The 42,277-nt window shown below is 38.1% G+C and carries 36 protein-coding genes, 1 tRNA gene, 1 rRNA gene, 1 riboswitch and 1 other annotated feature; of the genes, 17 read left to right on the forward strand and 21 right to left on the reverse strand.

The window, feature by feature from the left end:
• From GZA11_RS09690 to GZA11_RS09745, 12 genes are all read right to left on the reverse strand, one after another.
• Positions 1-398: IS3 family transposase (locus tag GZA11_RS09690; protein ID WP_163183609.1), on the reverse strand; the 398-nt coding region annotated here is incomplete at its 3' end.
• Positions 399-469: 71 nt separating this feature from the next.
• Positions 470-763, reverse strand: coding sequence for a helix-turn-helix domain-containing protein (locus GZA11_RS09695; RefSeq protein ID WP_144242964.1), 294 nt, complete (start codon positions 761-763; stop codon positions 470-472).
• Positions 730-1,146, reverse strand: a complete 417-nt coding sequence (locus GZA11_RS09700) for a helix-turn-helix domain-containing protein (RefSeq protein WP_163183610.1) — start codon at positions 1,144-1,146, stop codon at positions 730-732. The genes GZA11_RS09695 and GZA11_RS09700 overlap by 34 nt, the downstream gene beginning before the upstream one ends.
• A gap of 92 nt (positions 1,147-1,238) precedes the next feature.
• Entirely contained in the window at positions 1,239-1,622 is a 384-nt protein-coding gene (locus GZA11_RS09705; protein ID WP_163183611.1) for a VOC family protein, read from the reverse strand.
• Positions 1,623-1,633: 11 nt separating this feature from the next.
• Entirely contained in the window at positions 1,634-2,197 is a 564-nt protein-coding gene (locus GZA11_RS09710) for an NAD(P)/FAD-dependent oxidoreductase (protein WP_038536954.1), read from the reverse strand.
• A 123-nt stretch (positions 2,198-2,320) separates the two neighbouring features.
• Positions 2,321-3,517: an MFS transporter gene (locus GZA11_RS09715; RefSeq protein WP_163183612.1), complete on the reverse strand. Its 1,197-nt coding sequence runs from the start codon at positions 3,515-3,517 to the stop codon at positions 2,321-2,323.
• Positions 3,518-3,530: 13 nt separating this feature from the next.
• Positions 3,531-3,944 carry a MarR family winged helix-turn-helix transcriptional regulator gene (locus GZA11_RS09720; RefSeq protein ID WP_038536949.1) on the reverse strand — a complete coding sequence of 138 codons (414 nt, stop codon included), beginning with the start codon at positions 3,942-3,944 and terminating at the stop codon, positions 3,531-3,533.
• Between the two features lie 254 nt (positions 3,945-4,198).
• Positions 4,199-7,648, reverse strand: coding sequence for a methionine synthase (gene metH, locus GZA11_RS09725; RefSeq protein WP_163183613.1), 3,450 nt, complete (start codon positions 7,646-7,648; stop codon positions 4,199-4,201).
• Positions 7,626-9,488 (reverse strand): bifunctional homocysteine S-methyltransferase/methylenetetrahydrofolate reductase, encoded by a 1,863-nt coding sequence (locus tag GZA11_RS09730; protein WP_163183614.1) that lies wholly within the window; start codon positions 9,486-9,488, stop codon positions 7,626-7,628. The genes metH and GZA11_RS09730 overlap by 23 nt, the downstream gene beginning before the upstream one ends.
• Before the next feature lie 2 nt (positions 9,489-9,490).
• Entirely contained in the window at positions 9,491-10,678 is a 1,188-nt protein-coding gene (metC, locus tag GZA11_RS09735) for a cystathionine beta-lyase (protein WP_163183615.1), read from the reverse strand.
• Complete coding sequence (locus tag GZA11_RS09740) at positions 10,678-11,790, reverse strand: methionine biosynthesis PLP-dependent protein (RefSeq protein ID WP_038536941.1); 1,113 nt, start codon at positions 11,788-11,790, stop codon at positions 10,678-10,680. The genes metC and GZA11_RS09740 overlap by 1 nt, the downstream gene beginning before the upstream one ends.
• Before the next feature lie 141 nt (positions 11,791-11,931).
• Positions 11,932-12,046, reverse strand: a riboswitch (SAM riboswitch).
• A gap of 122 nt (positions 12,047-12,168) precedes the next feature.
• Positions 12,169-13,218: a lactonase family protein gene (locus tag GZA11_RS09745; protein WP_163183616.1), complete on the reverse strand. Its 1,050-nt coding sequence runs from the start codon at positions 13,216-13,218 to the stop codon at positions 12,169-12,171.
• Positions 13,219-14,167: 949 nt separating this feature from the next.
• Between GZA11_RS09745 and GZA11_RS09750 the strand changes: the two genes are divergently transcribed.
• Complete coding sequence (locus tag GZA11_RS09750; protein WP_163183617.1) at positions 14,168-14,734, forward strand: polysaccharide deacetylase family protein; 567 nt, start codon at positions 14,168-14,170, stop codon at positions 14,732-14,734.
• 53 nt (positions 14,735-14,787) lie between these two features.
• Here the strand turns inward: GZA11_RS09750 and GZA11_RS09755 are convergent, their stop codons facing one another.
• Positions 14,788-15,405 carry a YesL family protein gene (locus tag GZA11_RS09755; protein ID WP_163183618.1) on the reverse strand — a complete coding sequence of 206 codons (618 nt, stop codon included), beginning with the start codon at positions 15,403-15,405 and terminating at the stop codon, positions 14,788-14,790.
• A gap of 157 nt (positions 15,406-15,562) precedes the next feature.
• Here GZA11_RS09755 and GZA11_RS09760 point away from each other — a divergent pair, with 157 nt between their 5' ends.
• The 8 genes from GZA11_RS09760 (at position 15,563) to GZA11_RS09795 (ending at position 23,820) form a co-directional block, all read left to right on the forward strand.
• The gene (locus GZA11_RS09760; RefSeq protein ID WP_163183619.1) at positions 15,563-17,332 is read left to right on the forward strand and encodes a sensor histidine kinase; all 1,770 of its coding nucleotides are present in this window, start codon (positions 15,563-15,565) and stop codon (positions 17,330-17,332) included.
• On the forward strand, positions 17,301-18,086 hold the full coding sequence (locus GZA11_RS09765; protein WP_163183630.1) for a response regulator transcription factor: 786 nt from the start codon (positions 17,301-17,303) through the stop codon (positions 18,084-18,086). Before GZA11_RS09760 ends, GZA11_RS09765 begins: the two co-directional genes overlap by 32 nt.
• Positions 18,087-18,192: 106 nt before the next feature.
• The gene (locus tag GZA11_RS09770; protein WP_231314791.1) at positions 18,193-19,515 is read left to right on the forward strand and encodes an extracellular solute-binding protein; all 1,323 of its coding nucleotides are present in this window, start codon (positions 18,193-18,195) and stop codon (positions 19,513-19,515) included.
• A gap of 85 nt (positions 19,516-19,600) precedes the next feature.
• Positions 19,601-20,479 carry a carbohydrate ABC transporter permease gene (locus GZA11_RS09775; protein WP_163183620.1) on the forward strand — a complete coding sequence of 293 codons (879 nt, stop codon included), beginning with the start codon at positions 19,601-19,603 and terminating at the stop codon, positions 20,477-20,479.
• Between the two features lie 17 nt (positions 20,480-20,496).
• Complete coding sequence (locus GZA11_RS09780; RefSeq protein WP_163183621.1) at positions 20,497-21,390, forward strand: carbohydrate ABC transporter permease; 894 nt, start codon at positions 20,497-20,499, stop codon at positions 21,388-21,390.
• A gap of 68 nt (positions 21,391-21,458) precedes the next feature.
• Complete coding sequence (locus tag GZA11_RS09785) at positions 21,459-22,442, forward strand: glycoside hydrolase family 43 protein (protein ID WP_163183622.1); 984 nt, start codon at positions 21,459-21,461, stop codon at positions 22,440-22,442.
• A 258-nt stretch (positions 22,443-22,700) separates the two neighbouring features.
• On the forward strand, positions 22,701-23,414 hold the full coding sequence (locus tag GZA11_RS09790) for a DsbA family protein (RefSeq protein ID WP_038536936.1): 714 nt from the start codon (positions 22,701-22,703) through the stop codon (positions 23,412-23,414).
• A gap of 1 nt (position 23,415) precedes the next feature.
• The gene (locus GZA11_RS09795; protein ID WP_038536933.1) at positions 23,416-23,820 is read left to right on the forward strand and encodes a disulfide oxidoreductase; all 405 of its coding nucleotides are present in this window, start codon (positions 23,416-23,418) and stop codon (positions 23,818-23,820) included.
• A gap of 209 nt (positions 23,821-24,029) precedes the next feature.
• Here GZA11_RS09795 and GZA11_RS09800 read toward each other — a convergent pair whose 3' ends face one another.
• Complete coding sequence (locus GZA11_RS09800) at positions 24,030-24,272, reverse strand: glutaredoxin family protein (protein WP_038536931.1); 243 nt, start codon at positions 24,270-24,272, stop codon at positions 24,030-24,032.
• 239 nt (positions 24,273-24,511) lie between these two features.
• Positions 24,512-24,958 (reverse strand): Dps family protein, encoded by a 447-nt coding sequence (locus tag GZA11_RS09805; protein ID WP_163183623.1) that lies wholly within the window; start codon positions 24,956-24,958, stop codon positions 24,512-24,514.
• A 340-nt stretch (positions 24,959-25,298) separates the two neighbouring features.
• Here GZA11_RS09805 and GZA11_RS09810 point away from each other — a divergent pair, with 340 nt between their 5' ends.
• The 4 genes from GZA11_RS09810 (at position 25,299) to GZA11_RS09825 (ending at position 30,453) form a co-directional block, all read left to right on the forward strand.
• Positions 25,299-25,892, forward strand: a complete 594-nt coding sequence (locus GZA11_RS09810; protein ID WP_038536925.1) for a cell wall hydrolase — start codon at positions 25,299-25,301, stop codon at positions 25,890-25,892.
• A gap of 214 nt (positions 25,893-26,106) precedes the next feature.
• Positions 26,107-27,531: an NAD-dependent succinate-semialdehyde dehydrogenase gene (locus GZA11_RS09815; RefSeq protein WP_051968331.1), complete on the forward strand. Its 1,425-nt coding sequence runs from the start codon at positions 26,107-26,109 to the stop codon at positions 27,529-27,531.
• 163 nt (positions 27,532-27,694) lie between these two features.
• The gene (locus tag GZA11_RS09820) at positions 27,695-28,990 is read left to right on the forward strand and encodes a methyl-accepting chemotaxis protein (RefSeq protein ID WP_038536921.1); all 1,296 of its coding nucleotides are present in this window, start codon (positions 27,695-27,697) and stop codon (positions 28,988-28,990) included.
• Between the two features lie 338 nt (positions 28,991-29,328).
• Positions 29,329-30,453: an HAD family hydrolase gene (locus tag GZA11_RS09825; RefSeq protein WP_163183624.1), complete on the forward strand. Its 1,125-nt coding sequence runs from the start codon at positions 29,329-29,331 to the stop codon at positions 30,451-30,453.
• 728 nt (positions 30,454-31,181) lie between these two features.
• Here the strand turns inward: GZA11_RS09825 and serA are convergent.
• Complete coding sequence (gene serA / locus GZA11_RS09830; protein WP_038536917.1) at positions 31,182-32,825, reverse strand: phosphoglycerate dehydrogenase; 1,644 nt, start codon at positions 32,823-32,825, stop codon at positions 31,182-31,184.
• Positions 32,826-32,960: 135 nt separating this feature from the next.
• Positions 32,961-33,175, reverse strand: a binding site (T-box leader).
• Between the two features lie 277 nt (positions 33,176-33,452).
• Between serA and GZA11_RS09835 the strand changes: the two genes are divergently transcribed.
• From GZA11_RS09835 to thrB, 3 genes are read left to right on the forward strand one after another with little or no spacing between them, the layout of a single operon-like run.
• Positions 33,453-34,739: a homoserine dehydrogenase gene (locus GZA11_RS09835; protein ID WP_163183625.1), complete on the forward strand. Its 1,287-nt coding sequence runs from the start codon at positions 33,453-33,455 to the stop codon at positions 34,737-34,739.
• Positions 34,740-34,744: 5 nt separating this feature from the next.
• Positions 34,745-35,815: a threonine synthase gene (gene thrC, locus GZA11_RS09840; protein WP_163183632.1), complete on the forward strand. Its 1,071-nt coding sequence runs from the start codon at positions 34,745-34,747 to the stop codon at positions 35,813-35,815.
• Positions 35,802-36,719, forward strand: a complete 918-nt coding sequence (gene thrB / locus GZA11_RS09845; RefSeq protein WP_163183626.1) for a homoserine kinase — start codon at positions 35,802-35,804, stop codon at positions 36,717-36,719. Before thrC ends, thrB begins: the two co-directional genes overlap by 14 nt.
• Before the next feature lie 601 nt (positions 36,720-37,320).
• Here thrB and GZA11_RS09850 read toward each other — a convergent pair.
• From GZA11_RS09850 to GZA11_RS09870, 5 genes are all read right to left on the reverse strand, one after another.
• Positions 37,321-37,656: a hypothetical protein gene (locus tag GZA11_RS09850; protein ID WP_144242963.1), complete on the reverse strand. Its 336-nt coding sequence runs from the start codon at positions 37,654-37,656 to the stop codon at positions 37,321-37,323.
• Between the two features lie 572 nt (positions 37,657-38,228).
• Positions 38,229-39,770: a solute symporter family protein gene (locus tag GZA11_RS09855; RefSeq protein ID WP_038536909.1), complete on the reverse strand. Its 1,542-nt coding sequence runs from the start codon at positions 39,768-39,770 to the stop codon at positions 38,229-38,231.
• Positions 39,770-40,096, reverse strand: a complete 327-nt coding sequence (locus tag GZA11_RS09860) for a DUF485 domain-containing protein (protein ID WP_163183628.1) — start codon at positions 40,094-40,096, stop codon at positions 39,770-39,772. The genes GZA11_RS09855 and GZA11_RS09860 overlap by 1 nt, the downstream gene beginning before the upstream one ends.
• 605 nt (positions 40,097-40,701) lie before the next feature.
• A tRNA-Ala gene (locus GZA11_RS09865) sits at positions 40,702-40,774 on the reverse strand.
• Between the two features lie 83 nt (positions 40,775-40,857).
• A complete protein-coding gene (locus tag GZA11_RS09870) occupies positions 40,858-41,544 on the reverse strand; it encodes an MgtC/SapB family protein (RefSeq protein ID WP_204317763.1) in 687 nt (228 codons plus the stop codon).
• A 516-nt stretch (positions 41,545-42,060) separates the two neighbouring features.
• On the opposite strand from GZA11_RS09870, the gene GZA11_RS09875 reads away from it, so the two are divergent.
• A 16S ribosomal RNA gene (locus tag GZA11_RS09875) occupies positions 42,061-42,277 on the forward strand; the annotation flags it as partial.

Genomic DNA, 42,277 nt, shown 5'->3' on the forward strand with positions numbered 1-42,277 from the left:
ACACTTAAATAAGCCTTCTTCGAAGGACCATATTTGAACTCGGTAACATCTGTTATCCATTTTTCATTTGGTTTCTCAGCTGTAAATTCACGATTTAATATATTCTCTGCAACGTGCTGAGGTTTTGAACGCCTATATCGTGTCTTCTTCCTCCTAATAACAGATTGAATCCCGGCCATTCTCATTAGCCTATATATTCGTATATGATTAACACTCTTTCCAAACTTTCGGTTTATATTTATTAACATTCGACGATAACCATAGATACCCTTAACGTTCTTATGGATCGCTTTCATTTCCTTAATAATTTCTTCATTTTCAAGTTCTCGCAAGGAAGGCTTACGGTTTAACCATTTATAATAAGCAGCTCTTGCAACGCCTGCAATGTCGCATAACATGACAATGCTGAGTTGCTCATTATCATGAAGTTCTTTAATTGCGATATATTTATCTTCAAATCTTACTTGACTTATTTTCTCCTCCTTTCGATCTCCTCTAACTTTTTTAAGAATGCATTCTCCGCACGTAAACGTTCATTTTCTTTTTCAATTCGACGAATCACTAACTTCATTTTTTCTTCTGGAGTTAATTCTTCTTCGTTCTTCGAACGTCCTCGACGATCTTTTAACGCATCCCAACCGCCAGCTTCATATTTACGTACCCATTGATAAACTTGATGGTATGATACTTGATGGTGTTCAGCTGTTTGTTGATCATTTTTTCCATTTCCTAATGCATCTTGTACAATTTCAATTCTTTCCAAGTTGTCTTTCTTCCTTTAGTCATAGAGTTCGATCTCCCTTTTCCCGTATCTTTTAATTCTCTATGACCATTATACTTCTTTATCCATTGACGTAGAGTGGAAGTACTTGGAATTTCATATTTTCTAGTAACCTCCCGAAGGGAGAAATCCCCACTAAGATAGTCCTTAACTGCCTGTATTTTAAGTTCCTTTGAATACTTCCTCCATGAAGAAGACTCTTTTAATCCTTCCACTCCGTATCTTTCAAATTTATATACCCAATCATAAATTGTTACGTTATCCGTATTATAAATAGATTCCAATTCAGAAATGGAATAAGTCTCATTTTTAAAATCATTAATAATCTTTATTTTTTCTTTTAAAGAACGTGCCCGTCTTGACATTAAAAATACTCCCCTTAGGTAAACAGATTTTTATTTTTTTAATCTGTCTACCTTATGGGGAGCATATCAAAGCACCGGTGCTTTTTCATCCTTTATCTTTGGAAAAACTCTACCCATTCTCCTTCAGGTCCTCGGAAAAAGAAATAGCGGTATCCATTTGGAAGGGTGACGATTTCTTCATCAATTAATGGCACATTTAATTGTTTAATCCGTTCGAATTCGGCTTCAATATCATCAACCGTTACAGCAAAATGATGAACTTTGCCTTCTTCCGGAAGGTTATCATTATATCCTTTGATTAGCTCTAGCTCGGTTTCGTCTGATCCGCCAAAACCAAGAAAAGCTAGTGAGATCGACATATCTGGATGGGCCAGCCTTCCTTTTAGTTCCATGCCGACAACCTCTTGATAAAACTGAATGGCCCTCTCCATGTTTTTTACCATAATGCCTACATGGTCAATTTTCCTTCTAGTCATGTTTAACCCTCTTAGGACTTTAGAACATCGTGGTCAACGTAACGTTCACCGTTTAATTCACTAATAATATTAATGGCAACCTTTGCACCGTCACCAGCGGTAATAATGGTATGCACACTTACCCCAGCAACGGTTCCGGCAGCCCAAATACCATCGATATTTGTTTTTCCTTTCGCGTCCACATCCAAAACGGTTTTGATTCTTGGTTCTGTACCTGGTTTAGTTGTTAAACCAACTTTTTTGGCCAGGTCAGTAAGGGCACCAGTTGCTAAAAGAACATGCTTTGCTTCATAAGAATGTTGATCTGTTTCAACTTTAAATCCGCCATCGATTTTACTGATATTGGTTACTGTTTCTTCAACCAGTTCCGCGCCAAATTTAAGAGCTTGCTTTTTCCCAATTTCAACAAGATCCGGTCCAGTAATTTCTGCTACTCCATAATGATTTTCAATCCATGCACGTTTCGTCATACTTTTATCGTTATCAATAACCAATGTTTTTTTTCCGGCCTTTGCTGTAAATAGTGCGGCACTTGCTCCGGCAGCACCTGCTCCAACAATAATAACGTCAAACATTTCCATACCTCCTCATCATTCGTTTCATAAATAACTGTAGCGGAACTGTCAGTAAAAGTAAAATAACCTGCTTATTTTGAAATATCAGTCATTATGAAGAGGCAATTACAGGAGTCATTTCTATTATTGCTTTTGATTGTTTACTTGTGGAATAGAAGTCTGTTGTTTTCGGACCCGTACAAAATAATAAAGGGCCATGCCTATTAGAATATAGATTGAACATAATAGATAAAACGAACTAAAACCTATTTTGGCAATCACTAATCCAACTACAAACGAGCCAATACCAATACCTAAATCATAAATAGATAGGAATGTGGCTGTGGCTAAGCCTCTTTTTTTAGGAGGAGCATCTTGGACGGCAATGGTTTGAAAAGTTGGAAACAAGGTTCCCCAGCCTAATCCGATCAACCCTGCAGATAAGAGAAAGGTCACCTCACTGTCTGTTTTCCCTAACACAAACATGCCAATCGCAAATAAAAAAATTGATGGAAAGACAATAATGTTGGCGCCATAACTATCAAACCACTTTCCGGTAAATGGTCTTGAGATTAATAGGACAATGGCAAACACAACAAAGAAAAGATTGGATACATTACCAAGATGAACTTCATTAGCATAGACAGAAACAAAGGAAAGGATCGACGAATAGACTAACCCAAAAAATGCTCCAATTAATGAAATGGAAACAGCTGATATTTCAAAAATATTACGGAAAGTAAACGGCTGCTTTACGTTCGAATGAACCTCTTGGGGGTTAGTCATTTTGACAAATAACCCGGCAATGAGTGAGGCTAAAGCACCAATGACACTTAAGGTAAACAAAATGGTTGGACCAAATTGCTGCATAGCGGAAATACCAACAAATGGGCCTAAAACCATAGCTAGATTGGATGACATAATAAAATAGCCCATTCCTTCTCCTCGACGTGAACTAGGAACAATTTCTGCAACAATGGTACCGGCCGATGTTGTTGCCATACCAAAACCAATACCTTGTAAAAAGCGAACGGCAAGAATACCATATAGAGAAGATGGGAAAAAGTATAGGATGGAAGCTCCGAAGAAAACGATCAGTGCAACGAATAACATTTTTTGATAACCGATTCGTTCAAGCCATTGACCAGCAAACGGCCGGGAAATAATTGCCGCAAATAAAAATACAGTCGTCATCAATCCGGCTTCGGATGCACTGCTATGATACTTCTCCAATGCAAGATTTGGAAGAGTGACGAGCAAGAAATAAAAAGTTAAAAATAGAAAAAAATTACTCATTGAAATACTGATAAAATTTTTAGACCATAATTTTTGTTGATTCATTTGATGCACTCCTTCACAAAAGCTTTTGTAACCAGCTTTTCTGTAATGTTAGTAATTCTTTTTGTGAGGTTTCTGGTAGGTGTTCAAGTAAATACCGATTCGCTTCATTTACGGCGCGTTCCCATTTCGGGTATTGTAGTAAAGCTTCTTCAGTTAAAACAATTCGTTTTTCCCGTTTATCCTTGCCAGGTACTTGTCGTACATAACCTTGTTTTACAAGTCTTTGGATTGTTCTGGTCATTGGAGGTGCCTCGACAAACAAATAGTCGCAAAGTTCTTTTTGGGTTAAAGTTCCTTTTGTTTTTAAGACAAAAAGTACGGCCCATTGGGCACTGTATAATCCAAAAGGTTTTAATGATTCATTTAAATGATTGGTAAAATGGCGTGATAATTGATGAAGAGTGTGAAATAATTCGTGGCTATTCATAGACTGCTCCTTATAGATAATAGTTACCTAGGTAACTATAATAGAAGGAGAAAAGCATGTCAATAATGGTGCAAAGAATGAAACATAGTAAAGGTAAAATGAGGGTTCTAGTAGATAATTAATATTTTAATAGGGCATTAGTGAAAAGAACAGTGAAGGATAAGGGTCTAGACATTCAATTAATATGAATGATCAATCTAAAAAAGATCCGTGGAAATAAGTGGATTATTCCACGAATCTTTTTTATTAAAAGATTATTTTAACACATTAAAATATCTGGCTTCCGGATGGGCAAATACCATCGCAGATACGGAAGCTTCTGGCTCCATCATGTAGCCATCCGTCAAACGTACACCAATATCTTCTGGTTGGATGAGTTTAAATAGCTTCTTCTGATCCTCCAGATCTGGACAGGCCGGGTAACCGAACGAGAAACGCTGTCCTTGATAACGGGCAGCGAAACGATCTTGCATCGTAAATGTTGCCGGATCTGGAAAGCCCCAACGATCGCGCATTAGCCGATGAATGAATTCAGCAAGGCCTTCCGCTGTTTCTAGTGCTAATGATTGAAGTGCATGGCTTTCAAGGAATCGGCCATCAAGTTTTAATTGGTCTGCTACCTCGCGAATTCCTTTGCCAGCTGTAACTGTAAAGAAGCCGACATAATCCATTATCCCACTGTCCACTGGTTTTAGGAAATCTGCCAAACAGAGATATGGAGCAGATTCCTGCCGCGGAAAATCAAATGTTTCAATGACTACAGAAGGATTTTCTGGATCATATATATGAATCATATTGCCATCAGACTGTGCCGGGAAAAATTGATAGACGGCTGCTGGGTCGATCCACTGATTGGCACTGGCATCCGCTAGTAGCTGATCAACCATTTCTTTTACTTTTAAAGCTTTTTCATCTTTCTCGGCAAGAAGTTTGGAGATTTTCCCTTTTACCCCCAGATGGTGGCCAAGCAGCATTTGCATATTAATATATGGTTCAATATGTGATAAGGAATAGGATTTTATTACATGCCGCTTCGTATCCATTGGGACAAACACCGGTACCTCTGTGGAGACAGATGATCTTGGCTTCGTGGCGACTGCTATCGAAGAACGTTTTGGTAATTCTAATGGAACATCCAGTGTCGCCAATTTTTTCTGTTTTTCAGCGAGTAGCTTTTCATGTTCCTCCGTTGATTGCAGCTGATTGGCAAGTGCCAAACCGGACATCGCATCCTTTGCATAAAGAACAAGACCATTATATTCTTTCGCAATTTTTGTATCGGTAAATTTTCGTGAAAGGGCGGCTCCTCCTACTAATATCGGAAGATCTATTCCCGCTTCCTTCATATCCTGGGCAGTCAAAACCATTTGCTGAGCGGATTTGACCAAAAGGCCAGAAAGCCCGATAATATCTGGTTTTTCCTCCCGAATCGCTTTAATTAACTCGGCGGGAGTCACCTTAATCCCCAGGTCAATTACTTCATATCCATTATTGCTAAGGATAATATCGACAAGATTTTTGCCGATATCGTGAACATCGCCTTTCACGGTTGCTAAGATCACTTTCCCCTTGGAGGCGGAAACATCTCCTTTTTCCATATATGGTTCTAAAAAGGAGACAGAGGCTTTCATGACTTCTGCACTTTGCAGCACTTCGGCTACGATTAATTGATTATCGTTAAATAGACGCCCCACTTCCTTCATCCCATCCATTAACGGACCATTAATAATATCAAGGGGGGTAGGGTACTTTTGAAGGGCTAGTTCCAAATCAGGAATGAGTCCTTCTTTCGTCCCTTCCACAATATAATAGGCGAGCCGTTCCTCCAAGCTCATATCTGGAACCGTTACTTTGGCCTCTTTCTTTTTATCACGGTAATAATCAGTAAATACCGCCAGTGTTTCATCCGTTGTTTTGAAAAGAAGATCCTCAGCTAGCTTCACTTCTTCTTTTGATATGGAAGCAAAGCGTTCAAGCTTCTCTGTGTTCACAATCGCATAATCAAGACCTGCCTGAGTACAGTGGTATAGGAACACCGAATTCAAAATTTCCCGTCCAACTGGTGGCAATCCAAAGGATACGTTACTAATTCCAAGAATCGTTTGAACGCCAGGCAAATGTTCCTTGATGAGCCGAATGCCTTCCACGGTTGCTTGGGCGGAGCCGATATACTGTTCATCGCCGGTTCCAACTGGGAAAACTAATGGGTCAAAAATCAAGTCCTGCGGCTTCAGCTTGTATTTGTTTACCAGCAGTTCATAGGAGCGTTTGGCAATCTCGAGTTTCCGTTCTGCAGTGACACCCATTCCTTTTTCATCAATCGTACCGACAACGACAGCAGCTCCGTAGCGGTGGATGAGCGGCACAATCGCTTCTAATCGTTCTTCTCCGTCCTCAAGATTGATCGAATTAATAATCGCTTTCCCCTGAGAATATTTCAAAGATTTTTCAATGACTTTTTCATCTGTAGAATCAATAACCAGTGGTACCTTTACTTTCTTCACTACTTCTTTAATGAAGTTTTCCATATCGGCAAGCTCATCGCGGTCTGGATCGGCAAGGCAAATATCAATTACATGGGCACCACCTTTGACCTGAGCTCTGGCAATTTCCGCAGCTTCTTCAAATTTCCCTTCCGCAATTAACCGTTTGAACTTCCGGGAGCCGATGACATTTGTCCTTTCACCGACCATGATCGGCCTTAAAGTTGGATCATCGTAAATAAGAGGCTCAATTCCAGAAACCATGTGAAGGGAGTGATGTTTGACTTCCCGAGGTTTATAAGATTTCATTGTTTCGGCAATGGCGCGGATATGATCAGGTGTTGTACCGCAACAGCCGCCAACAATATTAAGCCATCCATGGGCAGCGAAATCAGCCAGTTTTTTCGCCAGAGTTTCCGGTGTTTCATGATAATGTCCTTCCTCATCAGGAAGCCCGGCATTTGGATAGCAGCTAACCGCAGTGGTAGCAAGCTCTGATAATGTACGAATATGATCCTGCATGAATTCCGGGCCGGTTGCGCAGTTGAGCCCTACTGCCACAGGATTCATGTGTTCAATTGAAATATAAAATGAATCAATGGTCTGACCGGCTAAGGTTGTACCCATTGGCTCAATGGTACCAGAAATAAACAATGGCAGCGTTTTTCCTGTTTTTGCAAATGCACGCTGGATTCCGGAAAATCCGGCTTTTACATTCAGCATATCTTGGCTTGTTTCCAAAAGGAGTAGATCTACACCACCATCAATTAACCCGATTGCCTGCTCTTCATAGGCAGCTGTTAGAGCATCGAAGGTGGTTCCGCCGGTCACACTTAATGTTTTGGTTGTAGGCCCCATCGAACCGGCAACATATCTTGGCCATTCATCGGTTGAAGCTTTTGCTGCTTCTTTTACAGCCAGCATTGCAGCAATTTTATTAATTTCATACGCCTTATAGCCAAGGCCGTACTCATCCAGCACGAGACTGGTTGCACCGAAAGTGTTTGTTTCGATGATATCAGCCCCAGCTTCTAAGTATTCGCGGTGGATATTGGCAATCACAGAAGGTGCGGTTAAATTCAAATGTTCGTTGCATCCTTCATATTCTTCACCGCCAAAATCCTTAGGGGTTAAACCTGCCCGTTGTAGCATTGTCCCCATGGCACCGTCCATAATAAGAATGCGTTTCTTCAATTGATTAATAAATGGTGGTTTTGACATGGCTGTTCCCCCTTAGTTCTCGTACACGCTGACGGGCATAAAGGGCCAGCTCAAGCGTCAGCTCATAACGTAAAAATGGTGTAATAAGATAGATTCCGTTAAATAAATCTAGTGCCGCATCGATCAAAGACTTGGTAATCTCCACCCCTTCATGAGCGGCCAGATTTGGCTGGTCATTCAGTTTTGCCATCCGTTCGCGAATCGAATCGGCAATTTTAATACCTGGTACTTCATTATGAAGGAATTCTGCGTTTCTACTGCTAGTCAGTGGCATCAGTCCAATATAGATTGGCGCTTTTAAATGTTTCGTATGTTCATAGACTTCCAATAACTTTTCTTCGGAAAAAACAGGCTGGGAAATAAAATAATCAGCACCGCAGTCAATTTTTTTCTCCAGCCGTTTAACGGCTTTTTCCATCGAACGGACATTTGGATTAAATGCCCCGGCAATGCTGAACGCAGTCTTCTGTCCCAAGTCTTTTCCGGAAAAAGATAATCCTGCATTTAATTGTTTGATCATTTGAATGAGTTCAAAGGATGAAACATCATAGACGGATGATGCGCCAGGAAAATCTCCGACACGGGCTGGGTCGCCGGTAATCGCTAGTACATCATGCATCCCTAAAGTATGAAGCCCCATTAAATGAGATTGTAGACCGATAATATTCCGGTCGCGGCAGGAAATATGAATGAGCGGCCGGATGCCCAATTCTTGTTTGACAAGATATCCGAGCGATTCATTAGATATCCGGACTTGGGCGAGCGAATTGTCCGCGAGTGTAATTGCATCAATTCCAGCTTCTTTTAATGCCTTCGCTCCATCGAAAAATTTCCTTGTGTCGAGCTTTCTTGGTGGATCTAATTCGACAATTACCGACGGCCGTTGTTTCACAATCTCTTGAAGTGGAGTGTGCTCTCTTTTGATTGCAGGATCTTCAACCACTGTAACCTTCGGTGTAAATTTTACTATTTTTTCCTTTATTGGAGTTTTGTTCTTTAGTTCTGTAGCGAACATCCGGATATGTTCTGGTGTCGTACCACAGCAGCCTCCAATTAGCCGAACTCCTTGTTTGCGGAATTCATTTGCTGCACGTCGGAAGTAATCTGCATCACTATCATAATGAAATTTCCCGTCTGTATAGGCTGGCAGGCTGGCATTAGGGTATGCAGACAAATAGGCCTGCTTGGGAAGTTCAATTTGTTCCAGCGTCAAAAGCATATGGTGCGGACCAACGCGGCAATTGAGTCCCACCACATCTGCCCCAATGCTTTCCAGCCTTTTTAAGGCCTCATTGACAGGCGTCCGGTCCTGCAGAAATCCAGGCTCTTGAATGGATACCTGGGCAATAATCGGCAATTTTGTTTCTTTTCTCGCTATAGCAAGAACCGTTTCGAGCTCTTCAAGGTCATAAAAGGTTTCTAGCAGGAGACCGTCCACCTCTTCTAACAATAAACAATATAACTGCTCCCGAAAGCTCCGTTTAATTTCTTCTAATGAAATCGAATTAGGCTTAATCCCACGGTTGCCACCTATCGTCCCAAGTACAAACGCACGGTTTTTAGCCGCTTTTTTTGCATGATGAACCGCTGCACTGTTAATATCCTTTACAGAATCCTCTAGCCCGTAACGGCTAAGCTTTAAATAGTTTGCTGCATACGTATTGGTTTGGATCACATCAGCACCAGCATTTATGTAGGCTTGGTGGATATGTTGAATTTGCTCGGGATGGGAGAGGTTTAACTCCTCAAAGCAGCAGTCTGTTCCGTATGAATAGAGCAGTGTTCCCATGGCTCCATCAGCGATTAAGATTTGATTTTTTAATTTTTCTAAAAAGCTCATGGTCATTCTCCTTGCTGCAGCACTAATTTTTTCTGTTGCACCTGTTCGAGTGCCTGGGAAAAATCTCTAATTAAATCAGCTGGATTTTCAAGCCCGACAGACAAGCGCAGAAGACTGTTTTTAATTCCACGTTTTTCCCTTTCCGCCTGCGGCATGGCCGCATGTGACATCTTTGCAGGGTAGGATAAAATTGACTCCACTGCTCCTAGACTAACTGCAAATACAGGTAGCTTCACACTTTCGACAAAGGTGCGGACAGCTTCTTCATCGACAAGTTCGAAAGAAAGGACCGCACCGGCTCCTTGAGTTTGTACATCCAGCAATTCTCTCTGCGGATGATTAGGAAGTCCGGGATAAAACACGTTTTTAACAAGCGGATGTTTCTCTAGGAAACTCGCAATTTGCAACGCTGATTTCTGAGAGTGTTCAAGTCGAACATGAAGAGTTTTTAAACCTCTTAAAACGAGCCATGCATCCTGTACACCAAGAACTGCGCCGAAGGAATTTTGTAAAAATCCAAGCCGATTGGCTAAACCTTTATCTTTGACAACAGCAAGTCCTGCCACTACATCACTGTGTCCGGATAAAAACTTTGTTGCACTGTGAAGTACCACATCAGCCCCAAGTTCCAAAGGTTTTTGCAAGGCGGGGGTTTGGAAGGTATTATCGACAAATGTCAGTGCACCAATTTCCTTTGCCATTTGGCTGATAGCTTTTATATCTGTCACCTTTAACAAAGGATTGGACGGGGTTTCAACATAAAATGCTTTCGTATTAGGCTTAATCGCTTGTTTAACATGATCTAAATCTGTCATGTCAACAAAAGAATGCTCAATCCCTAATCTAGAAAGCACTTCTGTAACCATTCGATAAGTTCCGCCATACACATCTTCGGTAATGACGACATGATCACCGGCAGACAGTAATAGGAAAGCCGTTGAAATGGCTGCCATACCGGAAGAAAATGCAAAGCCTTTCACCCCGCACTCCAATTCCGCAATAACCTCTTCTAGCGCTTCGCGGGTTGGATTTAAACTTCGGGCATAATCATATTTACCAAATTGGTCGATATCAAATTGATGAAAGGTGGAGGCGTGCTGAATCGGTACACTGACAGCTCCTGTCACAGAGTCCACTTTATGTCGGTTATGAAGAAGCTTTGTTTCAAAACAATACTCTTCCAATTCCATTAAACAATCACTCCTTTGTTAATTTTGGCAAAGGCTTGCTTTAGGTCGTGAATTAAATCCTCTACATTCTCAATTCCTACAGAAAAACGAAGCAGGCGATTACAAACACCTTTTTCAATTCGAATTTCTTCAGGAATATCTGCATGGGTCTGTGTGGCTGGATACGTGATAAAACTTTCCGTACCGCCAAGACTTTCGGCAAACGAAATCAGCTTTAAATTTTTCAAAAATGGATTAACCCAAGTTTCGTCTTTTATTCGGAAGGAAACCATACCACCACGGCCAGGGTAAAGAACATCTGTAACGGCATCATGTTGAGACAAATATTCCACGATTGCCTTTGCATTTTTTTCATGTCGTTCCATTCGTAGTGCTAAAGTTTTCATTCCACGCATTAATAACCATGAATCAAACGGGCTTAATACACCTCCGGCCCCATTATGATAAAGGGCTAATTGTTCACATAATTCTTTTCCTTTTGCGATGATAAGGCCGGCAAGGACATCGTTATGACCGCCCAAATATTTTGTCGCACTATGAATGACGATATCGGCGCCAAGCTTAATAGGCTGCTGTAAAAGTGGGGTATAGAACGTATTGTCGACAATCAGCAAAATACCATGTTTCTTCGCGATGTCGGCAATAGCAGCAATATCGGCTTCCTGCATGAGGGGGTTGGTAGGAGTCTCGAGAAAGATGGCCTTGGTTTGAGGGGTAATCTTTCTTTCAATTTCCTCCGGACAACCTGTATTGACATATTGACATCGTAATCCCCATTTTTTATAGCCTTTTTCTAAAAGCCGGTAAGTACCTCCGTATAAATCTTCACTGACCAACCATTCATCCCTGGATTGGAATAGAGAAAGGATGGTAAAAATCGCTGCCATGCCAGAGCTACACGCAAACCCTTGATCGCCGCCTTCCAAATCAGCAATGGTCTTTTCAAGGAGCTGGCGTGTTGGATTCCCTGTCCGAATATAGTCAAATCCTGTTGATTGTCCGATACCTTCATGTCGATAGGCGGTTGAAAAATATACAGGAGGATTCACCGTTCCTGTTGCTGTTTCACTTCTGTTTCCGATTTGTGCCAGTTTTGTATCAATTTTGTACATTACACACACTCCTTGTCTTGAAAAAATAGATTGGATATTTTTCAGCTTTAACGCGGTATGGGGATAAAGCTTGTTGATAAAAAAGAAAAAAGCCTTCTATAAGAAGAAGACTTTTGTTCGTACGAAACCATAAGGTCATTCTTCTTATCTCGCAAATTAACATTAATTTGCAGGAATTAGCACCTTTTCAATGGATCATCCATTGAAGGTTGCTGAGGTGTCATCGGGCCTTTCCCTCAACCTCTCTTGATAAGAACTATCAATATTTAAACTTTTTATAAAATTTACTATACTTTTCCTGCTTAGTCAATTCATTTTTATCTGAAAAGTTTGGAACAAATTTCTACAAATGAAAAAAAGCAGGGTTAACCCTGCTTTTTAAACATGTAAAAACTTCACACAAACTGGATGAGGAACGGTGATATCAGATTGAATCAATGAAAGTCGTCCAGAAAATTCATCTCTGGCGAATAAAACGAGATTGCTTGATTCTTGGTTAGAAGCAACGATAAATTTTTCAGAAGGATCCAATGAAAAATCTCGAGGCCAGTCTCCCTCTGTAGAAGTATGCTCGACAAAGGTCAGCTCTCCAGTAGTTCCATTAACACTAAATACCGCAATACTATTATGTCCGCGATTTCCTGCATAGACAAAACGACCATCGGAAGAAATATGAATCGCACTGCCCTGGTTATTTTCTTTGAAATCAGCAGGAAGAGTGGAAATATATTGCTTTTCGGTAAAATGGCCGTTTTCTGGATTATAGGTTAAGACAATAACTTCGGAACTGAATTCTGTCATGATGTAAGCAAACTTACCATTTGGGTGGAAGGTCAAGTGTCGCGGTCCACTGCCGGCTTTTAATGGATGTAGTTTGACCTTCGTCAATGTTCCGTCTTCGTTTATTTTGTATGTAATAAGAGCATCAATACCCAGCTCCACCACCACTACATATTTTTCATCAGGTGTTAATCCAGCATAATGGGTATGGGCCTTTTCCTGTCTTGGATCTGGACCACTGCCTTCATGTTGAATGATGGAAGCAGCAGGCAGAAGAGAGCCATCTTGATGAAGGAGATGGGATTCCACTGTTCCCCTATGGTAATTACCGCTGAATACATATTTGTTTTGGCTGTCAATACTTACATGACAGGGAGGAGCTCCGGCACTTACTTGGCTATTGATAGCAGTTAATTTTCCATTTTCACCAATGGAAAAAGCCTTTAATCCACCTTCTTCACCATCTTTTACTACAGAGTAAAGATAGCGATTGTCTTTACTAATGGCTAAATAGGTAGGGTTAAAGAGCTCTGCAGCCACCTCGATATTTTCAATTTTTCCTTCTTTCGTATTCAAGGTAAAAGAATAGATTCCTTTGCTGTCACCCTTTGTATACGTTCCAATGTAGCCAATGTATTTTTTATTCATGGTTCATTCTCCTTAGAAAGTAATCGAAGTTATTTTAACAAAAAATGCTCAATACTATAATAGATTAAACTTGCTTGAGACTCACTTGATGATAAATCTTGTTCTCCTTTATAAAAATGTTACAACGGTATAAGCTGATACTTCTAAAACAGTAGAAAATTAGGTTTTTCCGTTTTTTCGATAGTCATATGGCCTATTTCATCATTATAACTATTTTTTTCTTGATGCAAATTCCCGTCTACGATAATGTCCTTTTCTATACACTAACATTTTATTCTTTTTTATAAAAGCTCTAAGATAGTATAAACTTTGTTTATTCGATATACAAACTGTTAACAAGATAGTGATTTATAAAAAGAAATGATTGTGATTATGCTTAAATAAGTTACTTATATTAATCTAATACCGGTAATTTATATTCAGAAGAGAGTACTGTTTTAACTATAAACTTAGTTTATTTGATATACAAACAAAGTAATAAGATGCTATAATGAACCTAACAATAACAACCGCTTTATGATATGGTCACCGTTATTTGTAATTTATGAAAGCGTTTTCAACTATTAGTAGAGGAATCTACTTATGGCTTATTTCGAAACGATGAATCCAATCAAATACCTTAGCCGCTAAATACAGTTTAAATTGGTTTAAAGACCTAGTAGCAAAGGGAGAAGTGTTTGATGATTTTTAAAGTGAGGTGGTAGAAGTACCGGCTGGTACCAATGGCTTATTTTTCACGCTATTTATTGTGGGGGAAAGAATACCACATGCAGATTTGAATATTCGTGGAAGCTATAAATAAAAAGTAGTCACATAGTTATGAAGTGGTTTCCAATAAGTAGCTTCATTCATTTGTTGGTTATAGACTTTTTACAAAGAATCCATTTACTAATTTTCGCAGCTTTATCTTGAAAAGGGTTAAGAAAGTTTTTGAGGGAGTGTTCTCTCTATGATTAATGAAATTCAAACACAAAAGAAGGTGGTGGCCATTACGTTTGATGATGGCCCCAATCCCATTTACACGCCTAAAGTATTAAAGATTTTTTCACAAGCAAAAGGAAAGGCAACCTTCTTTATGATAGGGGAACAAATGAGAAACTATCCTGAGCTTGTACAACAAGTGGCTGCTTTAGGCCATGAAATCGGAAGTCATACTTATACTCATCAGAAGCTGTCTCTTTTAAGTTATGAGGATTGTTTATCAGAATTTGAAAAGACAGAAAGATTAATAGAAAAACTTATTGGAATAAAACCAACTGTATTTCGTCCTCCTTTTATGGATTATCATGAGGACATGGTTTCATTGCTTCAACAAAAAGGCTATACCATGATTGGAGCGCTTAATTTGATGGCACAAGATTGGGGGCAGCCAGGGGTCGATCACATCTTAAAGACTACGAGGAATGTCATAAAAAATGGCAGTATTTTGATTTTCCATGATGGTTATGGGAACCGTTCACAAACAATAAAAGCGATCCAAATACTTGTTGCAGAGTTAACAGAACAAGGCTATTAACTTCTAACTGTAAAGCGAGTTACTTGATTTGGATAAAAAAGAGGAAGCAGAAGTTAAATAGTCTGTGCTTCCTTTTGTTTTTTTTCAATTTTTTGAAATGCTGTATAGGAGGTTGCCATAATCAATCCTGCCGTCATACTTCCACCAAAGAAGAAAAACAGGCCAGGTATATATTTTATTACAAAGAAAGAGGTTACAAATCCGATTAACATTAAAATATTCGAAATAGGATTCACCAGCATAATAAAAAATGAATTTTTAAACAGTTGAATAAATGTTACGTTGTAGTGAACGTAAACAGGGAAAATATACAAAACTGTCATTACAATGGCGAAAATTATAAGATACAAAGGAATTTGAATACTCGCATTAACTTTTATAAAGTACAGATCTAAATATATAATACCTGCTAATAAAGCTAAGACAACTCCTAGACCATTACTCCTAAGAAACTCTTTTTTATAGGTACCCCAAAAGGTTTGAAAAATAGGAATGTCACTTTGGCCCATGAGCCATTTACGGATCACAGTAAACATTGCTACGGTTGATGGGCTAATCCCAAAGAGGATTAGTCCGAGGATAGTGAAGCCAATCCAAAGTATATTAAGAAAAGCAAACCTAGAAATCCATTCAGTTAAGGCATATAGATGACTTATTGATCGTTTTTTCATTCCGAATTCCCTTCTTTATAGTGGTTACTATTAACAATTATAGAATATTAAATACATATTGAATATCAATAAATATTGAAATTTACAGAAATTTTATATACTAAAATAATAATGCGTGAATAGTAGAGGAAAAAATAATTTTTTTAAGGGCGATGTTATGTTTTTAAAATTACAAAAATGGAACACCTTGAGGAATCAAATTCTTGTTGTATTTTTAACCGTTATGTTGATCGTTTTAGTGATTGTTAGTTTTATTACGTTTAATAGGGTGTCCGCATTGTTAAAAAACAATGCTGAAAAACAAATTTATCAGACTGCTGTTGAGGCAAATGGTAGATTGGAATCTTTATATAAACAGATAAGTACAAGTTCGAAATTGGTCATGACTAACGATTCGATACAAAGGACTTTAAAAAAAGCGAATCAAGGTTATTCTATCCCTTTTTCTGAACGTCAACAATTGGAAAGGATCATAAATACCATTCAGGCAAATACAGATGGAATTTTTTCCTTTGAGATTTATAAGGATACTAAGAACCGATTAATCCCATTAGATGACACGAATTTAGTTACGATAATTGATAAAAAATGGATTAAACAAGCTGATGATGCGAATGGTAGACTGGTTTGGATTGGTGACGACCCGCGTAACTCCGATAACATACTTGCGCTTAGGCGAATCAACCTTTTCAATCGGGGGTTTGAGAGTGGTGGTTATTTATTGATTAGTATATATCGGGACTATCTTCAGTTTGTCGACCCAGATGAAACAAACATAGAAAATCAGTATTCCATATTATTAGATCATGATTTAAAACCGATTTTATCGAATTATAATCAATCTTTGGACCCCATTATAAAAAATGTTGGGCCTATAATGACATTAAACCAACAGGAGTATATGGTGACAAAACAAAGGTCAAATGAAACTGGGTGGACACTTGTTATTTTAACACCAGTTAAAGCGCTTACGGAAGGAATCAGTGTATTGCGTACAGGAATTATGATTGCAGGGATCATTGGATTTATTATTTTTTTGGTTAGTACACTTTTTCTATCCACTTATATTACAAGACCAATTATTAAATTAACAGAAACGATGCAGCGGGCCAGTGCTGGCTCATTAACGATGAACCCTCATGTTGCTGCTGTCCATGAAATCAGTGAACTGAATAGTACGTATAATCAGCTTGTAAAAGAAACGAACCATCTAATTAAAATGGTCTATCAAAAAGAAATAACACGAAGCCGAAGTGAATTAAAAGCATTACAAGCACAAATTAATCCACATTTTCTTTTTAATACTTTAGATGCCCTTAAGTGGGCTCTTGAAGATAAAGGAGAGGAAGAGTTAGCAGAGTTTGTTGTTGCGATGTCAAACTTGTTTCGTTATACGATCACTAAGCAAACTGATGGGGATTGGGTTCCGATCAAAGATGAAATTGAACATATTGAAAATTATATGGAAATAATGAAGATGCGTTTTGGCAATCAATTAAACTGGCAGCTTAACATGCCTCCTGAAATAGAAAGAATTAAAATTCCAAAATTATTAATTCAACCATTGGTTGAGAATGCAGTCCTTCACGGAGCAGGGAATACAGTTAAGCCATGTACAATATCGGTGTCTATTCGACCTATGGAAGATGGGGAACACCTACAAATCTGTGTGGAAGATGACGGCCCGGGAATAAATCAGGATAAGTTAATCACTATTAAACAGGCTATGCGGTCAGGGGGAGTCATGTCAAAAAAAGGTAATGGAATGGCCATCTTCAATGTGCACAAACGCTTGGAATTATATTATCAAAAAAGTGGGCTTACGATTGTGAGTGAAGAAAATAGAGGGACAGAGGTTTCGTTTATCATACCAGTGAAGGGGGAAGAAAACCATGTTGAATACGAAAACCATTTTAATCGTGGATGACGAACCAAGAACTCGGCAAGGATTGAAAAAATATTTGGAAACATGGGCAAATGGAAATTATCAAATATTTACCTCATCTAATGGAGAAGAAGCTATTAAATTGATGAAACAGCATAAAGTTCATATCCTGATCACAGATATCAGAATGCCGGAGATTACGGGACTTCAAATGTTAAGAATGGCAAAAGAACAGTGTATTTTTCCTGTTATCATTGTCATTTCAGCATATTCAGAGTTTGAATATGCTCAGGAAGCCCTTCGTCTAGGGGTGATTAATTATTTGCTAAAACCAATTAGTAAAAAGGCATTGATAGAAGCTGTGGAAGTTGCCATAAAAGAGGTAGAGAAAAAAGAGAGGGCTGGATTAATTGAAAAAGTGGTAGATACAAAACTCATAAATGCTAATATTCAAAACCTATCAAATAGAGAGCCAATACGGGAGGCAATCGATTATATTAACAAACATTTAAAAAACGATTTAACTCAGAAAGAAGTAGCGGATTATGTTCATTTAAATCCAAGCTATTTTAGCTCACTGTTTAAAGAACATGTGAAACTAACCTTTAGTGAATATGTAACCCGTCGAAGAATCCAGAGGGCAAAAGAATTATTAATGACTACTAATCTTCCAATAAACGATATTGCTGAAGAATCGGGCTATAAGACGGCAAAATATTTTATCAAGATTTTTAGAGAATTAGAGGGAATGACACCAAGTGCCTACCGGAAAAACAATAATGAAAGGGTTTTCTGAAAAAAGTGGAATTTTCCCTAATGGTTGTGACCTATTTTTCAGAACTATCTGAATGTAGACTATGAATAGAAGGAAAAATGAGAAAAGATCATAGGGGGAATTATCATTGTTAAAAAAGAAAACGGTTGCAACCTTTGTCTCTGCCTTATTGGTTGGTTCGTTGGCCCTTGTGGGATGTTCTTCCTCAAGCTCTACTAAAGAAAGCGATGCAGATGGTAAAAAAGTAATAAAATTTATGCATTTGTGGCCGGAAGGAAGCTCGAATGCCCAATTCTCCATTGTAAAAGACGTAATCGATGAGTATGAAAAAGAACACAAATATATAGACATCCAAACGGAAATTTTAAACCCAGATCAATATAGAGAAAAGTTGAAGGTTTTAGCTTCTTCGAATGAACTTCCTGATATTGGAATGACTTGGTCAGATGGTTTTATAAAACCTTATGTTGAAGGAGACATGTTAGCACCATTGGACGATATCGTTGAAAAAGATCCAGATCTGAAAAATTCGTTTATCCCTGGCGTGAAAGAATCCTATGCAGTTGATGGTAAAACATATGGTCTTCCACTAGAACTAAACATTTCTTATGTGTTTTATAATAAAGAAATTTTCGAAAAATATAACCTTGAAGTTCCAAAAACATTTGAAGAGTATAAAAATGTGGTGAAAATCTTAACAGATAATGGAGTGATTCCTGCAACTGTAGGGGCAAAAGATGGTTGGCCGGCATCTTTCTGGTTTATGTATCTGGCAGATCGTATTGGCGGCTCTACGATTTTAACAGATGTTATTAAAGGAAAAGCAAAATTTGATGATCCTGCCATCCTAAAAGCAGCGGAAGAAGTACAAAATCTTGTAGATATGGGCGGTTTTGTTAAAGGGGCAAGCGCATTATCGAATGATGAAGCAAAAGGTTATTTTATGAATGAGCAGGCAGCCATGTTCTTAACAGCAACTTGGGAATTACCTAACTATACAACCAGTCCTGATGTGCCACAAGAATTCAAAGATAAGATCGGTTACTTCAAATTCCCGATTTATGAGGGAGGAAAAGGAACAGACATTAATAGCTATGTTGGCGGCCCGGGTGTTGGTTTATTCGTTGCAAAAGATTCGAAAGTTCAAAAAGAAGCAAAAGATTTTGTAGGCTACCTTATAAAAAGATGGGGAGAAAAATCAGTGATCGATGCTGGTGTCATTCCAGCAACAAAGGTAGACACATCTAGTATGGACTTATCTCCAATGTACATTGAAATCTTAAAGGATTTGAGTGAAGCATCTAATGTGACAACATATTTTGATACTCAGGCCAGCCCAGCTGTAGCTGAATTACACCATGATTTAGTAACGGCTCTATTTGGTAAACAAGTGAATCCAAAAGAATTCGTCAAACAACATGTGGATGAACTTGCAAAGGAGCAAAAGTAAAACAGCTTAGGTAAAAACAGAGTAGAGGGTATATTCGTTATACCCTCTATCACTTTAACCACTTTTCGTTGAAGGGAGTATGAATATGAAAAGTGTAATGTCAAATAAATGGGTAATCAGCCTTTATGTACTTCCATCTTTAATTCTTATTCTCCTATTAATTTATATACCTATTTTCTTAACTGGCTATTATGGATTAATGGACTGGAATGGTATCGGTCAAATGAAATTTATCGGTTTAGAAAACTATATCGAGTTAGTTCAGGACAAAAAGTTTTGGCAAAGTACTTGGCATTCCCTGTTACTCGGTATTTTTTCTACATTAAGTTTAGTTGGTTATTTAATTTTATCTTTGATCTTAGCTAGCAAGATTAAAGGTGCCAATGTTTTAAGGAAAATCTACTTAATCCCGATGCTGTTGTCCTCAGTCGCCATAGGTCAGCTTTGGGCAAAAATTTTTGACCCGACGAACGGTATGCTCAATAGATTACTAGAATTGCTCGGTATTGAAAATCCTCCGCTTTGGCTTGCTGATTCTAATATTGTTTTATATGCCCTCTTTATTCCAATCGTTTGGCAATACGCGGGATTCTACATCATTATTTTCTACGCTGCATTAAAAAATGTGCCGGAAGAATTATTGGAAGCAGCAAAAATTGACGGAGCATCTCCGATTCAAATTGCGTGTAAAATCCAGGTGCCTTTGATTGCAGGTGTCATTAAGGTCATGGTCATCTTGGCTATTGTTGGTTCATTAAAATACTTTGACTTAATTTTCGTATTAACTAGTGGCGGGCCTAATGGTGCGAGTGAAGTGATGGCATCCTACATGTATACAGAAGCATTCAACAAATATAACTTCGGCTATGGAAGTGCCATTGGTTTTGGATTGTTAGTCATCTGTCTTGTTGCGACTTGGATCATTCAAAAACTACTATCTTCTAAAGAGAATGTGGACTTTTAATATGGGGAGTGAAAAGGATGAGTAAAATTGTAGTAGAAACAAAAAAAACAACCCTGTCAGCTTCCTATAAAACAAGTAAATCACTAGTTAATAGAATTGGATACGGACTTTTGTACTTTGTTCTAGGTGTTATTGCGATTATTCAAATTTACCCGTTGGTGTGGTTATTTTTGTTTTCATTAAAAACCAATCAAGAGGTTTTTGGAAAGTCTCCATTTGCACTTCCAGAAGAGCCGCAATGGGGGAATTATGTAAAGGCTTGGACAACAGGTCACATCGATGTTTACTTCTTTAATAGTGTATTGTACACCGTCGTGGCAGTCGTACTTACCGTTATCTTAGCTAGCTTTGTTACATTTGCGATTACAAGGATGCAATGGAAGTTAAGTGGATTCGTATTAGGATTGTTTATGGCAGGATATATGATTCCACTACATTCAACCTTAATTCCATTATTCAATTTCTTTAAAACTGCTAATCTCATTGATAACCCCGTTTCTGTTATTTTATCCTATGTTGCGTTTAATTTACCTATTACCATTATGATTCTAACGGGATTTTATAAAGCACTTCCAAAGGAAATTGAAGAAGCAGCGGTAATGGATGGATGTTCTATTCATAGAATATTCTTTCAGATTACATTACCAATGACAGTACCAGTCCTGTCGACGACTATTATTATCAACATGATCTATAACTGGAATGAATTTGTATTCGTTAATACCTTTCTTAGTTCTGACAAATGGAAAACAATCACGGTTGGGGTTAATAACTTTGTGGGACAGTATTTAACTGATTGGGGAGCAATTGGTGCAACATTAATGATTAGTATCATACCAGTTTTAATCGCTTATTTCCTTTTAAGTGACCGAATTGTTGAAGGAATAGCAGCAGGGTCTGTTAAAGGATAATGCTTTTTCATTTTCAATAACACAAAGGGGAAATAAGGATGTACCACCTACTTAAGGGAGAGATATAGATGGTAAAACAATCAAAACCAAATGAACCATTAGTCACACATATTTTTACAGCTGATCCTTCCGCACATGTTTTTGAAGGGAAGCTTTATATTTATCCATCACATGACATTGATCATGATGGTCCAACCAATGATAATGGTGACCAATATGCGATGGAAGATTACCATGTTTTATCTATGGATGATGTAAACGCACCATGTGTGGATCATGGAGAAGTTCTCCACTTAAAAGATATACCATGGGCAAGTAAACAGCTTTGGGCCCCTGATGCTGCATACAAAAACAACACGTATTACTTATATTTCCCTGCCAGGGATAAAGAAGGGATTTTCAGAATTGGTGTTGCGACAAGTCCTAATCCTGACGGACCTTTTATACCAGAGGAAAATTATATACCTGGCAGTTTTAGTATCGACCCAGCGGTATTAGTAGATGATGATGATCGGGCATATGTATATTTCGGTGGACTTTGGGGAGGACAGTTGGAAAAATGGCATAAAGGAACGTTTAACCCAGAAGCTGAAGGCCCAGCACCGAATGAACCGGCGTTAGGTCCGAGAGTGGCGGAACTTAGTGAAGATATGCTCACGTTCAAGAATGACCCGCAGGAAGTTTCCATTATTGATGAAAACGGTAATCCAATTCTTGCAGGTGATGAAGATCGAAGGTATTTTGAAGGTCCATGGGTTCATAAATACAATGGGCTTTACTATTTATCCTATTCAACGGGAACCACTCATAAAATTGTTTATGCTGTCAGTGATCAACCACGGGGGCCATTTATTTTTAAAGGTACCATTCTTACTCCTGTAAAAGGGTGGACCACACATCATTCAATTGTCCAATTTAAAGATAAGTGGTACCTGTTTTATCATGATTGCTCCCTTTCAGATGGCGTGAATCATTTGCGATGTGTGAAATATACTGAATTAAAATATAATGAAGATGGGACGATTCAAACGATTCACCCTTATGGGGAGTAAGAAAAAGGGATACAGTCTTCGTTCATGAGCTTAGTCTATTTTTTATCTTAATAGAACAGAAAGAAAGGAGCTTTATAGATAAGCTCTTTTTTTATGTATAACTTATAAAATTAGGAAATGTTAACATTTGGTAAAGGGGTGAAAAAACTTCTCACCTTACATAAATTTACCTGTTGGAAAAATTTCATACTTTTTTATTTGCATTATCTAAATAGATAGGTAATATTTATACTATCTAGGATAAAAAGGGGTCTGATTATGTCGAAAAACAAAAAGAATGTGAAAAATGCATCCAATTCATCTTCTAAATTTATTTTTTGGGTAATTGGATTAATTGCAGTAGGTATTTTAGGACTCATTTTTCTTGGTAATTTATCTGATAAAGAGGAAGAAAAAGCAGGAACGAAACAAGTAAAAATTGATTATAGCAATCAACCATTCCTTGGTGATGAGTCTGCGCCTGTTTCAATTATTGAATTCGGTGATTACAAATGTCCTTACTGTAAAGATTTTGCGGAAACAGCTGTACCAACTATTCAAAAGGAACTCATTGATACAGGAAAAGCGAAGTTTTATTTTATGCATGACTCTTTTATCAACGTAGATTCTGAACGTTCCGCCAAATTTGCCGAATCTGTTTATCAAGAATTAGGCAATGAGATGTTTTGGAAATTCCATGACCTTCTATATAAAAAGCAGCCAGAAGATACGAAATATGAAAAAATCGATTATTTTACAGAAGAATTTTTAATTAATACATTAAAAGAAATAGCCAGTAATGAAGAGATTGATAAAGTGGTAAAAAATTTCAAGGAAAACAAATCGAAAGACCTATGGGAAGCAGATATGGATTATGTAGCTAAATTAGGTGTTACTGGAACGCCAGCGCTCTTTGTAAATGGAAAGAGGTTTGAAGGTAAAACCATTGACGACTTAAAAGAAATGGTCGAAAAAGAAGCTGAGGGAAAATAATATGAATAAATCCTTGCTGCTTTCTTGGATTGCTGCAATTATTGCCACACTTGGCAGTTTATATTTTAGTGAAGTGAAGCATTTCATTCCTTGTACCCTTTGTTGGTATCAGCGGATTTTCATGTATCCGCTTGCGATCATGCTTGGGGTGGCCGTTTATCGAAATGATAAAGAAATCTATAAATATGTACTCCCATTATCTGTGATTGGACTGCTGATTTCTGGATACCATATTCTGTTGCAAAAGGTACCTTCATTTAAGCCGTTTGAAATGTGTACATCCGGGGTACCGTGCTCACAGGATTATATTAATTGGCTTGATTTTATCACTATACCAATGTTAGCCTTCGCAGCTTTTATGATTATCACGGTTTGTATGATGATGATGGCGCGCAGCAAAAAATAAGAGGGGGTCCCTATAGTATATTTTTAGGGTTCCCCCTTTTTTGATTACTCTAAATGATTTTTTCTCCAAATCAACAAAGAAGATTTCACAGACTTTATGGGAGAGATACATTTTAGAAATTAAATCTATTATTTTAGTTTGTATCAATATTGCCACTTAGAATAATTAATGAAGACCTTTAAAATTAACAAAAATATCTTTGATTCTTTTCACTCTTGAAGACCAAGAAGTTTGATCAATTTCTTCACCTGAAAGCCTAAAACTAATTGTCCGTTGATAAAAGTCGCCGGCGTGGCATAAATTTTCTTTTCTTTTAATTGGTTGAAATATTCCTTATGGATGGAAGCATTCCGTTCCTCAAATTCTATTCCATGTTCTGTTAAAAATAATTTCACTTGGTCGCAATAGGTGCAGCCATTGCTAGTGTAAACAATTACTTCCTGTTTTGACATCTTCTAACCTCCCCAAATTACCTTGTGCATTCGCACTTTTTACTTTTCAGACGGCTTCAGGACATTTGTAACGTCTCCTTTACCCAAAAACGGATATATTTCCACGGAACATGATGGAAATAGGTTTGAATGAATATTACCTCTCGTTCTTTTCACTTTTATCAACTCTTTTGTTCAAACAATTATTTTTACATATATAAAATAAAATCGTCCAACAAAAAATGTTGGACTTTAACTAATTAAATGGATTTTCCAAGGAATGCTTTTAGCATCCATACGTGTTTTTCCAGATCGGAATGAATGGAAAGGAGCATGTCTCCTGTTGCTTCATCATCATTTTCTTCAGCAAGTCTCATACCTTCTTTCAACTCTTTAATAACAACGGAGAAATCATTGATGATGGACTGAACCATTTCATCGGTAGTTTCTGTTCCGAGTGCTTCTTTTATAGCTGAAGTTTCAAGGTATTCCTTCATCGTAGCAACAGGTTTACCGCCAATCGCAAGCAAACGTTCCGCCAATTCATCCAAATGATCGGCTGCTTCATTATAGAATTCTTCGAACTTGGCATGTAAGGTGAAAAACTGATCACCTTTTACAAACCAGTGATAATTATGCAGTTTTAAGTACAAAACAGCCCAATTCGCAATTTGTTTGTTCAATACATTTGCTAACTGATTTTCCATCGTTTCATCCTCCTTAAAAATCATCCGTATTATTATTCCCCTAATTCTTAAATGATATTGAGGCAATTTTTTTAAATAGGTAGAAATTTTGGAGATATTTCATTTTTGATGTTACAAACTTGATACATTATGTAAAAAAACAGTTTAAACGATCCAATTAAACCGAATTTTGGTGGATATTTTTTTTATGGATAATTATTCCACGATCTAGATAAATACTTTTATAATAGGCATTTTCATCATATTTTAATAGATTCCAATTATTAGTTAATGAATCCAATTGTTACAACTGGTAGCCTAGGTTGTAGAGAAATGAGCGATAATCTAGGAGGTAATATTAATGAGGAAACTTAAGAAACTCATCATTGTAACTGGAATGATTGTTTCAATTACTGCATTTTCAAATATTAATAAGGCAGAAGCATCAACTACTCGTACCGTTCAAAAAGGAGAGACTTATTGGAACATTGCGAAGGGTTTTGGTGTTCCTGTAGACACTTTGATGAATGCAAACAATAAAAAGCCGCTTATTGCAGGACAAACGATGATTTTGCCAAACTCACCAATTTCTGCTGCTGATAAAGATTTAATGGCACGTCTAGTTCGTGCGGAAGCAGTTGGAGAACCTTATGCCGGAAAAGTAGCTGTAGCTACGGTGATTCTGAACCGCTTGAAACATCCTGACTTCCCAAATACTATACGAGGAGTCATCTATCAAATTGATGGTGGACATTATGCTTTTACTCCAGTAGCCAATGGTCAGATTAATAAGGCGGCAGATAATGATTCGAAAAGAGCGGTTAATGAAGCCATTGCGCTAATGGGTAAAGGCAATGGATCACTATATTTCTACAATCCTAAGACTTCTTCTAGCAAATGGATTTTATCCCGTCCGGTAACTGTAAAAATTGGTAATCATGTATTTGCAAAATAAATGTTGATTTATTTTTGACGAATGAAACAAAAAGTAGTGAACCCTATTATGGGTTTCACTACTTTTTTTGTACGCTATGAAAGTATATTTTCTATTTTGAATGAAGGAATAAATTTGTCCAAAAGAGAATAAGTAATAACTGCCATTTATTTGTTAATTGTGCCTGAGGGGGGATAAGATGGATACTGTGAAGGAAAAATATCAAATCTATCCAATGTATCTAGACGGAAAATGGGTCGGCAAGGATTACAAGGTGTTCACCGAAATTATAAATCCAGCGACAAAGGAAGTTATAGGAGTAGTGCCTAAGGGTGGTGCCTATGAGGCAGAGCAGGCAGTGGATGCCGCGCATAAGGCATTTAAGACATGGTCGAAAAAGACAGCAGAAGAGCGCTATCAGTTGTTAATGAAGTGGCACCAGTTAATTGATGAAAATAAGCAAGAAATTGCCAGAATCATGACGATGGAGCAAGGAAAACCGCTTAAAGAAGCACTTGGTGAAGTTCAGTATGCAAATGGATTCATCTCGTGGTATGCCGAAGAAGGAAAGCGTGTATATGGTGAGACGATACCTGCTTCCCATCCTAATAAACGAATTTTAGTAAGAAAAGAACCGGTTGGGGTTATAGCAGCCATTACTCCGTGGAACTTCCCGGCGGCCATGATTACTAGAAAAGTGGGACCGGCACTGGCAGCAGGCTGTACCTGTGTGGTCAAGCCTGCGAACCAGACGCCTCTTACTGCCTTGAAACTGGCAGAGCTTGCTCATGAAGCTGGAATCCCAAAAGGTGTTTTGAATGTCATTACCGGACGCTCCGCTGAAATAGGTGATGTTTGGTTGAAGGACCCTCGTGTTACTAAAATTACCTTTACCGGTTCGACAGAAGTTGGTAAAACATTAATGCGTGGAGCAGCGGAAAATGTAAAAAAAGTGTCGTTGGAGCTTGGTGGAAATGCGCCATTTATCGTAATGGAGGATGCTGATTTAGCGAAAGCAGCCAGAGGTCTTATCCAATCAAAATTTCGAAATGCAGGCCAGACTTGTATTTGCACCAATCGTGTATATGTGCAAGAAAGTGTAGCGGAAGAGTTTATTAAACTGTTTGAAGCAGAATTAAGGAAACTTAAAATCGGTAACGGATTGGAAGAAGGTACGGATATTGGTCCATTAATTGATCAGGCTGCTAAATCTAAAGTAGAAGCACTTGTACAAGATGCGGTTGATAAGGGAGGAAAGGTCATTTATAGCGGGATTAAGCCTTCCGAGGAAAACGGATATTTTTACGCACCGACCATTTTAATAAATGTCAATGATGATATGGAATGTATGAGGGATGAAATCTTTGGCCCTCTAGCTCCGATAGCTACCTTCAAAACAGAAGAAGAAGTGATTGAAAGAGCTAATCATTCTTCCTACGGATTAGCCGCCTATGTATACACCGAGAATTTAAGTCGTTCCTTTAGGATAACAGAGCAGCTAGAGTATGGGATAGTTGGCCTTAACGATGCTTTGCCTTCTGTTGTTCAAGCGCCGTTTGGCGGATATAAGGAAAGCGGACTAGGCCGAGAGGGTGGTCATTACGGCATTGAAGAATTTTTAGAAGTAAAATATATTTCTATTGGACTTGACCCTAATTAATAGGAAGCGATAGTAGTAAACTCTAATTATAGAGTTTACTGCTTTTTTAATTTTGTTTTTCATCAAATTGTTCGAAGAATTGTAAAAATTAAATAGGATAAAAGTATGATAACATATTAATGTAAGTGTAAAACTTAATAATACTTAAAGGTAGTGGCTAAATATGGAAGAACAAAGAAAAATAAAGTTCAGTATTCAAAAAAAATTAGTGTTGGGGATCACAACTGTTGCTTTTATCACATATTCAATTAGTGCTTTTGTCATCTTTGTGCTGTCAGACTACATAAACGAAATTACGAATCTATCATTTAAGTCGATCGTTTTATTTATTTTAATGCAAGGTGTTTTTTGGTGTGGTGTATTAGGATATGTAGCCGCTTTATACATAACAAGACCGCTCAAAAGAATAGAAGAACATGTTACATTGGCGGCGGGCGGAAATCTCAAATACGATCTCCCTGTTCCGAAATCAAATGATGAGTTAAGGTCATTAACCATTGCATTTAACCAAATGTTAAAAAATTTACGTCGAGCAGTGCAGGAGATTGACAGCAACTCTAGTGTTACGAATCAAACTGTTGATTTAATTTCGAAGAAAACAATAGAAGCAAATGGTTCTTTTAAAAATGTATCGAATAATATCGATAAAATAGATAAAGGAACTCAGAAAACCGAAGCATTAATCGAAACCACCGTCAATACACTAAACTCTCTTAAGGAAATTGCTGACATTATAGAGAAAAGAGCAAATGATACAAGTTCTTTTACAAATAAAATGCACGACACCTTAAAAGAAACGGTTGGGTCGGTTGGAACTATTGTAGAAGGTTTACATAAAGTATCAAATGAAAGCCAGCTTACCGTTCAATCGGTTATGAAATTAAAAAGTTATGCTGATGAGGTTAATCGTGTAATTACTATTGTTGGGGATATTTCCACCCAAACAAACTTATTAGCATTAAACGCGAGTATTGAAGCAGCAAGGGCGGGTGAACTTGGAAAAGGGTTCGCGGTAGTTGCTGACGAAGTTCGTCATTTGGCAGATGAAAGTGCGGAATCTGTAAAAGAGATTTCGAAGTATATTCGAAATATGCAAACAGAAGTGGAAGAAGTAGTGAACCGGATGATTTCTTTAAGCCAAGAAACAATCAATGAATCAAAAAATGGTAAAAAAGCGAGCAATGATATTGTTCAGATGGAAGAAGTCTCCGTATCCATCATTGAAAAAATTCATGAAATCTCCTCTCTTGTTAATGAACAGATGAGGATTATACAAAAAACAGCAGTTCAATTGAACGAAGTTTCTCAAGTGGCTAAAGAAGCAGCTGTTTCTAGTGATAATGTGACGGATTATATATTATATCAATCTAAGTTGATGGAAGAAATTGAGAGTATATCCATTCAATTAACAAAAGAAGCGGATAAAATGAGGGGAACAGTAGAGAAATTTACCTATTAAAATGGTCTGCCAGAAGTGAAAAGCCGTGCTCTAAATTATTTTGGGCACGGCTTTTGGTCATTTTTAAAAAGGAATAGTTTTGACTTCGAGAAGAGTCTAGCGCTAATTTCCTTGCGGTGAATGATTCGGTTCTTCGGGTTTTCTCTCTCATGATTGGAGCACACCATCAATAAGGAGTCGGCAGTAAAAGCATAGCACAAACAAAAATAATCGTATTTTGAGGAGGTCGGATACCGACCGCTAAAACATTTGCGCTTTTCTGAACATTTTACTTGGTAAGTAGTTTATTGCTGTGCTACGATAATATGATAAAGTATATGAAAAAATGAGGGGTATACATGATTAAAACGATTTTATTTGATGTTGATGGGGTATTTCTAAGCGAGGAACGTTATTTTGATGCCTCTGCATTAACCGTTTGGGAAATGCTATACAGTCCAAATTACCTTGCACTAAAACCTGAAAAATTTAAAACAGACTATAATAACGAAGAAATCACCGAAATACGTAAATGGATTTTCCAAAATGACCAAATCCTAAAATTCCAAAAATCGCGCGGGCTTAATGCAAACTGGGATATGATTTACTTAACCTTTAGCCACCAACTTATTCACCTCCTATCACAAATCAAAGAGTTCGAATTAAAAAAAATTGTAAAATGGTGTCAGGCACCAATTGATCGGGAAGTATTATTAGAAATCGGCCGGGTATTAAGGAATTATTCGGTTGAGGTGGATTTTAGTTTATTTTTAAAGGATTTTGAGCGGACGGGGGCTTCTAAACAGGAGCTACTGGGTTATTTGAATAAGCTGGCGTTTGAGAAACTTGGGGTCAAAACGTCGATCTTTCTTAAGGGGGAGCTATGGTCTGTTTGTGAGCATGTTTCCCAAGAGTGGTATGTGGGAGATGAGAATGTACTTGCTTCAACCGGAAGGCCGCCTGTACAGATTGGAAAGAAGGGATTTCTGGCAAACGAGACAACGCTAGCACCTAAAGAGGAGATTGCGAAGCTGTTTGAATTTTTGAAGGGAGAGGGGGTTGAGATCGGTATTGGAACCGGACGTCCGGAGTTAGAAACGATCAAGCCATTTGGCCATTTGGATTGGTTGAAATATTTTGAAGTTAATAGGATTGTAACAGCAGATGATGTACTTAGAGCAGAAGAGAAGCTACCAGAATGGAAATCTTTATCAAAGCCACATCCATTTACATACTTGATGGGACTTTATCAGAAAAAACTTTCAGTTCAAGAATGTTTAGATTTGCCGCTTCCAATAGAAAATGGTGAGTCTGTGCTGATTGTAGGGGATTCTTTAGCGGACCTTATGGCAGCCCAGCAAATGGGTGCAAAGTTTGCCGCCGTTTTAACAGGTCTTTCTGGCAAAGCGGCAAGACCAGAATTTGAAGCGTATAATGTGGATTTTATCCTTGATTCAGTGGTGGATTTGAAAAAGATTTTATAAAAACCACTAATTCTATATTCATGAAATTGGATGCGATCAGAGAATGAATGAATTTAACGCCTTTGATGATGGTGAAAGGATATAAAGAGAGGGCAATCCCGTTTTAATTGCGGGGATAAGCCCTCTTTTTATTTGTTTAAGAACTGTCTAGCGCAAGCGCCCTAGCGGCGAGACGCCTTCGGTCTTCGTCCTACGATAAGTCAACATCGATTCGCCCCTGGTTCCTCGTGTTTTCTATATCTCAGTTGGAGGCCACCACAAGGAAGGCTCCGGCAGCATAATCATCGCACGACCGAAAGCGGGTAGCTTTTGGGAGGAGGCCATACACCGCTAAGCAGGACGCTTGCGCTTTTCTAAAAGATAAGAAAGTGTCTTTTGAATTCGAGAAGTGTCTAGCTTCAGCTCCCTAGCGTCTAGTGCCCTTCGGTCTCCGCCCTACACATAAGTCAACATTGAATCGCTTTCGCTCTTCGGGTTTCCTATATCTCAGTTAGAGACCTCCAAGCCATACGCCGCTGTGCAGGGGGCTTCCGCTTTTCTTTTAAGATAAGAAAGGACATGTATGACTTCGATGGATGTCTAGCTTCAGCGCCCTAGCGGTTAGTGTCCTTCGGTCTTCGCCCTACGATAAGTCAACATCGAATCGCTTACGCTCTTCGTGTTTCCTATATCTCAGTTGAAGAACCTCCATGCCATACACCGCTAAACAGGGCGCTTGCGCTTTTCTATTAAACTGTTTCTACTTTTTGCTTTTCTGCAGGACCTGCGTGAAATGAGTCTACATTTGAAATTTCCAAAAATTGAGCTTCTTCTAGGCCGTCAATCAATGTTAACTCGCGAATCACATCGGTTCCCAATTCTTTATCTAGTGTCAAGACCATGATCGCTTCTCCACCGACTTCCGTACGTCCTACCTGCATTGTACCGATATTGATGTAAAAATTGCCTAATAATGAACCAACTTTACCAATCATGCCGGGAACATCTTGGTGTTTAATATATAGAAGATATTTTTCTGGTTTCACATCGATCCGGTATTGGTTGATTTTGACGATACGGGCGCCGTACCCATTTAATACGGTTGCACCAATCCGAGCTGTATCCTCTCCTTGAGAAACAGCCAGTTCCATATAGTTAGCAAAGCCTTTATTTGTGGCATTCTTTTGTACATTATAAGGAACACCTTGTTCTTTCAACAAGTGTAGAACATTGATGAGATTTACAGAATCGCTTAGATGATAGGAGAGTATACCTCGCAGTAGGGTACGCGTCAGTAGTTCCGTATCTTCATCAACTAAGTCTCCATAATAATTAATTTCAATCTTGCCCGGTGCTTGCTTTTTCAATAATTGGATTGCTAGCTGCCCGATTTGATCAGCTAGTAATAAGTATGGTTGTAACTTCGCCTGTGTTTCGCCGGACATTTGTGGCATATTTACCGCATTTTGAATGGATTGTTTTTCAAAAATCTCAATGATTTCCTTACTAACTTCTTCAGCAACCTTTTCCTGAGCCTCGACTGTGGAAGCACCCAAATGCGGAGTTACAATAATGTTTGGATTCTGCAACAATTCTGGATCAGTCACCGGTTCTTTTTCAAATACATCAAGTGCCGCCCCAGCTACATGACCTGTATTGATGGCCCGAACCAATGCTTTTTCATCGATAATTCCTCCACGTGCACAGTTAACAAAGCGAACACCTTTTTTGGTTTTGCTTAAAAACTCATCATTAATAATGCCGCGTGTGTTATTGGTTAGTGGGGTATGAATGGTAATAAAATCAGATTCGGCTGCTATCAAATCTAGGCTTGCTTTTTTAATGCCCAGTTTTTTTGCACGCTCTTCTGTTAAGTATGGGTCAAATCCTAAAATGTTCATTCCAAAGCTCTTGGCGCGCTTGGCTACTTCTGTTCCAATCTTGCCCATTCCGATAACACCAAGAGTTTTTTTGTATAGCTCAACACCTTTAAAGGAATTTCGGTCCCATTCTCCACCAGACGTCTTTTGATGAGCTTGAGGAATTTTTCGTGCCAATGAAAGCATCATAGCCAATGTATGTTCTGTAGCAGCAATCGTATTAGCTCCCGGCGCGTTAATAACAATAATCCCTTTGCGGGTGGCTGCACTGATATCGATGTTATCAACTCCTACACCGGCTCTAGCAATCACTTTCAGTCGGTCTGCAGCCTGAAGTAGTTCTTCTGTAACCTTTGTTTGACTTCGTACGATTAATGCATCATATTCGCCAATAATTTTTATTAATTCCTCTACTGGCAGGGTAGGCTGCCGTTCCACGATATAGTTGGGATGATTGACTAAGCATTCCAAACCTGTCTGACTAATTCCGTCCGTAACTAGTACCTTATACATTTTATTAACCTCCTATTTTATAAAAATTTAAAAAGATGATTCGATCCAATTAACTTTTAGATATCACTCCTTTTGGCCAACTATGGATATAAGTAAAAATAAAACGTCCCTCATAACAGACACAGTGGTCGTGTTATGAGGGACGTGTAAGAACGCGTGGTGCCACCCTCTTTTGCCGCAAATAAATGCAGCCTTCATTAAAATATAACGGGTATTTCCCGGGCGCGCCTACTAAAAAGTTCAGCTGCCAGTTCAGAAGGGCTGGGCATGGATAAGATTTGGCACCGGTTCACAGCGTCCACCGGCTCTCTGAAGCCATCTCTTAATGCCGTCTTCATCATTACTTTTAACCAAAATAGTAGAAATTTCAAAATTACGATGAATATAGGGATTATTCTACAATCCACCTTCATTATTGTAAAGAGTTAAAGTTGAAAAATTTTGTTTATTATTAATAAAAAAAATTTACTGATAGACAGAAAATCCCTTTGTTATGCAATAGTAAGCGATTACACAACTAGTAGGTAATAAACAAATCTATTGTAAAAAAAGTGGAGAGTCTTATAATGTCTACAATCGAAATACAATTGTTCATGATATAAGGACATATAATTAGGGGGGAATCAGATGAAAGCTATCTCGATAGGTTTATTAGGTTTAGGCACTGTTGGTTCAGGTGTCGTTCAAATTATAAAAAAACATCAAGATAAACTCATGCATCAAGTTGGTTGTCCAGTTGTAATAAAAAAAGTCCTTGTTAAAGATTTAAATAAAGAAAGAGCGGTTGAAATAGAGGAAGAACAATTAACTACAAATCCAGATGATATTTTATTAGATAAAGAGATTGATGTCGTAATCGAAGTGATAGGCGGAATTGATGCGACAAAAGATTATTTGATCACCGCTTTGCGAAATGGAAAGCATGTCGTGACCGCTAACAAGGATTTAATGGCCCTACATGGTACGGAGTTATTAACCGTAGCTTCCGAATATGGTTGTGACCTATTTTACGAAGCAAGTGTAGCTGGGGGGATCCCAATTTTAAGAAGTCTAGTTGACGGTCTCGCTTCAGACCGAATAACACAATTGATGGGAATTGTGAATGGAACGACGAACTATATTTTAACAAAAATGAGTAATGAGGGACGTTCTTACGATGAGGTGCTAAAAGAAGCTCAGGAATTGGGCTTTGCGGAGGCAGATCCGACAGCGGATGTGGAAGGCTTAGATGCAGCCCGCAAAATGACGATTCTAGCGACTTTAGGTTTTTCCATGCATATTGATTTAGAGGATGTAAAGGTAATCGGCATTTCTAACGTGACTGAAGAAGATATCAGGTATGGAAAACAATTGGGATATACGATGAAGCTTATCGGTCATGCCCATCGAGAAGGAGAAAAGGTGGAAGTGAGTGTGGCACCAACCTTCCTACCTAATAATCATCCACTTGCTTCTGTACAAAATGAATACAATGCGGTTTATGTATATGGTGAAGCAGTTGGAGAAACGATGTTTTACGGACCGGGAGCGGGAAGCCTTCCTACTGCCACAGCAGTTGTTTCCGACTTAGTAAATGTCATTAAAAACTTGAGGCTAGGTGTAAATGGAAAGAGTTCGGTGACACCACAATATCCAAAGCGGTTAAAAGATGACAGTGAAAAATACTCAAAATATTTCTTGCGTATTCATGTTGAAGATGAGGTTGGCGTTTTTGCTGAGATTACTTCTATTTTTGCCAAAAATGGAGTAAGCTTTGAAAAAATTCTTCAACTTCCAGTGAAGAAAAATGAGGTTTCTGAAATCGTACTTGTTACACATCGTACTTCCATTTCCAATTATGAACAAAGTCTACAAGAGTTAAAAGATTTATCTGCTGTAAGAGAAATAAAAAGTGCATACAAAGTGGTGAGGTAATAATGATGAGATGGCCAGGATTATTAGAAGCTTATAAGGAATATTTACCTGTTACGAAAGATACTCCAAAATTGACATTGAATGAAGGAAATACTCCATTAATCAAGCTAGAACGTTTGTCAAAAGAATGGGGTGTTGAGTTGTATGTGAAGGTGGAAGGAGCAAACCCAACAGGTTCCTTCAAGGACCGTGGAATGGTGATGGCAGTCGCCAAAGCTGTAGAGGAAGGTAGCAAAACAGTAATATGTGCCTCAACAGGAAACACATCAGCAGCAGCTGCGGCTTATGCAGCACGTGCTGGATTAAAGTGCATCATCGTTATTCCGGAAGGGAAAATTGCTATGGGTAAGCTTGCACAAGCTATGATGTACGGAGCTGAAATTATCTCCATTGAAGGAAATTTTGACCAAGCATTAAAAATGGTACGGAACATAAGTAAAACGGAACCAATTACTCTCGTTAACTCGGTCAACCCTTATCGCTTAGAAGGACAAAAAACAGCAGCCTTTGAGATTTGCGACCAACTCGGGTCGGCCCCGGACATTTTAGCAATTCCTGTTGGAAATGCAGGAAACATCAGTGCCTACTGGAAAGGATTTAAGGAATATGCAGAAACAAAGGAAACAGGGCTGCCAAGAATGTTTGGTTTTGAAGCATCAGGTGCTGCTGCACTTGTTCATAATCGTGTATTCGAAAATCCAGAAACGATTGCTACAGCCATTCGCATTGGAAACCCAGCAAGCTGGAATCTGGCCGTAACAACTGTGGAGGAATCAAATGGCCAGTTTGATGAAGTGACCGATGAAGAAATTGTCAGTGCCTACAAAAAGCTTGCCTCTTCGGAAGGAGTTTTTGCTGAGCCTGCCTCCTGTGCATCTATAGCTGGAGTGTTCAAAAGTTTGAAAAATGGTCGAATCCCTAAAGGGACAAAAATTGTCGCAGTTCTTACAGGTAATGGACTAAAAGACCCAGATACGGCAATTAATAGCAGTTTAATCAAACCGGTTCAATTACCGAATGATGAAAAAGTGGTTGCTGAACATATTCAAGGGGTTGTTTTGAATGCCTCCGTCTAATCGATTTGTAATTAAGGTTCCTGCTAGTACGGCAAACCTTGGACCAGGGTTTGATTCCATTGGAGCAGCCCTTAACTTGTATTTAACTTTAGAGGTGGAAGAAAATGAGAAATGGGAAGTCACTTCTTCCAATCTTGAACTGAAAGATCTTCCAGGTGATGAACAACATTTTGTGGTGCAAGTAGCGTTGCAAACAGCTGAAAAATACGGAAAAATCTTATCACCTTGTAAGGTGAAAATGAATAGTGAAATTCCTTTGGCACGTGGGCTTGGTTCAAGTGCATCCGCAATTGTTGCTGGGATTGAATTGGCGGACCAAGTTGGGAACTTAGGGTTAACAAAACAAGAAAAACTTTTGGTGGCAACTGAGATGGAAGGGCACCCAGATAATGTAGGAGCATCTCTATATGGAGGACTTGTTATTGGATGCTATCAAAAGGGTGAAGTGGCTATGATGTCATTTACGAATCTTCCGATTGAAATGGTAGCGGTCATTCCTCATGAGATTCTATTAACGAAGGATTCCCGAAATGTGCTTCCAGGGCAATTTTCCATGAATGAAGCGATTATAGCATCTTCAACTGCCAATGTTTTAGTGGCTTCCTTATTAAGTCAAAATTGGGAATTAGTGGGTAAAATGATGGAACGAGATCGATTCCATCAACCATACCGCAAGCCGTTAATTCCAATTTATGATGAAATCGAGGCATTTGCCAAGGCAAATGGAGCATTTGGTGTGGCATTAAGCGGAGCAGGCCCAACAGTCCTATGCTTTATTGAAAAAGGCAAGGGAGATAGTCTTGTCTCATCCTTACAGAAAACCTTTTCAAATATGATGGTTAAATTGCTTCATCTTGATTATGATGGAAGCAAGGTAAGAGAAGTAGAAGAGTTTGTTCGTTAAAAATGAGGGCAGTATGAACTGCCCTTTTGTTGTTTAATTAACCTTTAATACCATGCAGCCATTCTTAATAACATTCTTTGCAAAGCGGTTCATCTCTTTCGGTATTTTCAGAGAAAAATGAAACATAATGACGCTCCTTTTCATTGGGCTCTTCGGAACAGTAAAAACAATTTTCAGGCACTTAAATCCCTCCTTTAAAAATTCCGTGATAGGATAGTTTTTTTCTCGTTTAAAGGGATTTATACGAATTAGAGTTGTGGATCAGATTTTCTTAATATGGTGAGAATGCTTGATCAAGATAAGAGCTTGGGCAGGTAAAAGGATTGAATGCAGTATAGATAAAGCCTACATCGGAAAGAGGCAGGGCAATTCTCATAATTGTTTTATAACCATGAGGAAACAAACTGAAAGTGGCTGTAAAAAATGCAATCATTTCCATGTGAAAGGAAACATAAAAATTTCATTTGAAAAATTTATAGTTCCTTTGGTTTTTTATGTAGTTAAGATAATGTGGACATATAACACAAAAAAACGCTTGGAAAAAATCCAAGCGTTTATTAAATCTTTCTAAATTTTATTCTTCACTTAAACACCTCTTTTATTAATAGGGTCTCTGTGCCCAAGTAGTACGATACTTCAACATAGAAAAAATCATTACTAAAGATAAGATAATTGCTCCACCATCTGTAATCACACTTGGTAAAAGCCCTAACACACCATAAACGTCGTAAACTACTGTCCACATCGATGATGGTATCATAATAGGTCCAGTAGCTTGAGTAATATTTACCAATAATATAATCCACCATAAAATTCTTGAACGGCTATTTAAAGCCAATACACCTAATGCATTACCAATAATGTATAGACATCCAACTATTCTAAACCCAAATGTAAATTCTAATGCTTTACCAGGAGGGTCAGTTACACCTGCCATTTGCATCATGGTTTCAATTAATGGAGGATTAATAATAACAAAATTGTGGATGGTTGTACCAATGGTAAAAATAATAGAACATAAAACAATAGTAATTTGTAACTTTTTAGTTGCTTGAATCTTTTAACTGATGTTTTGTTTTCTTCATCCATTGATCCTCTCTTTTAATTCTCCAATATTTTACATTAAAAATTCATATCTTTTTACTCACTAAAATCATCATCTTTACTACAAATCTATCATTATCCTTATATAGTATCTTGAGACCGTAGTTCAATTTTAAATAAGTCCTGAGACTGAATCTTTAATAGCAAATTAAACACAAATAGCAGATCAATACGCATTTTTTATTAGCAGAGGGATAGTTATTGTTACTCTGCTAATTATAGTGTGTTTCCCTTAGTTCATTTTGTTCAAAAATCATAAAACCTATGGTTTAATTACAAAAAATATAGTGCTAAACCCTTTGTGATTTAGCACTATATCTATACGTTTATTTAAGTTTTCTCTACCGATACAGAACTATTTATGATTTAAATCAGACCCCATTGTATTGACAATGTTGTTCTGTATTATCTGTCAGTTAACCCAATGCCAGTATTGGATTTGACCAACACCTCTTCAAATTTATGAACATCCGCTTTTTGACTAGAGAAAATCGTCCCAAGATAACCGGCCAAGAAGCCTAGTGGGATAGAAACAATTCCTGGAGTTGTATAAGGGAATATTGGATTACCAACAAAGATCGCCTTTCCAGCTTCCGGGCTGAAAACATTCGGGCTAATTAATACTAAACCAACTGCTGAAACAAGACCGACAATCATAGCCCAAATGGCGCCTGTCGTATTAAATCGCTTCCAATAGATTGTGTAAATGATAACCGGCAAATTCGCGCTAGCTGCCACTGCAAACGCAAGAGAAACAAGGAAGGCGACGTTTAATGTTTGAGCACCTAAAGCTAGAATGATGGAGACGATGGAAACGCCGAGTGCTGCATATCGTGCCATATTTACCTGCTGTTTCTCTGTTGCTTTCCCTTTTTTCAAAATTTCATTATAAAAATCATGAGCGAACGCAGACGCTGCTGTTAATACTAGACCAGCGACCACTGCTAGAATGGTTGCAAATGCTACCGCGGAAACAAAAGCAAATAACATATTGCCGCCAAGTACCTTTGCTAAAAGAGGTGCAGCCATATTGCCAGCTGGGTTTGCGGCGATAATTCGTTCATTACCAACAAATGCTGCGGCACCGAAGCCGAGGAAAATGGTCATCACATAGAACAAGCCAATAACCCATGTAGCATATACGACAGAGGCACGAGCGGTTTTAGCATCTTTTACAGTAAAGAAGCGCACAAGGATATGTGGCAGTCCTGCTGTACCAAGAACAAGTCCCATATTTAATGATAATGTATCGAGCCCATCTTTATATTTCACACCTGGATTTAAAAATGCTTCTTTTAACGGTGTGGCTGTTTTCATCTGAGCAAACATATCGGTAATACTGAAGTTAAACTTGGCAAAAACAATGATTGATATTAAGAAGGTACCACCCATTAACAGGATTGCTTTTATGATTTGAACCCAGCTGGTGGCATGCATTCCTCCAAATATGACGTAAACCGTCATTAATACACCTACAATCAAAACAGAAGTTGTATATTCCAATCCCAATAATAGTTTGATCAGTGCACCTGCACCGACTAGTTGTGCAATCATATAGAAAATAGAAATGGTAATTGTATTCATGGCCGCAAATCCACGGATTTTCTTTGCATCAAAACGGGCCGCAATCATGTCGGCAAACGTATATTTTCCAAGGTTTCTTAGTGGTTCTGCGACTAAATAGAGTACTACAAGATAGGCTACAAGGAAGCCAATACTGTAAAAGAAACCGTCAAAACCTTGCAAGGCTACCGCGCCGGCAATACCTAGGAAAGAAGCAGCAGACATGTAATCTCCCGCAATAGCCAGCCCATTTTGCCACCCGGTAAGACCGCCACCGGCTGTATAAAATTCACTGGCATTCTTTGTTTTTTTAGAGGCGTAATATGTAATGACTAATGTCACGAGTACAATTCCGAGGAACATAAGAAATGCAGGAGTATTCATCAGCTGTCCCTCCCTTCCTTAAGGACTTTGTCAGCCAACTCATCAAATTTGGCTGCTTTTTTAGAGTAAAGCATACACAGTCCCCAAGTCATAACAAACTGTAAGAAGGCAAAAACCCATGCCCAAGTAATATCACCGATAAATTTCGTATTTAACACAGTAGAGTAGGAAGTTAAGATTGGTAATGCAAAGTAAAAACTAAAGAAGAAAATGGTTAAAGGAATGATAAATTTTTTCTTTTCGGAGAGTAATGTTTGAAACGAAGGAGATTGGACAATAGATTGGTAATCGTTTTCGGGAACGGTTTTAACTTTTTTTGCCTCCAATATAAAGGGCCCCCTTTCAAAATTTCACCTTTTGTTCAAGAAAAAAGGATATTAAATTTAAGTAAAAAATAACTATGACGTTCATACAAGCCATGTGTAAGTAAAATTGTCTTCTACCCCCTCCTTTATACAGTATTTTCGGAAATTTTAAAAAATTATTACATTTATTATTATAATTTTATTGGATTTTATGTTGCAAGAGGAAATTCAAAAAAAATATAAGATATGGTTAATTATTCCTATCAATGTTTATAATTAAGGTTTTTTGTAACAATAAAAATTAATAATAGATTAGTGTAGATTTTCTATTAATAAATCATAAATATCATCTTGAGTAAGAGGAGATATGTATGAGGGTAGGGAGCAGCGAATGTAGACAAATGGGGGAGCATTAAATCTTAAAAATACATATATAATGTTTGATACGAAATAATTTATACCAAATAAAGAAAGGAAAGAATTTTACTAGTTGAACTGAATATTGCTGACATAGTATGAAATCTTGATCAAAATCATATTCAAAATGAAGAAGTGTGCGAAGCCTACCAAGAATAAGTAACCATGAAAAAAAGCTTGGATATAAAATATCCAAGCTTTTAATTATATGGAGACTACGGGGATCGAACCCGTGACCTCTTGCATGCCATGCAAGCACTCTCCCAGCTGAGCTAAGCCCCCAATGAATTAGTACAAGAAGTATTATAGCGATATTTACTAATTCTTGCAAGAGAAAAATTTTGAAGGCAAAAAATTTTTCTCGTCTAACTCATACTTTCAATTTCCACCCGATTAACTCCTTCTAATTCCGAAACAGCGGCATATACATCAGTAGTCTTTTCTCGATAATCTACTGCTGCTAATATTTGTACAAGATGATCACCATTGTCTAAATCTTTAATACGAATCCGGCGAAGGATATATTTTTTTTCAAGCATGTAGGAAATGACTTTATCAATTTGTTCCTTTTCCTTAATAAATAATTGGAGCATGACTTCTTTTTCGCGGAGCTGTTTTGGTCCGAAAATTTTCATGATGGCTGGGACAAACTCAACACTAATAATTAAGAGGGCAACCCCTGCAAAAGCCTCTAGGTAAAAACCCGCACCAACGGCAATACCAATTCCTGCAGCTCCCCAAATCATAGCAGCGGTCGTTAAACCGGAGATACTGTCATTACCTCGTCTTAAAATTACGCCTGCGCCAAGGAAACCAATACCTGAAACAATCTGCGCTGCGAGACGGAGTGGATCCATCGTGATTCTCACTTCATCGGAAGGTGGAAACATATACGCCGATTCAATAGAAACGATCGTAAGCAAACAGCTGACAACGGAAATAACAAGACTCGTCTTTAAACCGACAGGCTTTCGTTTTAATTCCCGCTCAAGTCCGATGATTAATCCTAATAAAGCTGATATGCCAAGTTTTATTAAAACGCCAAGATCCATTCCTAACATTTTTTATTCACGTCCATTGGATAAATAATTTTAAACACGATGTTATTACATATATTCTATCACATTCATGCAGTTGTTATGGGAGAACTTATATGAACTAATGAATTAAAAGCCAAATGTATTTATAACTAGGAGAGATTTTTGTTTTATTTTTTCTTAATAATTTGGGATATCCATTAAAAAAAGATGTAAAAATAATTTTAATGAATATTTGTTTGTAAAAAAAAAAATAAAATATTATATTGCAATCATTTATTAAACATGTTATATTAATTTTCGTCCTCTTCGAGAATGTCAAATAGCGAAAAAGAAATTTTAAAAAATGTGTTGACTTCGAGGAGTGAGATGTGATACATTAAAGAAGTCGCTTTTGAGTGACAAAAAGATAAACAAGCTATCTTTTAAAATAATTGTTCTTTGAAAACTAAACAAACAAAAACGTCAACTAATCATAACATTCGTTCCTATCGAAACGAAGCCAACGTTAATTTTATGAGCTAATCAACTTTTTTGGAGAGTTTGATCCTGGCTCAGGACGAACGCTGGCGGCGTGCCTAATACATGCAAGTCGAGCGGACCAATAGAAGCTTGCTTCTGTTGGTTAGCGGCGGACGGGTGAGTAACACGTGGGCAACCTGCCTGTAAGACTGGGATAACTTCGGGAAACCGGAGCTAATACCGGATAATTCATCCCCTCGCATGAGGGGGTGCTGAAAGTCGGTTC

The organism is Neobacillus sedimentimangrovi (assembly GCF_010614825.1).
In the GTDB taxonomy this organism is placed as follows: domain Bacteria; phylum Bacillota; class Bacilli; order Bacillales; family Cytobacillaceae; genus Neobacillus; species Neobacillus thermocopriae.

Coding starts and splice junctions, on each gene's coding strand:
- GZA11_RS09780 (WP_163183621.1), top strand. CDS start 20,497: ATGAGTAAAATTGTAGTAGAAACAAAAAAAACAACCCTGTCAGCTTCC.
- GZA11_RS09835 (WP_163183625.1), top strand. CDS start 33,453: ATGAAAGCTATCTCGATAGGTTTATTAGGTTTAGGCACTGTTGGTTCA.
- GZA11_RS09755 (WP_163183618.1), bottom strand. CDS start 15,405: ATGAAAAAACGATCAATAAGTCATCTATATGCCTTAACTGAATGGATT.
- GZA11_RS09730 (WP_163183614.1), bottom strand. CDS start 9,488: ATGAGCTTTTTAGAAAAATTAAAAAATCAAATCTTAATCGCTGATGGA.
- GZA11_RS09785 (WP_163183622.1), top strand. CDS start 21,459: ATGGTAAAACAATCAAAACCAAATGAACCATTAGTCACACATATTTTT.
- GZA11_RS09825 (WP_163183624.1), top strand. CDS start 29,329: ATGATTAAAACGATTTTATTTGATGTTGATGGGGTATTTCTAAGCGAG.
- GZA11_RS09855 (WP_038536909.1), bottom strand. CDS start 39,770: ATGAATACTCCTGCATTTCTTATGTTCCTCGGAATTGTACTCGTGACA.
- GZA11_RS09705 (WP_163183611.1), bottom strand. CDS start 1,622: ATGACTAGAAGGAAAATTGACCATGTAGGCATTATGGTAAAAAACATG.
- GZA11_RS09775 (WP_163183620.1), top strand. CDS start 19,601: ATGAAAAGTGTAATGTCAAATAAATGGGTAATCAGCCTTTATGTACTT.
- thrB (WP_163183626.1), top strand. CDS start 35,802: ATGCCTCCGTCTAATCGATTTGTAATTAAGGTTCCTGCTAGTACGGCA.
- GZA11_RS09790 (WP_038536936.1), top strand. CDS start 22,701: ATGTCGAAAAACAAAAAGAATGTGAAAAATGCATCCAATTCATCTTCT.
- serA (WP_038536917.1), bottom strand. CDS start 32,825: ATGTATAAGGTACTAGTTACGGACGGAATTAGTCAGACAGGTTTGGAA.
- thrC (WP_163183632.1), top strand. CDS start 34,745: ATGAGATGGCCAGGATTATTAGAAGCTTATAAGGAATATTTACCTGTT.
- GZA11_RS09715 (WP_163183612.1), bottom strand. CDS start 3,517: ATGAATCAACAAAAATTATGGTCTAAAAATTTTATCAGTATTTCAATG.
- GZA11_RS09810 (WP_038536925.1), top strand. CDS start 25,299: ATGAGGAAACTTAAGAAACTCATCATTGTAACTGGAATGATTGTTTCA.
- GZA11_RS09800 (WP_038536931.1), bottom strand. CDS start 24,272: ATGTCAAAACAGGAAGTAATTGTTTACACTAGCAATGGCTGCACCTAT.
- GZA11_RS09740 (WP_038536941.1), bottom strand. CDS start 11,790: ATGTACAAAATTGATACAAAACTGGCACAAATCGGAAACAGAAGTGAA.
- GZA11_RS09870 (WP_204317763.1), bottom strand. CDS start 41,544: ATGGATCTTGGCGTTTTAATAAAACTTGGCATATCAGCTTTATTAGGA.
- metC (WP_163183615.1), bottom strand. CDS start 10,678: ATGGAATTGGAAGAGTATTGTTTTGAAACAAAGCTTCTTCATAACCGA.
- GZA11_RS09760 (WP_163183619.1), top strand. CDS start 15,563: ATGTTTTTAAAATTACAAAAATGGAACACCTTGAGGAATCAAATTCTT.
- GZA11_RS09720 (WP_038536949.1), bottom strand. CDS start 3,944: ATGAATAGCCACGAATTATTTCACACTCTTCATCAATTATCACGCCAT.
- GZA11_RS09850 (WP_144242963.1), bottom strand. CDS start 37,656: ATGGCAGGTGTAACTGACCCTCCTGGTAAAGCATTAGAATTTACATTT.
- GZA11_RS09745 (WP_163183616.1), bottom strand. CDS start 13,218: ATGAATAAAAAATACATTGGCTACATTGGAACGTATACAAAGGGTGAC.
- metH (WP_163183613.1), bottom strand. CDS start 7,648: ATGTCAAAACCACCATTTATTAATCAATTGAAGAAACGCATTCTTATT.
- GZA11_RS09815 (WP_051968331.1), top strand. CDS start 26,107: ATGTATCTAGACGGAAAATGGGTCGGCAAGGATTACAAGGTGTTCACC.
- GZA11_RS09710 (WP_038536954.1), bottom strand. CDS start 2,197: ATGTTTGACGTTATTATTGTTGGAGCAGGTGCTGCCGGAGCAAGTGCC.
- GZA11_RS09820 (WP_038536921.1), top strand. CDS start 27,695: ATGGAAGAACAAAGAAAAATAAAGTTCAGTATTCAAAAAAAATTAGTG.
- GZA11_RS09700 (WP_163183610.1), bottom strand. CDS start 1,146: ATGTCAAGACGGGCACGTTCTTTAAAAGAAAAAATAAAGATTATTAAT.
- GZA11_RS09805 (WP_163183623.1), bottom strand. CDS start 24,958: ATGGAAAATCAGTTAGCAAATGTATTGAACAAACAAATTGCGAATTGG.
- GZA11_RS09795 (WP_038536933.1), top strand. CDS start 23,416: ATGAATAAATCCTTGCTGCTTTCTTGGATTGCTGCAATTATTGCCACA.
- GZA11_RS09750 (WP_163183617.1), top strand. CDS start 14,168: ATGATTAATGAAATTCAAACACAAAAGAAGGTGGTGGCCATTACGTTT.